Annotated in this window: 57 protein-coding genes and 1 riboswitch (2 of these 58 running past the window's edge); of the genes, 30 read left to right on the forward strand and 27 right to left on the reverse strand. The window is 67.1% G+C overall.

The genetic code is table 11. The annotated features are described in order from the left end of the window. Together AC3RCC_RS09620 and AC3RCC_RS09625 are read left to right on the forward strand one after the other, a co-directional pair. Positions 1 to 344 carry the end of an NAD(P)H-dependent oxidoreductase gene (locus AC3RCC_RS09620; RefSeq protein ID WP_492258281.1) on the forward strand. The gene continues 961 nt to the left of window position 1, outside the view, so only the last 344 of its 1305 coding nucleotides appear in the window; the start codon falls outside the window, past its left edge; its stop codon occupies positions 342 to 344. A gap of 52 nt (positions 345 to 396) precedes the next feature. Next, positions 397 to 1518 (forward strand): PQQ-dependent sugar dehydrogenase, encoded by a 1122-nt coding sequence (locus AC3RCC_RS09625; protein WP_492258282.1) that lies wholly within the window; start codon positions 397 to 399, stop codon positions 1516 to 1518. Between the two features lie 197 nt (positions 1519 to 1715). Here the strand turns inward: AC3RCC_RS09625 and AC3RCC_RS09630 are convergent, their stop codons facing one another. The 4 genes from AC3RCC_RS09630 to AC3RCC_RS09645 all read right to left on the reverse strand — a co-directional run bounded on the left by AC3RCC_RS09630 (position 1716) and on the right by AC3RCC_RS09645 (position 3477). Then, positions 1716 to 2018: a hypothetical protein gene (locus tag AC3RCC_RS09630; protein WP_291647330.1), complete on the reverse strand. Its 303-nt coding sequence runs from the start codon at positions 2016 to 2018 to the stop codon at positions 1716 to 1718. 23 nt (positions 2019 to 2041) lie between these two features. Beyond that, complete coding sequence (locus tag AC3RCC_RS09635) at positions 2042 to 2803, reverse strand: class I SAM-dependent methyltransferase (protein WP_492258283.1); 762 nt, start codon at positions 2801 to 2803, stop codon at positions 2042 to 2044. A gap of 3 nt (positions 2804 to 2806) precedes the next feature. Further along, entirely contained in the window at positions 2807 to 3163 is a 357-nt protein-coding gene (locus tag AC3RCC_RS09640) for a DMT family protein (RefSeq protein ID WP_492258284.1), read from the reverse strand. A gap of 128 nt (positions 3164 to 3291) precedes the next feature. Next, entirely contained in the window at positions 3292 to 3477 is a 186-nt protein-coding gene (locus AC3RCC_RS09645) for a SemiSWEET family sugar transporter (protein WP_492258285.1), read from the reverse strand. 164 nt (positions 3478 to 3641) lie between these two features. On the opposite strand from AC3RCC_RS09645, the gene AC3RCC_RS09650 reads away from it, so the two are divergent. Beyond that, the gene (locus AC3RCC_RS09650; protein WP_492258286.1) at positions 3642 to 4820 is read left to right on the forward strand and encodes a lytic murein transglycosylase; all 1179 of its coding nucleotides are present in this window, start codon (positions 3642 to 3644) and stop codon (positions 4818 to 4820) included. Between the two features lie 6 nt (positions 4821 to 4826). Here the strand turns inward: AC3RCC_RS09650 and AC3RCC_RS09655 are convergent, their stop codons facing one another. Genes AC3RCC_RS09655 through thiB form a run of 3 tightly spaced genes read right to left on the reverse strand, consistent with a single transcriptional unit; the run spans position 4827 to position 8077 of the window. After that, on the reverse strand, positions 4827 to 5525 hold the full coding sequence (locus tag AC3RCC_RS09655; protein WP_492258287.1) for a thiamine ABC transporter ATP-binding protein: 699 nt from the start codon (positions 5523 to 5525) through the stop codon (positions 4827 to 4829). Then, positions 5518 to 7053, reverse strand: coding sequence for an ABC transporter permease family protein (locus AC3RCC_RS09660; RefSeq protein WP_492258288.1), 1536 nt, complete (start codon positions 7051 to 7053; stop codon positions 5518 to 5520). The genes AC3RCC_RS09655 and AC3RCC_RS09660 overlap by 8 nt, the downstream gene beginning before the upstream one ends. 4 nt (positions 7054 to 7057) lie before the next feature. Next, positions 7058 to 8077, reverse strand: coding sequence for a thiamine ABC transporter substrate binding subunit (thiB, locus tag AC3RCC_RS09665; RefSeq protein WP_492258289.1), 1020 nt, complete (start codon positions 8075 to 8077; stop codon positions 7058 to 7060). A gap of 57 nt (positions 8078 to 8134) precedes the next feature. Beyond that, a riboswitch (TPP riboswitch) is annotated at positions 8135 to 8246 on the reverse strand. 121 nt (positions 8247 to 8367) lie between these two features. Between thiB and leuB the strand changes: the two genes are divergently transcribed. After that, positions 8368 to 9477 carry a 3-isopropylmalate dehydrogenase gene (leuB, locus tag AC3RCC_RS09670; protein WP_291641948.1) on the forward strand — a complete coding sequence of 370 codons (1110 nt, stop codon included), beginning with the start codon at positions 8368 to 8370 and terminating at the stop codon, positions 9475 to 9477. 98 nt (positions 9478 to 9575) lie between these two features. Here leuB and AC3RCC_RS09675 read toward each other — a convergent pair whose 3' ends face one another. Next, positions 9576 to 10685: a branched-chain amino acid ABC transporter substrate-binding protein gene (locus AC3RCC_RS09675; RefSeq protein ID WP_492258290.1), complete on the reverse strand. Its 1110-nt coding sequence runs from the start codon at positions 10683 to 10685 to the stop codon at positions 9576 to 9578. 335 nt (positions 10686 to 11020) lie between these two features. Between AC3RCC_RS09675 and msrP the strand changes: the two genes are divergently transcribed. Then, a complete protein-coding gene (msrP, locus tag AC3RCC_RS09680; RefSeq protein ID WP_452118528.1) occupies positions 11021 to 11977 on the forward strand; it encodes a protein-methionine-sulfoxide reductase catalytic subunit MsrP in 957 nt (318 codons plus the stop codon). Positions 11978 to 12104: 127 nt separating this feature from the next. Continuing rightward, positions 12105 to 12668 (forward strand): methylated-DNA--[protein]-cysteine S-methyltransferase, encoded by a 564-nt coding sequence (locus AC3RCC_RS09685; protein ID WP_291641942.1) that lies wholly within the window; start codon positions 12105 to 12107, stop codon positions 12666 to 12668. Between the two features lie 426 nt (positions 12669 to 13094). Here the strand turns inward: AC3RCC_RS09685 and AC3RCC_RS09690 are convergent, their stop codons facing one another. The 3 genes from AC3RCC_RS09690 to AC3RCC_RS09700 form a co-directional block, all read right to left on the reverse strand. Then, a complete protein-coding gene (locus AC3RCC_RS09690; protein ID WP_291641940.1) occupies positions 13095 to 13985 on the reverse strand; it encodes a LysR family transcriptional regulator in 891 nt (296 codons plus the stop codon). 141 nt (positions 13986 to 14126) lie between these two features. After that, complete coding sequence (gene trxB / locus AC3RCC_RS09695; protein WP_492258291.1) at positions 14127 to 15092, reverse strand: thioredoxin-disulfide reductase; 966 nt, start codon at positions 15090 to 15092, stop codon at positions 14127 to 14129. Positions 15093 to 15197: 105 nt separating this feature from the next. Next, entirely contained in the window at positions 15198 to 16193 is a 996-nt protein-coding gene (locus AC3RCC_RS09700) for a mitochondrial fission ELM1 family protein (RefSeq protein ID WP_492258292.1), read from the reverse strand. A gap of 152 nt (positions 16194 to 16345) precedes the next feature. Here AC3RCC_RS09700 and AC3RCC_RS09705 point away from each other — a divergent pair, with 152 nt between their 5' ends. Further along, positions 16346 to 16810 carry an Lrp/AsnC family transcriptional regulator gene (locus AC3RCC_RS09705; RefSeq protein WP_291636234.1) on the forward strand — a complete coding sequence of 155 codons (465 nt, stop codon included), beginning with the start codon at positions 16346 to 16348 and terminating at the stop codon, positions 16808 to 16810. A 4-nt stretch (positions 16811 to 16814) separates the two neighbouring features. Here the strand turns inward: AC3RCC_RS09705 and AC3RCC_RS09710 are convergent, their stop codons facing one another. From AC3RCC_RS09710 to carB, 5 genes are all read right to left on the reverse strand, one after another. Further along, on the reverse strand, positions 16815 to 17312 hold the full coding sequence (locus AC3RCC_RS09710) for a hypothetical protein (RefSeq protein ID WP_492258293.1): 498 nt from the start codon (positions 17310 to 17312) through the stop codon (positions 16815 to 16817). Then, positions 17305 to 17787 carry a hypothetical protein gene (locus tag AC3RCC_RS09715; RefSeq protein ID WP_492258294.1) on the reverse strand — a complete coding sequence of 161 codons (483 nt, stop codon included), beginning with the start codon at positions 17785 to 17787 and terminating at the stop codon, positions 17305 to 17307. The genes AC3RCC_RS09710 and AC3RCC_RS09715 overlap by 8 nt, the downstream gene beginning before the upstream one ends. After that, entirely contained in the window at positions 17780 to 18262 is a 483-nt protein-coding gene (locus AC3RCC_RS09720; protein WP_492258295.1) for a hypothetical protein, read from the reverse strand. Before AC3RCC_RS09720 ends, AC3RCC_RS09715 begins: the two co-directional genes overlap by 8 nt. Before the next feature lie 68 nt (positions 18263 to 18330). Beyond that, positions 18331 to 18804 (reverse strand): transcription elongation factor GreA, encoded by a 474-nt coding sequence (gene greA, locus AC3RCC_RS09725; protein WP_291636242.1) that lies wholly within the window; start codon positions 18802 to 18804, stop codon positions 18331 to 18333. Positions 18805 to 18910: 106 nt separating this feature from the next. Beyond that, positions 18911 to 22243: a carbamoyl-phosphate synthase large subunit gene (gene carB, locus AC3RCC_RS09730; protein ID WP_492258296.1), complete on the reverse strand. Its 3333-nt coding sequence runs from the start codon at positions 22241 to 22243 to the stop codon at positions 18911 to 18913. Positions 22244 to 22663: 420 nt separating this feature from the next. Between carB and nhaA the strand changes: the two genes are divergently transcribed. Further along, entirely contained in the window at positions 22664 to 23872 is a 1209-nt protein-coding gene (gene nhaA, locus AC3RCC_RS09735; protein WP_492258297.1) for a Na+/H+ antiporter NhaA, read from the forward strand. 145 nt (positions 23873 to 24017) lie between these two features. Further along, positions 24018 to 25079 (forward strand): class I SAM-dependent methyltransferase, encoded by a 1062-nt coding sequence (locus AC3RCC_RS09740; RefSeq protein WP_291636248.1) that lies wholly within the window; start codon positions 24018 to 24020, stop codon positions 25077 to 25079. Positions 25080 to 25096: 17 nt separating this feature from the next. Here AC3RCC_RS09740 and AC3RCC_RS09745 read toward each other — a convergent pair whose 3' ends face one another. After that, the gene (locus tag AC3RCC_RS09745; RefSeq protein ID WP_492258298.1) at positions 25097 to 26479 is read right to left on the reverse strand and encodes an amidohydrolase family protein; all 1383 of its coding nucleotides are present in this window, start codon (positions 26477 to 26479) and stop codon (positions 25097 to 25099) included. Positions 26480 to 26743: 264 nt separating this feature from the next. Between AC3RCC_RS09745 and zigA the strand changes: the two genes are divergently transcribed. The 3 genes from zigA to AC3RCC_RS09760 are packed head-to-tail and all read left to right on the forward strand — an operon-like array spanning position 26744 to position 29768. Next, positions 26744 to 27958: a zinc metallochaperone GTPase ZigA gene (gene zigA / locus AC3RCC_RS09750; protein ID WP_492258299.1), complete on the forward strand. Its 1215-nt coding sequence runs from the start codon at positions 26744 to 26746 to the stop codon at positions 27956 to 27958. A 58-nt stretch (positions 27959 to 28016) separates the two neighbouring features. Then, entirely contained in the window at positions 28017 to 29318 is a 1302-nt protein-coding gene (locus AC3RCC_RS09755) for a hypothetical protein (protein ID WP_492258300.1), read from the forward strand. A gap of 45 nt (positions 29319 to 29363) precedes the next feature. Beyond that, positions 29364 to 29768, forward strand: coding sequence for a GtrA family protein (locus AC3RCC_RS09760; protein WP_291636256.1), 405 nt, complete (start codon positions 29364 to 29366; stop codon positions 29766 to 29768). Here the strand turns inward: AC3RCC_RS09760 and AC3RCC_RS09765 are convergent, their stop codons facing one another. Next, the gene (locus AC3RCC_RS09765; RefSeq protein WP_492258301.1) at positions 29769 to 30500 is read right to left on the reverse strand and encodes a class I SAM-dependent methyltransferase; all 732 of its coding nucleotides are present in this window, start codon (positions 30498 to 30500) and stop codon (positions 29769 to 29771) included. Positions 30501 to 30712: 212 nt separating this feature from the next. On the opposite strand from AC3RCC_RS09765, the gene AC3RCC_RS09770 reads away from it, so the two are divergent. Next, positions 30713 to 31969, forward strand: coding sequence for a class I SAM-dependent methyltransferase (locus AC3RCC_RS09770; RefSeq protein ID WP_492258302.1), 1257 nt, complete (start codon positions 30713 to 30715; stop codon positions 31967 to 31969). 274 nt (positions 31970 to 32243) lie between these two features. Next, positions 32244 to 32741, forward strand: coding sequence for a hypothetical protein (locus tag AC3RCC_RS09775; RefSeq protein ID WP_291636262.1), 498 nt, complete (start codon positions 32244 to 32246; stop codon positions 32739 to 32741). A 19-nt stretch (positions 32742 to 32760) separates the two neighbouring features. Here AC3RCC_RS09775 and AC3RCC_RS09780 read toward each other — a convergent pair whose 3' ends face one another. Further along, positions 32761 to 33663, reverse strand: a complete 903-nt coding sequence (locus tag AC3RCC_RS09780; protein WP_492258303.1) for a DMT family transporter — start codon at positions 33661 to 33663, stop codon at positions 32761 to 32763. Positions 33664 to 33788: 125 nt separating this feature from the next. On the opposite strand from AC3RCC_RS09780, the gene AC3RCC_RS09785 reads away from it, so the two are divergent. Both AC3RCC_RS09785 and AC3RCC_RS09790 read left to right on the forward strand, forming a co-directional pair. Further along, entirely contained in the window at positions 33789 to 34724 is a 936-nt protein-coding gene (locus AC3RCC_RS09785; RefSeq protein ID WP_492258304.1) for a LysR family transcriptional regulator, read from the forward strand. Between the two features lie 282 nt (positions 34725 to 35006). Then, entirely contained in the window at positions 35007 to 35480 is a 474-nt protein-coding gene (locus AC3RCC_RS09790; protein WP_492258305.1) for a VOC family protein, read from the forward strand. Between the two features lie 63 nt (positions 35481 to 35543). On the opposite strand, the gene AC3RCC_RS09795 is transcribed toward AC3RCC_RS09790, so the two are convergent. The 3 genes from AC3RCC_RS09795 to carA form a co-directional block, all read right to left on the reverse strand. Beyond that, positions 35544 to 36347 (reverse strand): prephenate dehydrogenase/arogenate dehydrogenase family protein, encoded by an 804-nt coding sequence (locus AC3RCC_RS09795; RefSeq protein ID WP_492258306.1) that lies wholly within the window; start codon positions 36345 to 36347, stop codon positions 35544 to 35546. 175 nt (positions 36348 to 36522) lie between these two features. Beyond that, positions 36523 to 36849: an NIPSNAP family protein gene (locus AC3RCC_RS09800; protein ID WP_291636272.1), complete on the reverse strand. Its 327-nt coding sequence runs from the start codon at positions 36847 to 36849 to the stop codon at positions 36523 to 36525. 14 nt (positions 36850 to 36863) lie between these two features. Next, positions 36864 to 38072, reverse strand: a complete 1209-nt coding sequence (carA, locus tag AC3RCC_RS09805; RefSeq protein WP_492258307.1) for a glutamine-hydrolyzing carbamoyl-phosphate synthase small subunit — start codon at positions 38070 to 38072, stop codon at positions 36864 to 36866. Positions 38073 to 38208: 136 nt separating this feature from the next. Here carA and AC3RCC_RS09810 point away from each other — a divergent pair, with 136 nt between their 5' ends. The 7 genes from AC3RCC_RS09810 (at position 38209) to AC3RCC_RS09840 (ending at position 45326) form a co-directional block, all read left to right on the forward strand. Continuing rightward, on the forward strand, positions 38209 to 38670 hold the full coding sequence (locus tag AC3RCC_RS09810; RefSeq protein ID WP_291650109.1) for a GatB/YqeY domain-containing protein: 462 nt from the start codon (positions 38209 to 38211) through the stop codon (positions 38668 to 38670). A 170-nt stretch (positions 38671 to 38840) separates the two neighbouring features. Continuing rightward, complete coding sequence (gene dnaG, locus AC3RCC_RS09815; protein WP_492258308.1) at positions 38841 to 40730, forward strand: DNA primase; 1890 nt, start codon at positions 38841 to 38843, stop codon at positions 40728 to 40730. Positions 40731 to 40932: 202 nt separating this feature from the next. After that, positions 40933 to 42957, forward strand: a complete 2025-nt coding sequence (gene rpoD, locus AC3RCC_RS09820; RefSeq protein WP_291636280.1) for an RNA polymerase sigma factor RpoD — start codon at positions 40933 to 40935, stop codon at positions 42955 to 42957. Positions 42958 to 43180: 223 nt separating this feature from the next. Continuing rightward, positions 43181 to 43456 (forward strand): hypothetical protein, encoded by a 276-nt coding sequence (locus AC3RCC_RS09825; RefSeq protein WP_492258309.1) that lies wholly within the window; start codon positions 43181 to 43183, stop codon positions 43454 to 43456. 119 nt (positions 43457 to 43575) lie between these two features. Further along, entirely contained in the window at positions 43576 to 44088 is a 513-nt protein-coding gene (locus AC3RCC_RS09830) for a hypothetical protein (RefSeq protein ID WP_492258310.1), read from the forward strand. A 192-nt stretch (positions 44089 to 44280) separates the two neighbouring features. After that, positions 44281 to 44892 (forward strand): LysE family translocator, encoded by a 612-nt coding sequence (locus tag AC3RCC_RS09835; protein WP_291636286.1) that lies wholly within the window; start codon positions 44281 to 44283, stop codon positions 44890 to 44892. Between the two features lie 2 nt (positions 44893 to 44894). After that, a complete protein-coding gene (locus AC3RCC_RS09840; RefSeq protein ID WP_492258311.1) occupies positions 44895 to 45326 on the forward strand; it encodes a secondary thiamine-phosphate synthase enzyme YjbQ in 432 nt (143 codons plus the stop codon). Between the two features lie 4 nt (positions 45327 to 45330). Here the strand turns inward: AC3RCC_RS09840 and AC3RCC_RS09845 are convergent, their stop codons facing one another. The 3 genes from AC3RCC_RS09845 to AC3RCC_RS09855 form a co-directional block, all read right to left on the reverse strand. After that, positions 45331 to 45885: a TetR/AcrR family transcriptional regulator gene (locus AC3RCC_RS09845; protein WP_492258312.1), complete on the reverse strand. Its 555-nt coding sequence runs from the start codon at positions 45883 to 45885 to the stop codon at positions 45331 to 45333. Further along, the gene (locus AC3RCC_RS09850) at positions 45882 to 46253 is read right to left on the reverse strand and encodes a hypothetical protein (RefSeq protein WP_492258313.1); all 372 of its coding nucleotides are present in this window, start codon (positions 46251 to 46253) and stop codon (positions 45882 to 45884) included. The genes AC3RCC_RS09845 and AC3RCC_RS09850 overlap by 4 nt, the downstream gene beginning before the upstream one ends. A gap of 183 nt (positions 46254 to 46436) precedes the next feature. Next, positions 46437 to 46751 carry a hypothetical protein gene (locus AC3RCC_RS09855; protein WP_492258314.1) on the reverse strand — a complete coding sequence of 105 codons (315 nt, stop codon included), beginning with the start codon at positions 46749 to 46751 and terminating at the stop codon, positions 46437 to 46439. A 251-nt stretch (positions 46752 to 47002) separates the two neighbouring features. On the opposite strand from AC3RCC_RS09855, the gene AC3RCC_RS09860 reads away from it, so the two are divergent. Beyond that, a complete protein-coding gene (locus AC3RCC_RS09860) occupies positions 47003 to 47290 on the forward strand; it encodes an HlyU family transcriptional regulator (RefSeq protein ID WP_291636297.1) in 288 nt (95 codons plus the stop codon). Between the two features lie 287 nt (positions 47291 to 47577). Continuing rightward, a complete protein-coding gene (locus AC3RCC_RS09865; protein ID WP_492258315.1) occupies positions 47578 to 48855 on the forward strand; it encodes a putative bifunctional diguanylate cyclase/phosphodiesterase in 1278 nt (425 codons plus the stop codon). A gap of 96 nt (positions 48856 to 48951) precedes the next feature. Here the strand turns inward: AC3RCC_RS09865 and AC3RCC_RS09870 are convergent, their stop codons facing one another. Next, positions 48952 to 50028, reverse strand: a complete 1077-nt coding sequence (locus AC3RCC_RS09870) for a 2-dehydropantoate 2-reductase (protein WP_492258316.1) — start codon at positions 50026 to 50028, stop codon at positions 48952 to 48954. Positions 50029 to 50185: 157 nt separating this feature from the next. Here AC3RCC_RS09870 and AC3RCC_RS09875 point away from each other — a divergent pair, with 157 nt between their 5' ends. Beyond that, complete coding sequence (locus tag AC3RCC_RS09875; protein WP_452118498.1) at positions 50186 to 51409, forward strand: MFS transporter; 1224 nt, start codon at positions 50186 to 50188, stop codon at positions 51407 to 51409. A gap of 103 nt (positions 51410 to 51512) precedes the next feature. Here the strand turns inward: AC3RCC_RS09875 and AC3RCC_RS09880 are convergent, their stop codons facing one another. Then, a complete protein-coding gene (locus AC3RCC_RS09880) occupies positions 51513 to 51935 on the reverse strand; it encodes a VOC family protein (RefSeq protein WP_492258317.1) in 423 nt (140 codons plus the stop codon). Between the two features lie 79 nt (positions 51936 to 52014). Between AC3RCC_RS09880 and AC3RCC_RS09885 the strand changes: the two genes are divergently transcribed. The 4 genes from AC3RCC_RS09885 to AC3RCC_RS09900 form a co-directional block, all read left to right on the forward strand. Continuing rightward, positions 52015 to 52386: a hypothetical protein gene (locus tag AC3RCC_RS09885; RefSeq protein ID WP_291636305.1), complete on the forward strand. Its 372-nt coding sequence runs from the start codon at positions 52015 to 52017 to the stop codon at positions 52384 to 52386. Next, on the forward strand, positions 52379 to 52789 hold the full coding sequence (locus AC3RCC_RS09890) for an acyl-CoA thioesterase (protein WP_291636307.1): 411 nt from the start codon (positions 52379 to 52381) through the stop codon (positions 52787 to 52789). Before AC3RCC_RS09885 ends, AC3RCC_RS09890 begins: the two co-directional genes overlap by 8 nt. A 231-nt stretch (positions 52790 to 53020) precedes the next feature. After that, a complete protein-coding gene (locus AC3RCC_RS09895) occupies positions 53021 to 53155 on the forward strand; it encodes a hypothetical protein (RefSeq protein WP_492258318.1) in 135 nt (44 codons plus the stop codon). Between the two features lie 89 nt (positions 53156 to 53244). Next, positions 53245 to 54253, forward strand: partial view of a methyl-accepting chemotaxis protein gene (locus AC3RCC_RS09900; protein ID WP_291636311.1) — the beginning only. It continues 1394 nt past the right edge of the window; only the first 1009 of its 2403 coding nucleotides appear in the window; its start codon is at positions 53245 to 53247; the stop codon falls past the right edge of the window.

The raw sequence follows: 54253 nt of genomic DNA on the forward strand, positions 1-54253 counted from the left end.
ACCTGATCGGGCTCGAACTCTCGATCTCTGTGCTGAATGCTGCCCTGCGCGGCGAGGCGACGGGCGCGACGCGCGGTTGGCGCGGCGATGCGGTGGCGACCGCCAAGCGCGCGCTGAAGGCCGGCGAGACGCTGGACGGCGAGGGCGGTTACACCGTCTACGGCAAGCTGATGTCGGCTGATGCGAGCCGCGCCAGCGGCGCGCTGCCGATCGGGCTTGCCCACCATGTCAAGCTGAAGCGGGATGTCGCTGCCGGTGCGGTGGTGACGGCGGAGGATGTCGTGCTCGACGAGGCCTCCCAGATCGTCCAACTCCGGCGTGAGCTCGCAGCTCACGCTTGGTGAGCGGCGTGGTTCTCCCTATCTGATCCGGACAGGATCGTTCAGGGAGAACCTCATGCGCCTTTTCCTCGCGCCGCTTTGCCTCGCCGCCATGCTCGCGGCCCTGCCGGCAGGCGCACAGCAGCGCTACCCGTCGAGTGCGGGGGAATTGCTGGTCGAGACGGTGGCAGGCGGGCTGGAAAACCCCTGGGGCCTCGCCTTCCTGCCCGACGGCCGCATGCTGGTGACTGAGCGGCCGGGGCGGCTGCGGCTGGTCGCGGCGGACGGCAAGCTCTCGCCCCCGCTTTCTGGCGTGCCCAACGTCACCGGGCGCGGCCAGGGTGGCCTGCTCGACGTGGTGCTCGATCCCGGCTTTGCGCAGAACCGTCTGGTCTATCTCTCCTTTTCCGAGCCGCGGGCCGGTGGCAACGGCACCAGCGTGGCGCGCGGCAAGCTGAATGCGGCCGGAACTGCGCTGGAAGGGACGAGCGTGATCTTCCGGCAGATGCCGACGGTCAACAGCAACATGCATTTCGGCTCGCGGCTCGTATTCGACCGGACGGGGGCGCTCTTCGTCACCACGGGCGACCGCTACGGCCAGCGCGACCAGGCGCAGAACCCGGAGAACCATATCGGCAAGGTCATCCGCATCCGCCCGGAAGGCGGGGTTCCGGCCGATAATCCGCAAAAGCCGGGCTGGCAGCCGGAGATTTGGTCGATCGGCCACCGGAACGTTCAGGGAGCGGCACTCCACCCGCAGACCGGGCAGCTCTGGACGGCCGAGCATGGCGCGCGCGGTGGCGATGAGATCAACACGCCGAAGGCCGGGCTGAACTATGGCTGGCCGGTGATCACCTATGGCATCGACTATTCCGGCCTCAGGATCGGGGAGGGCACGGCCAAGGCCGGCATGGAGCAGCCGCTGTTCTACTGGGATCCGTCGATCGCGCCGTCGGGTGCCGCCTTCTACACCGGCGAGCGCTGGCCGGCCTGGAAGAATTCGCTCTTCGTCGGCGCGCTCGCCGGCCAGATGCTGGTGCGTCTCTCGACGCAGGGCGAGCGGGTTACCGGCGAGGAGCGGCTGCTGACCGATATCGGCGAGCGCATCCGCGATGTCCGGCAGGGGCCGGACGGCTATCTCTACCTGCTCAGCGACGACGCGAAGGGCAAGATCCTGCGCGTCCGGCCGGCGCGGTAGATTCCGCGGTCATTCCGGGGCGCCGCAAAGCGGCGAGCCCGGAACCCATGAACATGCCGCCGCTCCAGCCCGTCATGCTCGCCCTTGTGGCGAGCATCCACGTCTTGAACACAGCCCTCGAACGGTAAAGACGTGGATGGTCAGGACAAGCCCGACCATGACGGCAAGTGAGAGCAATGCTCAGTGAGCAGTCTGCCTCACGGCCCGCAATCCCATTCGCTTTCGACGACGAAGACATTGCGCGTCGAAAGCTGGCCACGGGTGTCGTAGAGGTCGCCGACATAATAGGTGATCCCGGCATCGTCATGGGCGTTGCGCCGGACCTGCAGGGACCAGCCATAGCCGACGCGCTTGCCGCCGCGCCAGGCGGGGTGGAGATCGTCGATCATCGCCGAGGCGAGGATCTGGGCACGGCTGTCTGACGGCGCGCAGGTCGGTCCCGCGAGCGCCGGGCTCGCGGCAATGGCAAGCGTGCTGGCGAGGAATGCCAGTTTCTTCATGTCGGTGGTCCTTGGTGGGCGAGTCAGGTGATCTCGGCGAGCCGGGTATCGAGCGATAAAACGAGGCACCAATGTGGCTCGAAATCTGCCCCGAGCGGCCAGATCTGATCCTTGAAGATCGCGAGCATCGCCGCCTGATAGCGTTCGAACCAGTCCCTCTGGCAGAGCACGAACTTGGTCGCGCCGACAATGCTCTCGCGATCGATGATGCACAAAGGAACAATGCCGAGATTGGCTTCGAGATAGTCCTGCACCGCGACCATTAGCGTCGGATAGCCGGGGTGCAGCATGTCGTCGAGCACGATCAGCCCGCCCTCGGCGAGGCAGGCGGTGGCGAGCGAAAGGTCCTTCGCCAGCGCAGCGCGCGAATGCTCGCCGTCGACATGGATGAAGCGCAGTCTTTCGCCGCGCGCATGGGCAATCAGCTCGGCCGGTGCCATGGCGCCGGCATCGCCCTTGATGGTGACGCGGCGCTCGGGCGCGATGCCGTGTTTCAGGCAGTTGGCCTCGAAGCGCTCCTGCACCTGCGGATTCGGCCATTCGAAGATGTCGATGCCGAGGGCGAGCTCGCCAGGCTCGAGCGCATGCGCCAGCGCGATGAAGAAGCGGCCCTCGAAGGCGCCGATCTCGGCGATCGGGCCGCCAACCCCCTCTTCGGTCTGGAGCCGCAGCAGCCTGGCGCAGATCGCGGCGGCAAAGCGCGAGGACATGCCGACGACCCGCTCATAGCCATCGGCGAGATAGGCCTCGACCGCTGGGTGGCCGGTAGCGGGGTAGCGCGCCATCGATCAGGCCTTTCCGTGGAAGATGAAGAAGGCACCGGCCGCGATCAGCGCGAAGCCGATGGCGTGGTTCCAGCTGAGCGATTCCTTCAGCCAGAATACCGAGAACAGCGCGAAGACGCAGAGCGTGACGACCTCCTGGATCGTCTTCAGTTCGGCGGCCGAATAGACCCCGTGGCCGATGCGGTTCGCCGGTACGGCAAGCATGTATTCGGGCAGGGCGATCATCCAGCTCGCCAGGATCGCCAGCCAGATCGCCGAACTCTTGTAGGAAAGATGCCCGTACCAGGCGAAGGTCATGAAGACATTGGAGGCGATCAGCATGACGATCGGCAGGAGATGCGCGGTCGTGATAGCGGGCATGTCTCGGTTCCCTGGTGGCTGGCTCTGAAGTCTCGAAGTGGCGTCCGCGCGTCTCAGCCGTGGCGCAGCTTCATGGCGAGAATGACCGAAACCAGACAAAGCGAGATGGCATTCGCGCCGATCAGCGGCTAGGAAGCGATCAACAGGCCATAGAGCAGCCAGAGAACGATGCCGCTGGCGAACATCGCCTGGGTCCAGAGCGAGATGGCGCGGGTGTCGCGGGTCCGGATGGTCTGCACGGCCTGCGGCAGCCAGCACAAGGTCGTCAGCGTCGCGGCGGCGAAACCGAGTGTCTCGATCAGGGCGGTCTGCATGGCTGGTCCGGGGGCGATTCGCGCTTCTGCGCAGGCATAGATCAGGACGTGCCTGCGCGCGACAGACAAGGCACGAAGCTGGCTCAGCCACGAAAAGCCGCATGGTTAACCTCCTTTAACCGCAGCGCCCTAGTTTCGTGCCATTCCTGCGATTCGGTGGACCCATGCGCGCTCTGATCCTGGCCTTGCCTTTCGTCCTCGCCGCCCCGGCGGCCTTCGCCAATTTCGACAGCTGCGTCGCCGGCCTCCGCTCGGCCGCCGCTGCCAAGGGCGTCTCCGGCGCGACCTTCGACCGGGCCATGGCCGGCGTCACGCCCGACATGAAGATCATCGAGGCGATGAACAACCAGCCGGAGTTCAAGACGCCGATCTGGGACTATCTTGGCACGCTGGTCGACGATGAGAAGGTCGCCGAAGGGCGGGCCATGCTGCGCCAGCACGCCTCGACGCTGGCGGCCGCCGAAAGCCGCTTCGGCGTCGACCGGCACACCATCGTCGCGGTCTGGGGCGTCGAGAGCGATTTCGGCAAGGCCAAGGGCCGCTGGCCGCTGGTCCAGGCGTTGGCGACAGGCGCCTGTCTCGCGCCGCGCCGCAACGCCTTCTTCCGCGGCGAGCTGATCTCGACCCTGCAGATCATCCAGCGCGGCGATGTCCGGGCCGACCGGCTGGTGGGCTCCTGGGCCGGCGCCTTCGGCCACACCCAGTTCATTCCCTCGACCTATCTCAGGCTCGGCGTCGACGGGGATGGCGACGGGCGGCGCGACCTCGTCGATTCGATCCCGGATGCGCTGCATTCGACCGCGAACTTCATGGACAAGGCCGGCTGGGTCACCGGGGCGACCTGGGGCTATGAGGTCAAGGTGCCGCGCAGCTATTCCGGCGCGACCGGGCGCAATCCGAAGCGGCCGGTCTCGCATTGGGCGGGCCAGGGCATCGTCAAGTTCGACGGCTCGGCTCTCAACGGCACGGGCAATGCCGGCTTGCTGATGCCGGCGGGGCGCAACGGTCCGGCCTTCCTGGTCTTCAAGAACTACGATGCCGCCTTCAGCTACAACGGCGCGGATTCCTATGCGCTCGCCATCTCGCTGCTTTCCGACCGGCTGCGCGGCCGGCCGGGCGTGCAGGGGCAGTGGCCGACCGACGATTTGCCGCTGTCGCGCGAGCAACGCCGCGAATTGCAGCGCCTGCTGATCGCGCGCGGCTACAATGTCGGCGAGCCGGACGGCGCTGTCGGCTCGCTGACGCGGGCGGCGATCAAGGATATCGAAGGCAAGATCGGCATGGAGCCGACAGGCCGGCCCGGTGAGAAGGTGCTACGGGCGCTGAAGGGCGGGCGGCTCTGACGGGCTTCAAAGGCCGAGGAAGCGCCTGACCGGCGCCGGCCCGTCCTTCGCGGTCAGCCTGCCCCAGGGGCCCGAGGTCTCGACGCGGCCATTGGCGACGAAGGCGAAGAGGTCGGCGGTTTGCGCCGCCTCCTCGGGGGTGTGCAGGGTCATCAGCACGGTCAGGCCATGGCTGCGCCTGAGCGCGTCGACGCGCGCGATCATCTCGCGGCGCAGGCCGGGATCGAGCGCGCCGAAAGGCTCGTCGAGAAGCATGAGCGGCTTGCCGCGCAGCAGGGCGCGGGCGAGCGCGACGCGCTGGCGCTGGCCGCCCGACAGCTCCGCCGGCCGGCGGGCGGCGAACTCCGCGAGGTTGACCTCCGCCAGCGCCGCCGCGACGCGCTCTCTTTCGCCGGCGTCGAGTCTGAGCGAGGGCTTCAGTCCTAGCGCGACATTCTCGGCCGCGGTCAGATGTGGGAAGAGGTTGTGGTCCTGGAACAGGATCGAGACCGGCCGCTGCGCCGGGGCCAGCGGCAGCAGATCCTGACCGGCAAAGCGCAAGGAGCCTGCCTCGGGCTGTTCGAAGCCGGCGATGGCGTGGAGCAGCGTCGTCTTGCCGCCGCCGGATGGGCCGATCACGGCGCAGAGCGCGCCGGTGGGTACCGTCAGCTCATAGCGTGCCGCGAAGCCGGGATAGCGCAAGGCGAGGCCGGCGATCTCAAGCATGGCGCGCGCTCCAGCGCTGGGTCAGGAAGGCAAGGCCGCCGGCGCTGAGGACGAGCACCAGCGCCAGAGCCCCCGCCTCGTCGATGCGATAGGCGCCGAGGCGGTTGGCGAGCAGATAGGGCAGGGTGGTCAGCTCCGGGCCGCCGAACAAAGCGATGACGCCGAAATCGCCGAGCGAGAGCGCCGTGGCGAAGGCGAAGGCGGCGCCGAGTGCACCGCGCAGCGCCGGCCATTCGACGAGGCGCAGCCGGTTCCAGCCGGCGAGTCCCAGGCTCTCGGCCAGCCGACCATGCCGCTCCGCGCTGGTGGCGAGCGCCGGAGCGAGCAGGCGATAGGCGTAAGGAAGGGCCATCAGCGCATTGACCAGCGGCACCAGCACCAGGCCGAGCGAAGCGGGGTCACCGAGGCCGAGCAGCAGGACATAGAGCCCGGCGACGAAGGCGAAGGGCGGCAGGCCGAGCATGGCGAAGGCGGCGAGATCCGGCAGGCGCAAGCGCTGCGGCACGGCGCGGGCGCTGCTGGCGAGCAGCAGAGCGAGCAGGCAGGCGAGCAGCCCGGCGCTGAGGGCGATGACGGCGCTGGTTGCGGCGGCGCGGACGAACTCCGCGGAGGCGAGGCTCGGCAGATGAGCGAGGCCGCTCGCGACGCTGAGGAGCGGTGGCGCGACCAGCACCGTGCCGAGGGCAAGCACGCCTGCATCGATGCCGCGCATGGTGCGAAGATCGGGCCGCGGCGCGCGGTGTCCGGCGCCGGCTTCGGCGCGGGCCCGCGGCGTCAGTGCGCTGAGGCTTGCGGCGAGGCCGAGGCAGATCACGAGCTGCAGGCCAGCTAGAGCGGCAGCGCGGACGAAGTCCGCCTCGAAGCGCACGGCTTCATAGATCGCGACCTCCAGCGTCGCATTGGCCGGTCCACCGCCGAGCGAGAGCACGATGGCGAAGCTGGTGAAGCAGAGCAGGAATACGAGGACGGCAAGCGCCGGCGCCTCGCGTCGGATCACCGGCCAGTCGAGATGCCGGAAGCAATCGGCGGCGGTGAAGCCGAGCGCCGAGGCGAGCCGGCGCCGCTCGCCTGGTTCGCGTTCGAAGGCGTGGAGCAAAGCGCGCGTCACCAGCGGCATGTTCATCAGGACATGGGCGAGGACGATGCCGTGGAGCCCGTAGATCGAGGGCGGCTCGGCGCCGATACCGCGCATGAGCGAGCCCAACAGCCCCGAGCGGCCATAGATCGCGACCACGCCGAAGGCGATGACGATGGTGGGCGCTACCGCGGCGGTGGTGAGCAAAGCGAGCAGCAGCTCGCGGCCGGGAAAGCACCGGCGCAACAGGGCGAGTGCCAGCGCGACGCCAAGCGCGAGCGAGAGCAGTGTCGAGAGCGCCGCCTGCAGCCCGGCCGAGGCGAGCAAGCGCGCGAGATAGGGACCGAGCGTCAGCAGGGACGCGAAGTCGGAGCCGGCCCGCGCCAGGCCGATGAGCGAGCCGCAGGCGAGAGCGAGGATCGCGAGCGCGGTGAGCGTGGCGGGCTTGAGCAAGGTCTCAGCGGCTCGTCGCGGCGAGCCAGGCGTCGATGAAGGCCCGGCGCTGGCTGCGAACCGTTTCGGGCGCGACCAGCAGCGTCTTCTCCGGCCTGATCACCTCGGCGAAGGAGGTCGGCAGGCCGGTTGCCGGCTGCTTCGCCGGCATCATCCAGTTGCCCTCGGGGATCAGCGACTGGAAGGCGTCGGAGAGCATGAAGGCGAGGAAGCGCTTCGCCAGCTCGGGCTGTTTCGTCGCCCGCGTCATGCCCGCGAGCTCGACATGGAGGTAGTGCCCCTCCGTGAAGGGCGCGGCCTTGTACTGCGTCTTCTTCTCGGCGCCGAGATGATAGGCGGGCGAGGTCGCATAGGAGAGCACCATGTCGGCCTCGCCCTTGAGGAACAGGCCATAGGCCTCCGACCAGCCCTTGGTGAAGGTGACGATGCGCGGCTTCAGCTTGCCCCAGGCCGCGTCGGCCTCGTCGCCATAGACCGCCCGCATCCAGAGCAGGAAGCCGAGGCCGGGCGCGGAGGTGCGCGGGTCCTGCAGCACGAGCTTCGGTCCCTTGGGATCGTCGACGAGCTGCTTCAGGCTCTGCGGCGGCGTCGCCAGCCTGGTTGAGTCATAGACGAAGGCGAGGTGGCCCCAGTCGAAGGGCAGGAGGGTGTCGTCGGTCCAGGGCGTCGGCAGAGTGAGCGTCGTGCTGTCCTGGCCATGCGGCTGGAACAGGCCGGTCGCCTTCGCTTCGGCGGCGAGGTTCATGTCGAGGCCGAGTACGAGATCGGCTCTGGTCGTTTCGCCTTCCAGCTTCAGCCGGGCGAGCAGCGAGCCGGCATCGTCGGCGGCGACCCAGTTCAGCGTGCACTGGCACTGCGCCTCGAAGGCGGCCTTCACTTTGGCGCCGGGGCCGTATTTTCCGGTGAAGGAGGAATAGGTGTAGACGTTCAGCGCCGGCTTGTCCTGCGCCAGCGCCGGCGCTGCGAAGAGCAGTGCCGCCAGCATTCCGGCGATCAGGCCCGTTCTGCCGCTCAGACCAGTCATGACGTCCCCGCATGCATCGTTGGGGTTCTGACGGGGAGGGCTGTGCGTCGCCCGCAGCGGGCGACGATGCTCAATCCCTCCGCCGGCACGACCCGGATCAGGTTCTACGGGTCGTGGCGCCCTTACGCGCCCCTCTCAGCCCGGCTGCCGGGCACCCCGTTGAGGCCCGTCAGGGATAGGCTTCCGCGGCGCCCAAGTCCAGCCTGCGGCTTGCTTCGCCGGGCTTCCGCCCGTAACCAGCGCGCAGGGGCGCGAAGGCCCTGAAGAGAACAGCATTCCGAGAGGCGACCATGGCGAACCACAAGCTCCTGCTGCTCCCCGGCGACGGCATCGGCCCCGAGGTGATGGGCCAGGTCGAGAAGATCGTCTCCTGGTTCGAGAAACAGGGCGTCGCGTCCTTCTCGATGGAGCGCGGCCTCGTCGGCGGCTCGGCCTATGACGTCCACAAGGCGGCGATTTCGGAAGGCGACATGAAGCTCGCCCAGGAAGCCGACGCCGTGCTCTTCGGCGCGGTCGGCGGGCCGAAATGGGCCGATGTCCCCTATCAGCACCGCCCCGAGGCCGGCCTGCTCCGTCTGCGCAAGGATCTCGGCCTGTTCGCCAATCTGCGTCCGGCGATCTGCTACCCGGCGCTGGCCTCGGCCTCGTCGCTGAAGCCGGAAGTGGTCGAGGGCCTCGACATCCTGATCGTGCGCGAGCTCACCGGCGGCGTCTATTTCGGCGAGCCGAAGGAGATCGTGACGCTCGAAGACGGCCAGAAGCGCGGCGTCGACACCCAGCTCTACACCACCGGCGAGATCGAGCGCATCGCGCGCGTCGCCTTCGAGCTGGCGCGCACCCGCCGCAACAAGGTCTCCTCGGCCGAGAAGCACAACGTCATGAAGACCGGCGTGCTCTGGAAGCAGACGGTCGCCGCGCTGCACGCTGCGGAGTACAAGGATGTCGAGCTCGAGCATGTGCTCGCCGACAATTGCGCGATGCAGCTGGTGCGCTGGCCGAAGCAGTACGACGTCGTGGTCTGCGACAACCTGTTCGGCGACATCCTCTCCGACGTCGCGGCGATGCTGACCGGCTCGCTCGGCATGCTGCCCTCCGCCTCGCTCGGTGCCGAGGATCCGGCGACCGGCAAGCGCAAGGCGCTCTACGAGCCCGTGCACGGCTCGGCCCCCGACATCGCCGGCAAGGGGCTCGCCAACCCGATCGCGATGATCGGCTCCTTCGCCATGGCGCTGCGTTATTCCTTCGGTGCCGGCGAAGCGGCCGACCGGCTCGAGGGCGCGATCGCCGATGTGCTGGGTGCCGGCACCCGCACCAAGGACATCGCGGCGCCCGGCGCCAATGCCGTCTCGACCACCGAGATGGGCGAAGCCATCATCAAGGCGCTCGAAGCGCGCGGCTGAGCGATCTCTCGCTGCATGCGCGGTCCCGGCCGGGGCGGCGCATGCCTGCTAAAAATGAGGGCCGGTGCAGGGAGTGTCCCCGCACCAGCCCTTTTTCGTCAGTCGACGGAGACGATCTTGCCGTCTTCCCATTTGAACATCGAGAAGGCCGGCGAGCTGAGATCACCGTTCTTGCCATAGGACAGCTTGCCGATCGCGGTCGGCACGGTCATGCCGGATTTCAGCGCGGTCGCGACGGCTGCGGCGCTGTCGGCCTTGCCCACCTTTTCGATGCCGGCCTTGAGCACTTCCACGGCGGCATAGGCATTGAGCGTGAAGGCCTCGGCCGGGATGCCCTTCGCCTTCAGCGCCGCCACGGCCTCGGCCGAATCGGGGCTCTTCTGGGCGTCGGTCGCGTTGGTGAACAGCGAGCCGGCGGCCGATTTGTCGGCGATCGCCCAGAATTCGGTGTTGGAGAGGCCTTCGCCGCCGATGATGGCGGCCTTGATGCCGGCATCGCTGAGCTGGCGGGCGAGCAGGCCGCCTTCGGGGTGGTAGCCGCCGAAATAGATCAGGTCGATATTGGCGGCCTTCAGACGGGTGATGACGGCCGACAGGTCCTTCTCGCCGGGCGTCAGCGTCAGATAGAGCGCTTCCTTGACGCCGCCGTCATTGATGCCCTTCTTGAAGGAATCGGCGAGACCCTTGCCATAGGTGCCCTTGTCGTGGAGCACCGCGATCCGCTTGTCCTTCAGGTTCTTCAGCACGTATTTGGCCGCCACTTCGGCCTGCTGATCGTCGCGGCCGCAGGTGCGCAGGACATTGCTCAGGCCGCGGCTGGTGAGGGCCGGGGCGGTCGCGGTCGGCGTCACCATCAGCGCCCCGTGCTCGGCGAGGACGTCGGAAACCGCCATCGCGACGCCGGAGGTCACCGGGCCGACGACGAACTTGATCTTCTCGCCGACCAGGAGGTTGGCGGCGGAGACGCCCTGCTTGGGATCTCCGGCATCGTCGGCGAGCTTCAGCACCACCTTCTCGCCGAGGATGCCGCCCTTCTTGTTGATTGCCTCGACGGCGGCTTCGGCGCCGTTGCGGACCTGGTCGCCATAGGCGGCGACGGCGCCGGTCAGCGGCGCGATCAGCCCGATAACGATCTCGGCGCGGGCCGGTAGAGCGGCCAGAAGGGTGGCGGCGAAGGCCGTTCCGACCAGGAATTTCAACTTGCCCATCGCAATCGTCTCCTCAAGGTTGGTGCAGCTTCCGCCCGTGGTTTGGCCGCGCTGGTCGGGGACGCGCGACAGGCCCTTCCTCCGAAAGGCCCGAACTCTCTACCGAGCGGAGCTGACTGTCCGACCATTGCCGAAATTTCTAGCATGCGCCTGCGATCCGGGCACGCCCTGCCGGCGAGCATGGCGAGCATGACCGCGATGCAAGAGGGATGGCGCCGCCCGGTGGCCCTGCCGCGAGGCGCGACAGAGCGCCGCTGATCCTCTCCCCCTCGTGAATTGCGCATCGGATCGCGCTGTGGACTAGCTGCCCCCGGATAACCGGAGTTCGTCGTCCGATGCTGATCAAGAGCCGCCCCGGCTGGGAAATCCCCGAGAGCGAGGCCACGCCGGAGACGGTCTTCCTCGATCGCCGCCGCTTCATCGCCGCGGGCGCCGGGTTGATCGCCGGCTCCGCCTTGCCAGAGCTGGCCTTCGCCCAGGGTCCTGAGCCGACACTCGATCTCTATCCCGCCAAGCGCAACGCGGCCTACACGCTCGACCGGCCGGTGACGGAGGAGGAGCTGGCCGCGAACTACAATAATTTCTACGAGTTCGGGACCTCGAAGGACGTGGTCGCCTCGGCGAAGCGCCTCAGCACCCGGCCCTGGACGGTGACGATCGACGGGTTGGTCGAGAAGCCCATCGAGATCGGCATCGACGAGCTGATCCGGAAGATGCCGCTGGAGGAGCGGCTCTACCGTTTCCGCTGCGTCGAGGCCTGGTCGATGGCGGTGCCCTGGACCGGCTTTCCGCTGAAGAAGCTGGTCGAGCTCGCCAAGCCGCTGTCCGGCGCGAAATATGTGCAGATGCAGACCTTCATGAACCCGCGCGTCGCGCCCGGTCAGTCGCAGCGCTGGTATCCTTGGCCCTATACGGAGGGGCTGACCATCGCCGAGGCGACCAATGAGCTCACGCTGATGGTGACGGGCATCTATGGCAAGCCGGTGCCAAACCAGCACGGCGCGCCGATGCGGCTGATCGTTCCGTGGAAATACGGTTTCAAATCGGTCAAATCGATCAACAAGATCAGCTTCGTCGCCGAGCGGCCGAAGACCTTCTGGGAGGGCTTGCAGGCCTCCGAATACGGCTTCTGGGCGAATGTGAATCCGGAGGTCTCGCATCCGCGCTGGAGTCAGGCGAGCGAACAGGTGCTGGGTTCGCGCGAACGGCGGCCGACCCTGCTGTTCAACGGCTATGGCGAGCAGGTCGCCGAGCTCTACAAGGGGCTGGAGAAGGAACGGCTCTGGGCCTGAGTTCGCGCTTGGCTCCTCGTCTCGTTTGTCATCCCGGAGCGGCGCGGCCTCGCTGCTCGTCCGGGTTGACCAGGGAGGGGGCAGAAACCGGGTGCCGTACCGTCTTCGCCTGCGTTAGCTTCGGGCCATGCAAAGCTTCTGTCTCTTCGAAACCGCGATCGGCAGCTGCGCCCTGGTCTGGCAGGGCGAGACGATCATCGCCGCGCAATTGCCGGAGCATGACGAGGCCACGGCGCGCAGCCGGCTCGCCCGGCGCTTTCCCGAGGCTGGCGAGGCTGAACCCGTCGCCTTCGTGCGAGAGGCGATCGCCGATATCGTCGCCCTGCTCGCGGGAGAGCAGCGCGACCTTTCCCATCTGCCGATCGATCTCAGCGCCACGCCTGAGTTCAATCAGCGCGTCTATCGCGTCACGCTGGCGATTCGGCCCGGCGAGACGCTGACCTATGGCGAGGTCGCGGCGCGGATCGGCGAGCCCGGTGCCGCGCGTGCCGTCGGCGTGGCGCTCGGCCAGAACCCGATCCCGATCATCGTGCCCTGCCATCGCGTGCTGGCGGCCGGCGGCAAGACCGGCGGCTTCTCGGCCGATGGCGGCGTCGAGACCAAGCTTCGAATCCTGACGATCGAGAAGGCGCGGACCAGCGCCGAGCCGTCGCTGTTCGATTCGCTGCCGCTGGAAGCCCGGCGGCGATAGGGCAACAGGCCAATCCAACGAAGAGCGCGGTGTCATTCCGGACAAGCCGCGAAGCGGCGCAGCTCCGGAATGACGGTAGTCGTCGGGCTGTGGCCAAGAAAAAAGGCCGGCGTCCCGAAGGAGCCGGCCTAGAAGTTTGAAATATTCGGCGCAAGCGCCAAACATCTCAGAGGGGAACGGCTGGAACGAACTCAACGCCGGGAGGAGAATGCGGAGCCCGTTCCGAACAACCGTGAGCACAATATCGAGCAGGGCCTGCTTTTTTGCAATGCAGCATTGGGCGGGGCGGCCATGCGTCCATGGCATGATGAAATGCTAGAATTTGACATAATTGCCATAATTGACGTTTGGCAATGCATCAGAGGCGGGACGGGCGAGCCCGTCGCCGGGTTTTCGGGCAGGCTCTGCCCGTCAGATAGTCAGGGCTCAGAACGTCCAGCGCTGGGCCTTCTGGATAAGAAAATCCCGGAAAACCTGTACTCGGGCGACCGATTTCATCTCTTCCGGATAGACTAGATAGCTTTCCAGCTGCGGCATCTCCGTCTCGCGCATCAGCTGCACGAGCGGCGAGCCCGATTCGATCAGATAATCCGGCAGGATGGCGATGCCGGCCCCCGAGTCGACCGCCCGCTTCATCGCCGTGATGTTGTTGACGGTGAGATGGATCGGGCGCGGATTGCGCTGGTCGCGGCCAAGCGTGCCGAGCCAGTGCACGGCGGTCAGATAGGATGGCGAGGTGTTGCCGAATGAGAGCAGCCGGTGATTGTCGAGATCCTCATAGCTCTTCGGTTCGCCGAAGCGCTTGATGTAGGCCGGCGAGCCGTAGACGTGGAAGTGCACGGTGAAGAGCCGGCGCTGGATCAGGTCCGGCTGCTGCGGCTGGCGCAGGCGCAAGGCGATGTCGGCCTCGCGCATCGAAAGGTCGAGCTCCTCGTCGGTGAGGATCAGGTCGACCTTGATGTCGGGATAGAGATCGAGGAACTCGGCCAGGCGCGGCGTCAGCCAATGGCCGCCGAGCCCGCGGGTCGCGGTGACCTTGAGCTCGCCGGACGGGTGCTCGCGCGTTTCCGAGAGTTGGGCCCGCGTCCGCTCGAGCCGCTGCGTCATCTCGCGGGCGGCGCGCCAGAGCAGCTCGCCCTGCTCGGTCAGGATCAGGCCACGGGTATGCCGATGGAAGAGCGGGGCGCGCAGCTCGCGTTCGAGCGCGCCGATCTGACGGCTGACGGCGGACTGGCTCAGCCCAAGCCCGTCACCGGCCTTGGTGAAGCTGCCCGATTCTGCGACCGTGTAGAAAATACGGATGCGGTCCCAATCCACCGCTTTCCTCCCCCGTTATGCATTCAGCGCATGATGGGAGGGTGGGTGCGAGAGGTCAATGTTTCCTTTGCCGGATGCCTGATTTTTAGCCCTTAAACTAGTGGCGTGATCCATCAGCAACACTGATGGATCACGGGAACCTCACTCGGCGGCCTCGCTGAGCTCGCTTTCATTGGCGGCGAGCCAGCGCTCGGCATCGAGAGCGGCCATGCAGCCCAATCCGGCGGCGGTCACGGCCTGACGGTAGTGCTCGTCGGTGACGTCGCCGGCGGCGAAAACGCCGGGGACATTGGTCTGGGTCGTGCCCGGCGTGACTTCGAGATATCCCGATTCGCGCATGGCGAGCTGGCCGGTGAAGAGCTCGGTGGCCGGCTTGTGGCCGATCGCAACGAAGACGCCGTCGGTCGGCAGGTCCTGCTGCGCGCCGCTCTTCAGATTGCGCAGGCGGACATGGGTCACCGAAGGCGGCTGCGTGCCGCCGAGGATCTCGGCGACTTCCGAATCCCAGACCACCTCGACCTTGGGATGCTTGAACAGGCGGTCCTGCATCACCTTCTCGGCGCGCAGCGTGTCGCGGCGATGGACAAGGGTCACCTTGGCGGCGAGGTTGGCGAGATACAGCGCCTCCTCGACGGCGGTGTTGCCGCCGCCGACCACCACGACCTGCTTGTTGCGGAAGAAGAAGCCGTCGCAGGTGGCGCAGGCCGAGACGCCGAAGCCCTGGAAGCTCTGCTCCGAGGGGAGGCCGAGCCACTTGGCCTGGGCGCCGGTGGCGATGACCAGCGCATCGCAGGAATAGGTCTCGCCGCCATCGCCCCAGAGCCGGAAGGGCCGCTGCGAGAGATCGACGCGGGCGATATGGTCGGAGACCATCTTCGTGCCCATGTGCTCGGCCTGGGCACGCATCTGCTCCATCAGCCAGGGGCCTTGGATGACGTCGGCGAAGCCGGGATAGTTCTCGACATCGGTGGTGATCATCAGCTGACCGCCGGCCTGCATGCCGGAGATCAATACCGGCTCGAGCAAGGCGCGGGCGGCATAGATCGCGGCGGTGTAGCCCGCGGGGCCGGAGCCGATGATCATCACCTTGGCGTGGGTATGGGCCATTCTCGTCTTCCTCTACCGGCCGTGCCGGTGAATTCCGGTCTCTTCCGGCCTCGCCGGCGATATCGCCTGGCCGGCCGCAACCGGACATATCGGCATCGGGGCGCGTCAGTCCAAGCCTGTCACCGCCCTGTGGCGGCGCCAGGCCTCGTCGACGGCCCGCGCGATCGCTTCCGTCGAGTCTAGCGGCTGGTAGCGCCCGCCTTCAAGCCGGCCCTCGAAGTGATGCACAGCGCCATAGGCCTTCAGCGCCTCGAGGAACTTCGCCAGCCGGGCATGGCCGCCATGCGGCTCGAAGACCAGAATGGGGACACCGGTGGCGGCGGCCTCGCCGATCATGTTGGTCGAGTCGGCGGTGACGACGATCGCATCCGCCAGCGCCAGCAGCGGGACATAGGGGTTGGCGCCCGTGCCGTCCCACCACCAGCCGCCATGGCGTTTGAACACGGCAGCGACCGCCGCCTCGAGCGCCGGCGGCGTGCGGCGAGAGCGCGAACCCATCAGGGCAACGCCGGAAGCGGCGAGGGCCTCGAGCCGGGCGGCGAAGGCCTGGACATCCTGTGGCCGGAAGCGGTGATGGCGGCTGTCGCCGCCGACCAGGACGGCGGCGCGCGGTGAGGGCAGGGCGGCGAGCGCCGGCGGCGGCGCTGCGCGCGCGGCGGCGAGTGCAGCCGGGGCGAGGCGGTGCGGCGAGGTGATCGTCACCAGGACATTGTCCCCGCGCAAACGGTCGTGCTGCGGCACCCAGATCAGGTCGGCGGCGCTGGCGCCGGTACGGGGGTCCTTGAGGAAGACGGTGAAGCTGCGCCCGTTCGAGGCCTTCTTCAGCGCGCGCAGATAGGCGACGGCGCGCCGGCCCGAGGCGATGGCGATATCGGGAAAGGGTGGGCGCAGCGGGCTGTCCGGGCGGTCGGGCGCCTCCCGCGGATCGATCGGCCCGCGCGGCATCAGCCAGGCCCAGGGCCGGCCCGGGCGGACGCGGCGGATTTCGGGGACGAGGCCGAGGCGCTCGGCGACGCCGAGGCACTGGACCTCGTCGCCGGCCTTGCCGTCGGTGAGCACCCAGAGAGTGGGATTTGGTTCGGAAGGCCGATGCTCGCCCAAGAATGATGTCCCCGACGCCCGCCGCTGTCCCGGGCAGCTTCTGGCCGCTCCCTGGGACGAGGCTCGAATGTGGCCATCCCGATGATGGCCATCGCCTTGTATCGCGTGGACACTGCGTCTACACCAGCGCGACCTTTTTCCCCGGAGGATCTGTGCGTTCCAAGCTCGACGAGATCGATCTTCGCATCCTGGCCGAATTGCAGCGTGATGGGCGGATGACGAATGTCGAACTCGCCAGCCGCGTCGGCATTTCGCCGCCGCCCTGCCTCAGGCGGGTCAGGGCGCTGGAGGAGGCCGGGGTGATCACCGGCTATCGGGCGCAGCTCGACGAGCGAAAGCTCGGCATCGAGGTCGTCTGCTTCGCCTTCGTCCACCTCGCCAGCCAGGCCGAGGCCGATCTCGCCGCCTTCCAGAGCCGGATCCGCGACTGGCCGGCGGTGCGCGAATGCTGGACGCTCTCGGGTGACATCGATTTCGTGCTGAAATGCGTCGCGACGGACCTGAAAGCCTTTCAGGACTTCGTCAGCGACCTGACGGCGCTGCCCAATGTCCGCAATGTCCGCACCGCGCTGGCGCTCGACCGGGTCAAGGACGAGCCGATCGCGCCTCTGGACTGAGGTCTCAGCCGAGCGTCAACTTCCTGATCCAGGCGGCGTGGTTGACGATCAGGCGCTCGACGCGGCGCTGGTCGATGCCGGGTGAGAACCAGAAACCGGAATCGCCGGCCCCGTTCATCGACAGGACCGGATAGGTCGCCAGCACCTCGCCTTTGCGACCGGTGACCGTGACCAGACTTTCCAGATAGTCCGAGGTCGCGCCGTCATCGATGTCGCCGCCGACATAGGTCGGCATGGTCAATCCGCGCACGGCGACCGTGAGCGTCGCGCCGCCAGGCTGACGCATCCCGGCGAAAGCGCGTGCCAGCTCTTGCTCTAGCCGGGTCCTGACGACCTCGGCGCGCGGGCCGACGCCGAACTCGACCAGGCGCGAGACGTCGACGCGAATGGTGCCGATCGCGGTGCCGGGGTCGAGCAGCGGCGTGGTCTGGCAGCCGGTCAGCAAGGCCGCGGCTGCGCCCAGGACGAGCAGGCGGCGGGTCGGCAGCATCGTCTCACTCACCGAGATAGCGCCTGATCCATTCTGCGTTGCTGGAGACCAGGGCCGCGATCCGGCGCTGGTCGATGTCCGGCCGGTACCAGGCGCCCCCGGAGCTCGGGGCCATGATGGCGAGGACCGGGTAGCGGGCGAGCTCGCGCCCGTCGGCCCCGATCAGCCGGGCTTCGCTTTCGAGGCTGTCATTGCCGAGGGTGACGGCCTGTCCGCCGGCATAGCTCGTCATGTAGAGCCCGGTGACGGTGACCAGCAGGGTCGCGCCATGGGCGCTTCGCAGGCCGGCGAGCTCGCGCTCCAGCATCGGCTTGATCATTGCGGCGGTGGCGCTCTGGCCCTTGGCTGCGAGCGGGCCGGTGTCGACGCGAATCGCGCCGATCGCGATGCCCGAACCGGGCGGCGACGCGGTCTGGCAGCCGGCCAGCAAGGCGGCGGCTGCGCCCAGGGCGAGCAGGCGGCGGGTCGGTATCGCGGCTTCAGCCACCGAGATAGCGCCTGATCCAGAGGGCGTTGTTCTCGAGCAGGGCCGCGACGCGCCGCTGGTCGATATCGGGCCGGTACCAGGCACCGCCGGAGCTGGAGAGCAGGGTCGAGCGGATCGGATAGCTGGCGAGCACGCGGCCGCGATCGATCAGCTCGATGTAGCTGTCCATATTGTCGTTGCTGTCGGAATCGCCGGGGCTGCCGCCACCGGCGAAGCTGGCAAGCCAGATTCCGTGCACGGTGACGTAAAGTGTCGGGCCGCCGCGCTGGCGCTGGCCGCTGAGCTGGCCGGCCAGTTCCCGCTCCAGGGCCCGCGCGATCCGGCCGGCATTCTCGCCCCAGCCCTGCGGGCCGAGGCGGCTTGCATCGACGCGGATGGCACCGACCGGGAGGCCCTGAGCCAGGGCCTGAAACGAAGCGAGCCCGCCTGCGGCAAGCGCGGCGGACCCGGTGAGAAAAGCGCGGCGGCTGGTCATGGCGACTTCTCCGGCAGCAGGCATCCTCCTCAATCTAGGAGCTGCCGCCGGGCGGGCCAAGGAGCCTTTCAGCGGAAGGCGACGTCGACGACCTCATAGGACTTGCCGCCGCCGGGCGTGTTGACCTGGACGGAGTCGCCGACCTTCTTGCCGATGAGCGCGCGCGCGATCGGCGAGCCGATCGAGACCTTGCCCGACTTCACGTCGGATTCCGGTTCGCCGACGATCTGGTAGAGCTTCTCCTCCTCGGTATCGTCGTCGATCAGCTTGACGGTCGCGCCGAACTTGATCGTGTCGCCGCCGAGCTTCGAGATATCGATGATGTCGGCGCGGCCGATCAGCGATTCCAGCTCCATGATCCGGCCTTCGTTGAGCGACTGGGCCTCCTTGGCGGCATGATACTCGGCGTTCTCCGAGAGATCGCCGAGGGCCCGTGCCTCGGAGATCGCCTGGATGATCCGTTGGCGCTCGACCTGCTGCCTGTGCTTCAGCTCGACCTCGAGAGCGGCGAAGCCGCCCGCCGTCATAGGAACCTTGTCCATCGTCCCGTCCCAGTTCCGAAACGCGATGCGGCGCCGGCCGGACAAGTCCGCGCCAGCGCCGTCGCTTTCGATCGTCAGAAAAACTATTTCGGTGCGCCGTCCCGAATCAGGCGGCGCCGTCGAAATAGGATTGTAGCGACCTCACCTCGAGATCGCCGCTGCAATAGGCCTTGATGCCCTCCGCCGCAGCGATCGCTCCGGCCAAGGTGGTATAATAGGGCACCTTGTGCAAGAGGGCGGCGCGGCGCAGCGGGCGCGAATCTGCGAGGGCCTGCGGACCCTCGGTCGTGTTGAAGACGAGCTGGACACCGCCGTTCTTGATCGCGTCGACGATGTGCGGGCGGCCTTCCAGCACTTTGTTGATCTTGCTGGCGCGGATGCCGTTGTCCTGGAGCAGGCGCTGGGTGCCGCCGGTCGCGACGATCTGGAAGCCGAGATCGGCGAGCATCCGGATCGAAGGCAGGATCCGCAGCTTGTCCTGGTCGCGGAGCGAGACGAAGACGGTGCCCTTGACCGGGACCTTCGAGCCGGCACCGAGCTGGCTCTTGGCAAAGGCGACGTCGAAGGAGCGGTCGAGGCCGATGACCTCGCCGGTCGAACGCATCTCCGGCCCGAGCAAGACGTCGACGCCGGGGAAGCGGGCGAAGGGGAAGACCGCTTCCTTCACGCCGACATGGCCGAGCTTCTCCTGCTTCAGGCCGAAGCTGGCGAGGCTCTCGCCGGCCATCAGCCGCGCCGCGATCTTGGCGATCGGCTTGCCGATGACCTTGGCGACGAAGGGCACGGTGCGCGAGGCCCGCGGATTGACCTCGAGCACGTAGATGACGTCGTTCTGGATGGCGTACTGGACGTTCATCAGGCCGCCGACATCGAGCGCCAGGGCCATGGCGCGGGTCTGGCGCTCCAGCTCGGCGATCATCTCAGGGCTAAGCGAGCGCGGCGGCAGCGAGCAGGCGGAGTCGCCGGAATGGATGCCGGCCTCCTCGATATGCTCCATGATTCCGGCGATGAAGGCGTCCTTGCCGTCCGAGAGGCAGTCGACGTCGACCTCGATGGCGTCGGAGAGATAACGGTCGAAGAGCAGGGGGTTCTTGCCGAGAACGGTGTTGATCTGCCCGGTCTTGTCGTTCGGGTACTTGGCCTTGACCTCGGAGGGGATCAGCGAGGGCAGGGTGCCGAGCAGGTAGTTCTCGAACTGGGTCTCGTCGCGGATGATCTCCATGGCGCGTCCGCCGAGCACATAGGACGGCCGGACCACGAAGGGCAGGCCGAGTTCGGCGGCGATCAGGCGGGCCTGCTCGACCGAATAGGCGATGCCGTTCTTCGGCTGCTTGAGCTGGAGCTTGTCGAGCAGGCGCTTGAAGCGGTCGCGGTCCTCGGCGAGGTCGATCGCGTCCGGCGTGGTGCCGAGGATCGGGATGCCGGCCTGCTCGAGCGCATGGGCGAGCTTCAGCGGGGTCTGGCCGCCGAACTGGACGATGACGCCGTGCAGCGTGCCCTTCTGCTTCTCGGTCTCGAGGATCTCGAGCACGTCCTCGGCGGTCAGCGGCTCGAAATAGAGCCGGTCCGAGGTGTCGTAATCGGTCGAGACCGTCTCGGGATTGCAGTTGACCATGATGGTCTCGTAGCCGGCGTCGCGCAGCGCATAGCAGGCATGGCAGCAGCAATAGTCGAACTCGATGCCCTGGCCGATGCGGTTGGGGCCGCCGCCGAGGATGACGACCTTCTTGGCGTCGGAGGGCTGTGCCTCGTCGGCCGGGGCGCCGGCGAAGGGCATGGCATAGGTCGAGTACATATAGGCGGTCGGCGAGGCGAATTCGGCGGCGCAGGTGTCGATGCGCTTGAACACCGGGCGCACGTCGAGCAAGCGGCGCAGCGCCTTGACCTCGGCCTCGGTCTTGCCGGAGACGGCCGCGAGGCGCTTGTCGGAGAAGCCCATCGCCTTGACCTGGCGCAGCGCGATCGGCGTCTGCGGCAGGCCGTGGGCGCGGATCTTCTCCTCGGTGTCGACGATGCCGCGCATCTGCTCGAGGAACCAGGGATCGATCTTGCAGCTCTCGTGGATTTGCTCGTCGGTGAAGCCGAGGCGCATGGCCTGGGCGACATGCAGGATGCGGTCGGGCGTCGGCGTCGAGAGCGCCGCCTTGACGGCGTTGCGGTCGTCGCCCTGGCCGAGGCCCTCGACCTCGATCTCGTCGAGTCCGTCGAGGCCGGTCTCGAGCGAGCGCAGCGCCTTCTGCAGCGATTCCTGGAAGGTGCGGCCGATCGCCATGGCTTCGCCGACCGACTTCATCGCGGTGGTCAGGGTCGGCTCGGAGCCCGGGAACTTCTCGAAGGCGAAGCGGGGGATCTTGGTGACGACATAGTCGATCGTCGGCTCGAAGGAGGCGGGCGTCGCGCCGCCGGTGATGTCGTTCTCGATCTCGTCGAGCGTGTAGCCGACGGCGAGGCGCGCCGCGACCTTGGCGATCGGGAAGCCGGTCGCCTTGGACGCCAGGGCGGAAGAGCGCGAGACGCGCGGATTCATCTCGATGACGATCATCCGGCCGGTCTCCGGATCGACCGCGAATTGCACGTTCGAGCCGCCGGTCTCGACGCCGATCTCGCGCAGCACCGCCAGCGAGGCGTCGCGCATGATCTGGTATTCCTTGTCGGTCAGCGTCAGCGCCGGGGCGACCGTGATCGAATCGCCGGTGTGGACGCCCATCGGGTCGAAGTTCTCGATCGAGCAGACGATGATGCAGTTGTCCGCCTTATCGCGGACGACCTCCATCTCGTATTCCTTCCAGCCGAGGACGCTTTCCTCGATCAGCACTTCGCTGGTCGGCGAGGCGTCCATGCCGCGCTCGACGATGTCGATGAACTCGCTCTTGTTGTAGGCGATGCCGCCGCCGGTGCCGCCCATGGTGAAGGAGGGGCGGATGATGGTGGGAAGGCCGATATCCTCCAGTGCCTCCAGGGCGGCGCCGAGCGATTTGACGTGGTGCGAACGCGGCGTCGAGAGGCCGATCTTGGTCATCGCCTCGCGGAAGCGCTCGCGATCCTCGGCCTTGTCGATGGCATCGGCGGTGGCGCCGATCATCTCGACGTCGAATTTCTCGAGCACGCCCATCTTCTCGAGCGAGAGCGCGCAGTTCAGCGCGGTCTGGCCGCCCATGGTCGGCAGCAGGGCGAAGCCGCCCGGCAGGACGTTGCGTTCCTTTTCGATGATCTTGGCGACGATCTCGGGCGTGATCGGCTCGACATAGGTCGAATCGGCCAGCTCCGGATCGGTCATGATCGTCGCCGGGTTCGAGTTGACCAGCACGATGCGGTAGCCCTCGGCCTTCAGCGTCTTGCAGGCCTGGGTGCCGGAATAGTCGAATTCGCAGGCCTGGCCGATGATGATGGGGCCGGCGCCGATGATCAGGATCGTCTTGATGTCTGTGCGCTTCGGCATGGGTCTCGACCGTACTTGCGGGCGTGCGCGACCCTCGTCCGATCGTGCGAACGGGGGGCAGCAGGCGCCTGAATGAATGCTAGGCGCTCGCTATAGACGGGAGCGGCGGCTGGGGGAAGCAGAAAGCGCGGGCAGGTGGCATGCGCGCGCGGCGATCTTTCCTCCGCCGGCCGGTGGAATGCGCCTGGCCGGGGCGAGGCGTGCCGGGGTGGTGTCCAGGTTGCGGCCCTCCGCCATCGATGCGATAGAGGGCCCGGGTGCTCCGCCGCGCTGGTGCGGCGGGCAGGTTTTTTGCGCTGGTCGGGCCGCCAGTGCGAGGAGACCTGCATCGATGATCCCGGCCACCCGGGCGCGCCTCCTGCGTGCGCGCCGCGCTTTTGTCTGCTGTTCCGCAATCGCCTCGCAGAAGGGGCTGCGCCGATGAGCGGTTCGCTTCACGCCCCCAACGCGCGCAAGCCCGTCACGACGCTGCGCAAATTCGTCGAGAGCGAGTCGGCCGGCGGTCTCGTCCTGATGGCGGCCGCGCTGCTGGCCATCCTCATCGCCAATTCGCCGCTGGCTCCGAGCTATTTCGCGGCGCTGAATGTCTATGTCGGACCGCTCAGCCTGCTGCACTGGATCAACGACGCGCTGATGGCGCTGTTCTTCCTGTTCGTCGGGCTCGAGATCAAGCGCGAGATGCTCGACGGGCAGCTTTCGAGCTGGAGCCGCAGGATCCTGCCCGGAGCGGCGGCGCTCGGCGGCATGATCGTGCCCGGCCTGATCTTCATCGCCTTCAACCGGGCTGACCCGTCCGCGCTACGCGGCTGGGCGATCCCGGCGGCGACCGATATCGCCTTCGCGCTCGGGGTGCTGTCCCTGCTGGGCTCCCGGGTGCCGGGCTCGCTCAAGGTCTTCCTCGCTGCGCTCGCGATCATCGACGATCTCGGGGCGGTCGTGATCATTGCGCTGTTCTATACGGCCGAGCTCAATATCTACGCGCTGCTCGGAGGCGTCGTCGTGTTCGGCGCGCTCTGCGGGCTGAACCGCCTCGGCCACCGGAAGCTGCCGGCCTATCTCGCCCTCGGGCTGGTGCTATGGGTGTTCACCCTGATCTCGGGCGTTCATGCAACCGTCGCCGGCGTGCTCCTGGCCCTGACCATCCCGATCCGGGTGACGCCCGCCAAGCCCGAATCCGATCCGGCGCATTCGCCGCTGCACCGCCTGGAGCACCATCTCCACCTGCCGGTCGCCTTCCTGATCGTGCCGATCTTCGGTTTCGCCAATGCCGGCGTCTCGTTCGCCGGGCTTTCGCCCGCCGTGCTCGGCGACATGCTGGCCGTCGGCGTCGCGGCCGGCCTGTTCTTCGGCAAGCTGATCGGGGTGATGGGCGCCGTCTTGCTGATGGAGCGCAAGGGCTGGGCCGATCTGCCGGCCAATGCGAGCTGGGGCCAGATGTTCGGCGTCGCGCTGCTCTGCGGTATCGGCTTCACCATGAGCCTGTTCATCGGCCTACTCGCCTTCGAGGACCCCGCCATGCAGGCACGGGTGAAGTACGGCATCCTCGCTGGCTCGCTGCTGTCGGGCCTGGCGGGCTATCTCGTGTTGCGGGTGGTCCGGCGGGACGATCCGCCGTCGCGCCGTGCCTGATGATGCGGCGTCGGCCGGCGGCGCGACCATCACCCGTCTTGGCGCTTTCCGGGTGGGTGGCGCGGGTATAGCATCGCCGCTTCCGCGATGGCGTCGAGCCGGTTCGCGAGAGTTCCGGCCACGCCCCAACCAGAGGAGCATGGTCATGCGTCAACCAGATCCGCAAAAGCTCGATGCCCTGGTCGGGCGCCTCGTCGGCGACGTCGGCGCCTGCGTCACCGGCTCCCTGATCGTGCTGGGAGACCAGCTCGGCCTCTACAAGGCGATGGGCGACGGCAAGCCGGTCACCGCTGCCGACCTTGCCAGCCGTACCGGCGTCAAGGAACGCTATGTCCGCGAATGGCTCTCGGCGCAGGCGGCGGCGGAATACGTGCAGTATGACGAGAAGACGGATCGCTTCAGCCTGTCGCCCGAGCAGGCGATGGCCTTCGCCGAGGAGAGCAGCCCGGCCTTCTTCGCCGGGGCCTTCGAGGTCGTTCAATCCATGTGGGTCGACGAGCCCAAGGTCGAGCAGGCCTTCCGGACCGGTCAGGGCCTGGGCTGGCACGAGCACAGCAAATGCCTGTTCCGCGGCACCGAGCGCTTCTTCCGGCCGGGCTACAACGCCAATCTGAAGACGAGCTGGATCCCGGCGCTCGACGGTGTCGAGGCGAAGCTGGAGAAGGGCGCGGTCGTCGCCGATGTCGGCTGCGGCCACGGCGCCTCGACCATACTGATGGCGCAGGCCTATCCGAAATCCCGCTTTTTCGCCTTCGACTATCACGGGCCTTCGATCGAGAAGGCGCGCGAGGCGGCCGACAAGGCCGGCGTCGGTGACCGGATCGTCTTCGAACAGGCCTCGGCCAAGGATTTCCCGGCGAAGAAATACGATCTCGTCGCGATGTTCGACTGCCTGCACGACATGGGCGACCCGGTCGGTGCCGGCCGCCATGTCATGGAGACGCTCGCCGATGACGGGACCTGGATGATCGTCGAGCCTTTCGCCCATGATCAGCTCAAGGACAATCTCAACCCGGTCGGCCGGATCTTCTACGGGGCGTCGACGATGATCTGCACCCCGGCTTCGCTGTCGCAGGAGGTCGGGCTCGGGCTCGGCGCCCAGGCCGGCGAGATGCGCTTGCGCAAGGTCGCGCTCGATGCCGGTTTCTCGCGTTTCCGCCGTGCCACCGAGACGCCGTTCAACATGGTGTTCGAGGTCAGGGCATAGGGCGCAGGACAGCTCGCCTAAGCGCAACAGGGGCAGCCCGGACCGAACACCGCCCGGCTGCCCAGCGCCGCGAGCCTGCCGCGCCAGCCCGGGACCTTCTCCTTGATGCGCGCCATCGTCCGTTCGCGGTCGAGGCGGGTCGGACGGCCTTCCTCCACGACGATCGCCCCGTCGACGATGCTGGTCACCACGTCGTTCGCCCTCGCGTAATAGACCAGCGCGGCGTAGTCGCCGTAATAGGGCTGGAGATGCGGGCGGTCGATGTCGACCATGATCAGATCGGCCTTCTTGCCGGCTTCCAGCGAGCCGATCTCGCCCGCCAGCCCCATGACGCGGGCGGCGCCGATCGTGTGCAGCTCCAGTGCCTGCGCGCAGGTGAGGGCGGTCGGGCTGCCGAGGCGCAGGCGCATGGCGTTGAGGGCGTTGCGCATGCCCTCGAACGGGTCGTTCAGCATCCAGTCCGTGGCGAAGCCGGTGGGGATGCCGCGCGCCATGATGTCTTCCAGCGGCGGATAGCGGCCGCGGCGCGGATAGATCGTCGGGCAATGCGCATAGGCTGCGCCGCTCTCCTGGACGGCGTCGAGATCGCCCGTCCCGGCGAAGACGAGATGGGCGAGCACGACATCAGGGCCGAGCATGCCGACATCCCTGAGGAATTCGACGGGGCCGCAGCCATAGCTCGCCTTGATCTGCTCGGCCTCGCCGGCGCTCTGGGCGGCATGGATATGCATGCCGATGCCGAGCCGGTTCGCCTCGGCGCGGGCCGTCTTGAGCAGTTCGGGCGAGCAGGTGTCGGTGGCGTGCGTCCCGATGCGCGCGGTGATGCGGCCATTGGCGGCGCCGTGCCAGCGTTCGGCGAAGGCGACGCCGTCGCGCAGGCGCTCCTCGCCGATATCGGGATGATGCGTGTAGTCGCCGCGCCAGAGCTCGTGCAGGCGGACATCGAAGACCTTGTGGGCGATCTGGGCACGCAGGCCGCAGGCTTCTACCGTCCCGGCGAGCCGGTGCGGCGCGTACCAGATGTCGTTGATGGTGGTGATGCCGGACTGGAGCATGTCGGCGCAGCCGGCCTCCGCCAACAACGCCCACTCGTCATCCGTGATGTCCTTCTCCATCCGGAACGCGACTTCGAGCAGCGCCGCCTTGGCGGCGTGGTCGTCGGTCTGGCTGCGGAAGACCAGCGAAGCGGCATGCGAATGGCAGTTGACGAAGCCGGGCAGCACGGCGCGCCCGGCGCCGTCCAGCGTGCGGGCGGGTGACCAATGTCCCTCCGGCTGGCGCGGGCCGGCATGGAGGATGCGCCCGCCTGAGATCGCGACCTCGCCATCCGGGATCACCGGCATTCCGGGGCTGACCGGGTACAGGAATTCGGCGCGCACCAGGAGGTCGATCTCGATCATGGTGCTGGCTCCTTCATCGGCAAGGGAAGGGCGAGCTTAGCGAGGCTCGACAAATTCCCAAGCCCTCATCCTGAGGAGCGCCCCGCAGGAGCGCGTCTCGAAGGATGCTTCAGGAGGCTCCGGCGATAGCAGGAGCATCCTTCGAGACGCCGCTGCGCGGCTCCTCGGGGTGAGGCCTGAGTTTGGAGATCGTCGCAGACCGCCTTGCGTCTCCCGATCACTCTCGATATGAAATGTTACAACGTAACAAACATGAGATCCGAGATGGATACCCGCCTTCCGGTCACCGTGCTCTCCGGCTTTCTCGGCGCCGGCAAGACGACGCTGCTCAACCACGTCCTCAACAACCGCGAGGGCCGCCGGGTCGCGGTCATCGTCAACGACATGAGCGAGGTGAACATCGACGCCGACCTCGTCCGCTCCGGCGGCGGCGATCTCTCCCGCACCGACGAAAAACTGGTCGAGATGAGCAATGGCTGCATCTGCTGCACCTTGCGCGACGATCTCCTCGCCGAAGTCGGCCGGCTCGCCCGCGACGGGCGCTTCGACTACCTCCTGATCGAGGGCACCGGCATCGCCGAGCCGCTGCCGATCGCCGCGACCTTCGAATTCCGCGACGAGGAGGGCTTCTCGCTCTCCGACCTCGCCCGGCTCGACACGATGGTGACCGTGGTCGACGCGGTGAACCTGCTGAAAGACTACGGCTCGCGCGATTTCCTGCGCGAGCGCGGCGAGACGGCGGGGGAAGGCGACGAGTGGACTCTGGTCGATCTCCTGGTCGAGCAGATCGAGTTCGCCGATGTGGTCGTGCTCAACAAGGCGGCCGATGCCGGACCGGAGCTGCTCGCGCAGGCGAGGCTGGTGGTGCGGGCTCTCAATCCCGATGCAAGGCTGGTCGAGGCCGATTTCGGCCGGGTGCCGCTCGATGCTGTCCTCGACACCGGGCTGTTCGATCACGACAAGGCGCAGGAGCACCCGCTCTGGCACAAGGAGCTCTACGGCTTCAAGGAGCATGTGCCGGAGACCGAGGAATACGGCATTTCCTCCTTCGTCTATCGGGCGCGCCGGCCCTTCCACCCCGAAAAATTCAATGCCTTCCTCGCCCGGACCTGGCCGGGTCTGGTCCGGGCCAAGGGCCATTTCTGGCTGGCGACACGGCCGGAATGGGTCGGCGAGATGTCGCTCGCAGGCAGCATCTGCCGGACCGAGGCGATGGGGTTCTGGTGGGCTGCTGTTCCGCGCTCGCGTTGGCCTGACCACCCCGAATGGAAGGCGATCCTCAACCGGCACTGGCATTCGGTCTGGGGCGACCGGCGGCAGGAACTGGTCTTCATCGGCACGGGGCTGGACGAGCAGGCGATCCGCGCTGCCCTGGATGCCTGCCTCGTCGGTGCGACGCCGACCATCGCCTTCAGGCCCGAGCGCTATCGCGACCTGCCCGACCCGTTCCCGCCCTGGCGCCGGGCCGAGGCCGCCTGAGATCCGATTTTCCCTTCTCCGCCGCGATCGGCGGTCCTTTCCCAATGGAGTATCTGCGATGCGCTTACCCGCCCTGAGAGCGGCCCTGCTTCTGTCGGCCGCCTGCGCGAGCCAGTCCGCCCTCGCGCACGACCATGCGGTGCTGCGCGGCCGCCTGCTCTTCGCCGACCATGAGAAGCCGGTCGTCCGCGTGCTCGATCTCGACAGCGGCGAGGTCACCCATAGTTTCGCGGTGCCGAAGGCCAATCCGGGCTTTGCCGGCATCGAAGGTGGGCGCTTCGTCGCGATCAAGACCGGCGACGAGGCCGGCACGGTCCGCATCCTCGACAGCGGGCTGAGCTATGAGGCTCATGGCGACCATGTCGATGTCGAGAAGGGGCCGGTGCGGCTGACCGATCTCGTGCTCACAGGCGAGCGGCCTGCCCATGTGATTTCCGGTCATGGCCAGCTCGCGGTCTTCTTCGACGGCATCCGCCCCTGGGAAGGCAAGAGCAGCGCCAAGGCCCTGCTGGTCGCGATCGACGATCTCGGCAAGGCCAGGCCCGCCATCACGGAATGGCCGAGTCCCGGGCCGCAGCACGGCATCGTCGTGCCGCTCGGCGCGCGGCGCTGGCTGACCTCGGTGCCCAACCCTGCCTATGTCAGTGGCGACGACCGCAAGGCCTCCTCGCGGCCGGACGGTTTCGAGATCCAGCAGCAGGATAAGGGCGCCTGGCACCGGCTCGCCTCCTTCAATGATCCCGCCAAGCCCGACGCCTCCTGCAAGCTCTATCACGGCCATGCCGCAGCCGGCGGGCGCCATGTCTTCGGCTGCGCCGAGGGCGAGGGCGGCGGTATGTTGGTGCTGTCGCAGGACAAGGGCCGCTTCAGCGCGCGCAAGCTCGCCTATCCCGACGAGCGCCGGATCAGTGCGATCAAGGCCCGGGCTGGCGCAAAGTTCATGGTCGCCAATTACGGCAAGGCTGCGCCCTATGATGCGCTGCTGCGGGTCGATCCTGCCGCGCAGTCGCTGTCGGCGAGCGATGTCCTGCCTGTGCCGGGCGGTCAGCCGGCCTGCCAGTTCGAGTTGTCCGGCAATGGCAAGCGCCTCGCCAATCTGACGCCGGACGGCAAGCTGCGCATCTACGAGATCGCGCCCGCCTGGAAGGAACTCGCCAGCTTCGAGGCAGTGCCGGCCTTCGACTGCCAATATGGCGCGCGGACGCCGACACCGTCGCTGGCGGTGATCGGCGGCAATGCCTTCGTCAGCGATCCCCTGAACGGCCGGATCCGCGAGTACAGCCTGGATTCGCTGAAGCAGGGGCTCGACCTGCCGGTCGAGGGCAAGCCGGCCAATCTCGCCGGCAGCGATGCGGGGTGATTGGCCGTAGGCTTCCGTTCAGCATCCGGGGTATAGGCATCCCGGATGCTGAACCGTCTTCCTCGCCATACGCGCCAGGTCATCGCCTATGCCTTTTCGGGCGTGATGGCGGCGGTTGCGCATTACGGCTCGCTGATCGGTCTGGTCGAGCTCGGCGGAGCCGATCCCGTATTGGCGTCGCTTGCCGGTTTCGTACTCGGTGGCTTCGTCTCTTACGCGCTGAACCGCTGGCTGACCTTCGAGGCGACGCGGACCCATGGCGAGGCGAGCTGGCGCTTCGGCCTGATCGCCTTTGGCGGCTTCCTGCTAACCGGCGTGCTGATGCACCTCTTCGTCAAGGTCGCCGGTCTGCCCTATCTGCCGATGCAGGTGGTGACGACGCTGATCGTGATGATCTTCACCTTCGCAGGGCACAAATTCTTCTCCTTCGCCGATCGCGAAGGGGCGTGATCAGCTATTGGCGCCTTCATCCAGGACAAGGTCCGGGATCGAGAGCGGCCGGCGCGCGGAAAAGGCCATGCGGTGCGGGTTGTGGCCGAAATTGCTGCGGCGTGTGACGCCTTCGAAGCCGGCCGCTTTGACCAAGGCGGTGATGCCGATGGCGCTGTAGGTCGAGAGGCCATACTGGGCGCGCAGCTTGCGATAGTCCGAGAAGAGCGTGCGGACGAGGCCGCCGAGGGCTGCGATGAAGAAGCCGCCGCGCCAGGCGAAGCCGAGCAGCTCGGTCGCGTCGGTCAAAGGCGAAAGATCGGGTGGGATGACGTCGGCGAGGATGAGCTCGCCGCCGGGCTTCAGCTTTGCGAGCCAGGTGGCCAGCGCCCGCTTCAGCTCGATATCGCTCAGATACTGGATCAGCGAATTGGCGACGACGAGGTCGAGCGACCCGTCCGGCAGCGCTTCGACCTCTTCCGGCGACACGACGGAGAGGTTGGTGAGGGTGCCGAAACGGGCTTTCAGCTTATCGCGTACGGTCGGGGCCGCCTCGCACAGGATCAGCTTGCCTGAGGCGGCGGCGACGAGATCGGCCGAGAGCGCTTCGCCGCAGCCGACATCGAGCACGGCAGCGTCTTTCCCCGGCACGGCGGCGGCGATGTCCTGAGCGATGCGCCGGTAATGCAGGGCCTTGTGGCGCTCCGAGACGTAGATCGCGTGCTCGCCATTCCAGAAGTCGCGCCAGGACATCGGGCCTTTTCCGTTTCGCACCGGCGCGGAAAGGCGCCTTTCCGGTTAGCCCTAACCTGTTTCGCAAGCGCGCGGAACCGGGGCAATTTGGGTTTCGCCGGCGTGGAAAAGTAATGCGCCCGACCGAAACGGCCGCAGGCGCGGCCAAACGGTTTGCGCTCCGGCCGGCGAGACCCTAGCCTTTCCGGAGCCGTTCATGCGCCGGGGGGACCATGCTGCTGCTGCCTAAGCTTCTGAAGCGCTTCGTCCGCCAGGGCCGCCTCACTGTCATCACACCCGACAATAAGCGCCATGTCTTCGGTCCCGGTCCGGGGCCGATCAGCTTCGCCGGCCAGAACAAGATCGCCCCCGACGTCACCGTGCGTTTCTCGGACGACAAGATCGAGCGCGAGATCTTCCTCAATCCCGAGCTCGCATTGGCCGAGGGCTATATGGACGGGCGCGTCAATTTCGAGGACGGCTCCTCGATCCACGACCTGCTTTCGCTGTTCTGGCTGCAGCGCAAGGAACTGCGCAAGCACCCGCTGCAGCAGGTGATCCGCAAGGTCCGCTTCAAGATCCGGCGCTTCCGGATGCACAATCCGCTCGGCATCGCCGGCAAGAAGGTCAAGCACCACTACGATATCCCGACCGATTTCTATCGGCTCTGGCTCGACGAGACGATGACCTATTCCTGTGCCTACTGGCACAGCCCCGAGGTCGGGCTCGAGGCGGCGCAGAAGGCGAAGCTGCGCCATCTCGCGGCCAAGCTCCGGATCGAGCCGGGCATGCGGGTGCTCGATATCGGCTCGGGCTGGGGCGAGCTGGCGATCTATCTCGCCAAGGCCTGTGGGGCGCAGGTCACCGGCCTCAACGTCTCGCCGGACCAGATGGCGGCGGCGCAGAAGCGGGCGGAAGCGGCCGGCGTCGGCGATGCCGTCAGCTTCATCAACAAGGATTATCGCGAGCTCACCGGCAGTTTCGACCGGATCGTCTCGGTCGGCATGATGGAGCATGTCGGCGTCGCGCATTATCTCGAATATTTCGAGAAGATCCGTGATCTGCTGGCGCCGGACGGGATCGCGCTCGTGCACTGCATCGGCCGGGTCGGGCCGCCCGGCTTCACCGGCCCGTTCTTCGACAAGTACATCTTCCCCGGCGGCTATGCTCCGGCGCTGTCCGAGGTCTTCGCCGCGGTCGAGCAGACGGGCTTGTGGCATTCCGACTGCGAGTTCTGGCGCCGGCATTACCACTGGACGCTGGAGGCCTGGCGCGGGCGCTTCATGGCGCGGCGCGACGAGGTCGTCGTGATGCTGGGCGAGCGTTTCGCGCGGATGTGGGAATTCTACCTGTCCGCCTGCTCGATCTCCTTCGATATCGGCGGCGACATGGTCTTCCAGCTCCTGCTCGGCCAGCACAAGAGCGCCGTCCCGGTGATCCGCGACTACGTCACCGAGGCGGAGCAGGAACTGGAGCGGCGCGGCTTCTGAGGCCGTGCCCGGTGCAGGGTGCGTTGCCGACGCAAGTTGCCGCGCAGATGAACCTGCGTCACATGAGTATCGTGATCGCCGCCGGCCCGAATTCGGCCTGCCCCCGGCCCTGCGGCAGGCAGCTGCCGAACTTTCCTCCAGCATCTTTCGCCGCAGGTGGGAGGCGAGCGCGGAGGTACGCCAGAATATCAGCCTCTGTCCCTGATCAATGCCGTGAAAACCGGCTATTCTGGCCACGCCTGCCGCTCTTTCAGCTTACAGATCCTGTGCGGTGATGAAGATGAGACTGGTCGCCGGAAGCCTGCTCGGTGCCGCGAGTATCCTGCTCCTTTCGGATACCGGCTTCGCGCAGCAAAGACCGGCCGAATGGGTTCTCGGCGTCGACAAGGACACCCAGGAGGAGCTCGGCCTGAAGAAGCCTCCCAGGGTTGCGCATGTGCGCGCCAAGGCGGGTCGGAACAGCAGTTTCGTGCTGACAAAATGCAACAAGAACGCGATCGAGGGACGTTTCGACGACGATCCGACGCTCAATGTCGAGAAGCTGTCAGGCGGTTCGGACACCAAGAAGATATTCGTGTCCTATGACGGCCTCTCGGCCGTCTCGACCTTCGCGGACAATGGCTATGCGCCCTGGTATGTCGCGCTGCCGATGCCGCCTCGCAATGCCACGACGATCAATCTCTGTCCGACGGCAGAAGCGGCAGGCTCGCGCTGCCTGCGCTTTCCGATCGAGGGGTTCGCCAAGGCCCGGCAATTCGTCTGCGGCAAGTGACCGGGGGCTCTGCCTCGCCTCAGCGCCTGAGGTTGACGATCACGACGCCGGCCAGCGCCATCGCCCCGCCGAGGATGCCAAGCGCGGTCGGCACCTCGCCGAGCCAGAGGAAGCTGATCAGCATCGCGGTCGGCGGCACGCCATACTGGAAGTTAGAGGCGCGGGCGGCGGGCAGGCGCGAGAGCGTGATCGCCCAGGTGCCGTAGGCGATCAGGCTCGGCACGACCGCGAGATAGACCACGGACCAGAGCGCCTGGGCAGGCGCAGCCGGGATCTGCTCCAGCGCGCCGGGCAGGAAGGGCGAGAGCGCCAGCCCGCCGATCGCCATGTTCCAGGCGGCGACCGAGAGTGGCTTGTGGCGGGCGAAGAGCGGCTTCTGCACCACGGTCGAGATCGCATTGCAGAAGGCGGCGCCGAGGATCAGCAGGACGCTGACGCCGATGTTCAGGTCGAGCCCGTTGCTGAGCGCGATCACGCCGATGCCGGCGAAGGAGAGGGCGGTGCCGAGCCAGGCGACGAGGCTGAAGCGCTCGTTCAGGATCAACATGGCGAGTGCGGCTGTCATGATCGGGTTGGTGTTGATGATGAAGCTCGCGGCGCCCGCCGGCACGACGCGCTGGCCGAGATTGAGCAGGATCGCATAGAGCGCGATGAAGACGATACCGCCGGTGAGAAGGCGCCAGATGTCCGTGCCGGCGGGCAGGGTGGCGCGGGTCAGGACCAGGAAGAGCGCGGCCGGCACGCCGGCGAGGGCAAAGCGCAGCGCCGCCATTTCGAGCGGGCCGAAGCCGGAAAGCCCCGCCCGGATCGCCGGGAAGGAGGAAGCCCAGGCGACCACGGTGAAGGGGATGGTGAAGAGCAGCAGGGGATCGATCGCCGTGCCGTGCCGGGCCGGGGTCGTGGAGCAACTGACGTCTGCCATGAGAGGTCTCCAAGCGATCTGGTTCCGCCCTCATCGACCGCCTTCGAGACCGCCGATGCTTAGGCCTCGATAGACGCCTCCTCGAGCTGATTGACAAACGAGTAATTCGATGACGAGCTGTGAACATGGATCACAGCTTGAACCTGCCGCCGCTGGATACGCTGCGCGCCTTCGAGGCGGCGGCGCGCTCCGGCAGCTTTTCCGGCGCGGCGGAGGCGCTGAACCTGACTCATGGCGCGGTTAGCCGGCAGGTGGCGAAGCTCGAGCACTGGCTCGGCCTGCGCGTCTTCCTGCGCCAGGCACGCGGCGTCGTACTGACGCCTGAAGGGCAGAGGTTGTTGCAGCGGACGCAGGAGGCGTTTTCGCTGTTCGCCGACACGTCGGACCGCTGGACCGAGCAGCGCGGCGCGGCGGTGGTCAGGTTGAGTGCGCCGCCCTCGGTCTGCGCGCTCTGGCTGATGCCGCGGCTGAGCGGGCTGGAGGCCGGCGATCCCGCCCTTCGGATCGTGCTGCAGGCCGAGCACCGCAAGGTCGATTTCGAGGAGGAGGGGATCGATCTCGGCGTGCGCTGCGGGCGCGGCGGGGCGCCGGGCCGCGTCTCGGTTCAGCTTTTCGAGGAATGGTGCTTTCCGGTAGCCTCGCCGGCATTGGCCGCCGCGTTCGGCGAGGGCCCAGCGGAGCGCCTGCTGGCGCAGCCCCTGATCCATGATTCGGACGCAGCCGGCTGGAAGGCCTGGTTCGCCGCGCAGGGCCTCGATTATCGCCCGCGGCCGCAGGATCGCCGCTTCGAGGACTACAACTTGGTGCTCGATGCCGCCGCCCATGGCCTCGGCATCGCGCTGGCCCGCCCGCCGCTCGCCCAGGCGCAGCTCGATGTCCGCCGGATCGTCGCCGTCGACCGGCGTACCGCGTTGAATCCGGTTGCCTATTGGCTCGACCGCCCGCTCGGCCAGCCGCGGCCGGCGACTATGGCGCTGGCTACGCGCATCGCAGAGCAGGCGGGATTGCCGGCTGCGCGTCTCGCGACCTTCCTGAGGCCGGAGGCGAGGACTGTCGCGTAACGCTCCTCGCGTGACGTTGCCGTCGCAACCCGGGCCTTTGGAGGTTGGTTGCTCGTTCTCCGCGACCGCGAACACGTCGCCGGCTGACGAGGGAGGCCGTGCCGGAGCCGATAGCGTCGGACCGAAAAGTGGAATGCGCTTTTTCGGAAATTTAGGCGTTATAACAATGAGATAGGTCTCCGCGACCGTGTCCGGGCGGATGTGTGGCGATCCAGCTGACACCGGCCGACAATGGGCGCGGCTAAAAGCGCGGAGCTTGGCACCAAAGCGAAAGGACTAACCATGGCGAAGAATACGATCTGCGTCTGGTACGACAAGGACGCCGAGGCCGCTGCCCGCTTCTATGCCGAGACCTTTCCGGGCAGCGCTGTCTCTGCCGTCCACCGCGCGCCGAGCGACTATCCCTCGGGCAAGAAGGGGGACGTTCTCACCGTCGCGTTCACCGTCGCCGGCATCCCCTGTCTCGGCCTCAATGGCGGCCCGGCCTTCAAGCACAGCGAAGCCTTTTCGTTCCAGATCGCCACCGATGATCAGGCCGAAACCGACCGCTACTGGAACGCCATCGTCGGCAATGGCGGCCAGGAGAGCGCCTGCGGCTGGTGCAAGGACAAATGGGGCGTGTCCTGGCAGATCACGCCGCGCGTGCTGACCGAAGCCCTGGCGGTCGGCGGCGAGGAGGCGAGGCGCGCCTTCGAGGCGATGATGGGCATGCGCAAGATCGACGTCGCGGCGATCGAGGCGGCCCGGCGCGGCTGATCCTCCAGCCGCTCCGGCGATGGGCGGCGGCCCGTCCCTGTCGGTCCCGGCGGTGCAGCGATGCTAGGCTGGCTGCAGCGCTTCGTCTTTCGCGACCTCGAGCGCCTGCCGGGGGGCGTCGTCGAGATGCAGCCGCATCTCCTCGGCGAGCGCGAAAAAGCGGTCGCGGACGGCGCGCGCATGCGGGTTGCCGCGTTCGATCGCGAGGAAGACGTTCGGCGCATCGTAGCGGACCATCTCGGTCGCCTGCATCAGCAGGTCGAAGCTCGCCGTCGTCATCCGGCGCGGCAAGGGTTCCATCTGCACCAGGATCTTGGCGATCAGATGCGTCAGCCCCTGGGCGAGCGCGACCTCGCGATCATGGGCGTTGGGCGTGGTCATGATCACGTCGAGGCCGAGCACCCGGCGCAGGAATGCGGCGATCCGGCCGGCGCTGCGGCCGCGGATCGGGCAGATCGCGATCTTCAGGCCGCGGATGCCCTTGCGCGCGCTCTGCGGCCCGAACAGGGGATGGGTTCCGACGATCTCGACATGATCGGGCAGGCCGGCCTGCATTGCGAGGGCGGGAGCGATCTTGACCGAGCCGACATCGAGCACGATCGCGCCGGCCCGCAGATGCGGCGCGAGCCCGGTCAGCGCCGAGGGAACCGCGCCGACCGGGACGGCGAGGATGACGAGGTCGCAGGCGCCGATCTCGGCGATGTCGCCCGGAACCAGGCCCTTGCCCGTGTCGTCGAATTGGGCGGGCTGATCGGGATCGAGGACGCGCAGCCGGAAATGCGGCTGGAGATGGTGCGCCATCAGCCGGCCGAAGGCGCCGAAGCCGATGATGCCGATCGAGGTGACGGTCTTGCGGGGGGTATGCATCGCGTTTTCCTGAGGGAGGCCGCGATGCCGGGTGACTGCCTGAATTCAACCGCCAGCGCGGCGGTTGAGACATGGGAATGCCACCGCCTTATGAGGACGGGGCGTAATAGTTCCGGGCGAGGAGGCAGGAGATGGCCATGGCGGGCTTAGAGCGCGCCGGCGCAGGCCTGTCAACTCAGAGCTGCGGCGAATAGTCGGTCGGCGTCAGCATGCGGTCCTCGATCGCACCGACGAGGTCGCCATGCTCGATCGCGCTGACGCGCTTGATCTCGAGCCATTCCGGATCGGCCTTGAAGCTCGCCCAGCGCTCCGCCTTGGTCTGCGCATCGGGCCAGGCGAGGATATAGGCGAACTCGGTGCGGGTCGCGCTCCTGGTTTCCCAGAGCGAGAGGATGCGGAAGCCGTGGCGGGCCATGATGCGCATCGCGTGATCTCGAAAGCGGGCGTGGAAAGCGGCCTTGTTGCTCTCGAAGATCTCGTAGATGCGCAGCTGGTGGATCATGGCTGCCGCTCTCCTCAGATCGCCTTCTTCGCCTTCTCGGTTGCCATCATGTCGACGAAACGCGCGAAGAGGTAGTGACTGTCCTGGGGACCGGACGAAGCCTCCGGGTGGTACTGGACGCTGAAGGCCGGACGGTCGGTCAGCGCGATGCCGCAATTGGAGCCGTCGAAGAGCGAGACATGGGTTTCGGTCGCGTTCTTCGGGAGGGAGGCCGGATCGACTGCGAAGCCATGGTTCATCGAGACGATCTCGACCTTGCCGGTGGTCTTGTCCTGCACCGGATGGTTGGCGCCGTGATGGCCCTGCTTCATCTTCAGGGTCTGGCCGCCGATGGCGAGCGCCAGCATCTGATGGCCGAGGCAGATGCCGAAGGTCGGGATCTTCTGCTCCAGCAGGTCGCGGATCACCGGAGCAGCATATGCGCCGGTCGCGGCCGGGTCGCCCGGGCCGTTCGAGAGGAAGACGCCGTCGGGGGCGAGATCGAGGATCTGCTGGGCTGTCGCCGTCGAGGGCACGACCTCGACCTCGCAGCCGGCCTTGGCGAGCAGGCGCAGGATGTTGCGCTTGATGCCGTAGTCGATGGCGACGACGCGATGGGCCGCGCTTTCGCGCTTGCCATAGCCGCGCGGCCACTGCCAGGGCGTCTCGTCCCAGTCATAGCGCTGGGTCGCGGCGACGAGCGGGACGAGGTCGAGACCGGCCATGTCGGGCAAGGCGGCGGCTTCGCGCTTCAGGGCGTCGATATCGAACGCGCCGTTGGGATCATGAGCGATGATCGCATTGGGCATGCCCTTGTCGCGGATCAGCGCGGTCAGGGCGCGGGTGTCGACGCCGCAGATGCCGACGATGTTGCGGGCCTTGAGCCAGGCGTCGAGATGCTTGCCGGCGCGCCAGTTCGAGGGCTCGGTGATCGCGGCATGGAGGACGACGCCGCGCACGCCCGAGGAGGAGGCGGCGTTCACCGTCTCGGTGTCGTCGTCGTTGACGCCGACATTGCCGATATGGGGGAAGGTGAAGGTGATGATCTGCCCGGCATAGGACGGGTCGGTCAGGATTTCCTGATAGCCCGTCATCGCGGTGTTGAAGCAGACCTCGCCCGGCGCCCGGCCGATGGCGCCGAGGCCGAAGCCTTCGAGCACGGTCCCGTCCGCCAGTACCAGAACCGCAGTCGCGCGCGGCTCGCTCCAGCCCGCCGCGGCGGGGTTCCCTTCGTCAACGGTCATGTCTATGTCTCGTCCAGGCCGCTCGGAAGCGCGGCATCGTGAAGGCAGGGCGCCGTTTGGTGCCGCCGGTCTGGAGCGTGAGCCTTAAAGAGCCGCTCGCGCCCCGTCAATGAACGAAGACGAGGATAGCTGAGTCATGTCCACCCTGCGCGAGCAATTCTCCGCCGACCTGAAGACCGCGATGAAGGCTGGCGAGAAGGGCAAGGTCGCCGCGATCCGCCTGATCCAGTCGGCGCTGAAGGACAAGGACATCGAGGCGCGCGGCGCCGGCAAGGGCGAGATCTCGCCGGACGAGATCCTGGCCATGCTGCAGAAGATGATCAAGCAGCGCCAGGAATCGATCGCGATCTACGACGCCAATAGCCGTCCCGAGCTGGCCGATGGCGAGCGCGCCGAGGTCGCGGTGATCAGCGCCTATCTGCCGCAGCAGATGGGCGAGGCCGAGGTCAAGGCTGCCATCGAGAAGGCGATCGCCGAGACCGGCGCCGCCGGCGTCAAGGACATGGGCAAGGTGATCGGCGCGCTGCGTGCCGCCTATGCCGGCCAGATGGATTTCGGCAAGGTCTCGCCGCTGGTGAAGGGCATGCTCGGCGGCTGAGCGGTACCCGCAGGCTCTGTGCCTGCCGGGGGGCAGCGCCGGCCATCGTGCAGCTCCCTATCCGGGGAGCTGCTGTCTTCTTCGGGCAGTGGCTGTGGATATAGGCGATAAGCCCCTCGCGTTTCGCTCCGGGGCTGGCTTTCATCGTCCGTATCGCCACATAGGAAGCCATGAAGTTCCCGCCCTCCGTCCTTGAGGAGATCAAGGCGCGGCTGCCGGTCTCGGCGGTCGTGGGCAAGCGCGTGCGCCTTGCCAAGGCGGGGCGGGAATGGAAGGGGCTTTCGCCCTTCAATGCCGAGAAGACGCCGTCCTTCTTCGTCAACGACCAGAAGGGCTCGTTCTTCGATTTCTCCTCCGGCAAGAACGGCGACATCTTCAAATTCGTGATGGAGACGGAAGGCCTGACCTTCCCCGAGGCCGTCGAGAAGCTCGCCTCCGAGGCCGGGGTGGCGCTGCCGAAGGCCTCGTTCGAATCGCAGGCGCAGGAGGAGCGCCGCAAGGGCCTGCACGAGGTGGTGGAGATCGCGGCCCGGTTCTTCGAGGCCGAATTGCAGACCGAGCGTGGCGGTCTGGCGCGGCGCTATCTCGCCGGCCGTGGGCTGGAGGGCAAGGCCCGCGAGCATTTCCGTATCGGCTATGCCCCGCATGACCGCTTCGCGCTGCGCGATCATCTCGCGGGCAAGGGCGTCGGCGCGGAGCTGATGATCGAGGCGGGACTGCTCGTCCATGGCGAGGAGATCGCCGTGCCCTATGACCGGTTCCGCGACCGGATCATGTTCCCGATCCATGATGCACGCGGGCGGGTCATCGCCTTCGGCGGCCGGGCGATGAGCGCCGAGGTCTCGGCCAAGTATCTGAATTCGCCGGAAACGCCGCTCTTCCATAAGGGCGCGCTGCTGTTCAACCACCACAATGCCCGGAAAGCCGCGCACGACACCGGCCAGGTCATCGTCGTCGAAGGCTATGTCGACGTCATCGCCATGACGCTTTCGGGCTTCCCGCAGGTCGTGGCGCCGCTCGGAACGGCCCTGACCGAGGACCAGCTCGGACTGCTCTGGCGCATGGCCGACGAGCCGGTGATCTGCCTCGACGGTGACAAGGCCGGGCGCAAGGCGGCGAGCCGGGCGATCGACCTCGCGCTGCCGATGCTGGAGCCGGGCAAGTCGCTGGCCTTCGCCCTCCTGCCGGAAGGGCAGGACCCCGACGATCTCGCCCGCTCCGGCGGCAAGCAGGCGATCGCGGAGGTGCTGGGCGCTGCCAAGCCCTTCGTCGATATGCTGTGGGCCCGCGAGTTCGAGGCGAGCCAGCTCGACACGCCTGAGCGCCGCGCCGCTTTCGAGCGCCGGCTGAAGGAGCCGCTCGGCCAGATCCGCGACGAGGCGACGCGGCGCCATTACCGGCTCGAAATCGACGAGCGGCTCGGCCAGCTCTTCGCGGCCGCGGCTCCTGCGCCGCGCAATGAGCGACGCCCGGGATTTTCAGGCGGCGGAAGAGGCGCGGGCCGCAGTGGCTTCGGGGCTGCCGCCGCACGGTTGAACCTGCCGCTGCGTGCCAGCCCGCAGCTCGCCCGTTCGGCCCTGCTGCAGCGGGCGCATCGCGAGAATCCGCGCGAGGCTTTCGTCCTGCTCGCTTTGGCGAGCCATCCCGACCTCGTCCTGCGCTGTGTCGACGACATTGCCGAGCTCGCCCTGGAAGGGCCGGCGGCGGAGCGCTTCCGTCAGGCCCTGCTCGATGCGACGGGCGAGGGGGACTTCGATCGCGAGGCCTTCCAGCGCCGTCTCCAGCAGACCCGTGTGGCCGAGGCGCAAGCCGCGCTCCTGGCCGTCACTGGCCCGGCCGAGCGGTTGAAGCTTCTCCAAACCGCTGATCCTGAATCGGTTTTTGATTCGATTCATCAAGCTCTCGTCTTGCATCGCCGGGCGCGCACGCTACATAGCGAGCTTAAGGCAGCCGAACGCGCATTGGCTGACGAAGCGACAGAAGCCAATTTCGCCTGGATGAAGGACGTTAAGGCCCGGCTCGACGATGTCGAGGGCACGCAGGCCAACGCCGATGATTGACCGGGCGCGGCGCGTTGCATTTCGTCGGTAAATCCGGTGATGGCGGCAGATGGTGCACGATTCATCAACGATGAGTGGCGCTATCTGTGTGAGGGATGATTTGGGTGGGTGCGCGGCCGTTCCTTCGGCCGCGGCGCCCTTTCACGCGTCGAGGCATCGCTCAGGCGATGTCGCGGCGTTTCAGAAGGCGGAGCGCTGATTTATGGCCACCAAAGCGAGCGAGCGGGAAAAGTCCGAGCCGGTGTCGCCGGAAGCGCCTCCGAGCGCGGACGGACCCCTTCTCGACCTTACGGATCAGGCCGTAAGGCGGATGATCAAGCTCGCCAAGAAGCGTGGTTACGTGACTTATGACGAGCTGAACGAGGTCCTGCCTTCGGAGGAGTTCACCTCCGAGCAGATCGAGGACGTGCTCGGCCAGCTCAGCGAGCAGGGCATCAACGTCGTCGACAACGAGGACCCGGAAGCTTCCGGCGAGGAGCGCGCCGCGGCGCGCGCCGGCAAGGAAGGCGACGACGAGGAAAGCGAAGGCGGCGATCTCGTCGACGCGTCGCGCTCGGCGTTGCCTGTCGAGGTCAAACGCAATCTCGAGCCGACCGAGCGCACTGACGATCCCGTCCGCATGTATCTGCGCGAGATGGGCTCGGTCGAGCTGCTCTCGCGCGAGGGCGAAATCGCGATCGCCAAGCGCATTGAGGCCGGCCGCGAGGCGATGATCGCGGGGCTCTGCGAGAGCCCGCTCACCTTCCAGGCGATCATCATCTGGCGCGACGAGCTGATGGAGGGCAAGGTCCTCCTGCGCGACATCATCGATCTCGAAGCGACCTATGCCGGCCCCGACGGCAAGAATCCGTCCCAGATTCCGGGCGAAGGCGAAGAGGGCGAGGGCGGCGAAGAGGCGCCTGCCTTCGGCGCCGAGGGCGAGCAGCCGCCGGAAAGCGACGACGACGACATCGAGAACAATGTCTCGCTCTCGGCCATGGAGGCCGAGCTGAAGCCGCGCGTGCTCGAGACCTTCGACTCGATCGCCTCGAACTACACCAAGCTGCGCCGCCTGCAGGACCAGGACATCGCCAACCGGCTGGAGAACGCCAAGCTCACGCCGTCGCAGGACCGCAAGTACAAGAAGCTCAAGGACGACATCATCACCGCGGTGAAGTCGCTCTCGCTCAACAACAACCGCATCGAGGCGCTGGTCGAGCAGCTCTACGACATCAACAAGCGCCTGATCTCGCATGAGACCCGCTTGCTGCGCCTGGCCGAGAGCTATGGCGTCGCGCGCGAGGACTTCCTGCGCCAGCACATCGGCGGCGAGCTCGACCCGAAATGGGTGCTGCGCGTCTCCAAGCTCGGCTCGCGCGGCTGGAAGGAGTTCGTCGGGGTCGAGAAGGACCGGATCAAGGATCTGCGCGAGGACATCCACACGCTGGCCTCCGAGACCGGCCTGGAGATCCAGGAATTCCGCAAGATCGTGCTGATGGTCCAGAAGGGCGAGCGCGAGGCCAGGCAGGCGAAGAAGGAGATGATCGAGGCCAATCTTCGCCTCGTGATCTCGATCGCCAAGAAGTACACCAACCGCGGCCTGCAGTTCCTCGACCTGATCCAGGAGGGCAATATCGGCCTGATGAAGGCGGTCGACAAGTTCGAGTACCGCCGCGGCTACAAGTTCTCGACCTACGCCACCTGGTGGATCCGGCAGGCGATCACCCGCTCGATCGCCGACCAGGCCCGCACGATCCGCATCCCGGTGCACATGATCGAGACGATCAACAAGATCGTCCGGACCTCGCGCCAGATGCTGCATGAGATCGGCCGCGAGCCGACCCCGGAGGAGCTGGCCGAGAAGCTGGCCATGCCGCTGGAGAAGGTGCGCAAGGTCCTGAAGATCGCCAAGGAGCCGATCTCGCTGGAGACGCCGATCGGCGACGAGGAGGATTCGCATCTCGGCGACTTCATCGAGGACAAGAACGCGATCCTGCCGATCGACGCGGCGATCCAGAGCAATCTGCGCGAGACGACGACGCGCGTGCTCGCCTCGCTCACCCCGCGCGAGGAGCGCGTGCTGCGCATGCGCTTCGGCATCGGCATGAACACCGACCACACCCTCGAAGAGGTCGGACAGCAGTTCAGCGTGACCCGCGAGCGCATCCGCCAGATCGAGGCGAAGGCGCTGCGCAAGCTCAAGCATCCGAGCCGCAGCCGGAAGCTCCGGAGCTTCCTGGACAACTGAAACGGTCTTGGACGGGGCGCTTCGGCGCCCCGTTTCATTTTTGCGAGGGAGCGATGCCGGCGCGCCGCTTGTCTCGGTTTCGTTGCCCGAATATGCGGCGGCATCATTCGCAGCCCTGTATAGGCACCCTCCCTCTGCAGGGCCTTCCAAGCGAATTCGGCTGCATCCGCCATTCTTTCGCTAAGATCGCCCAGAGGAATGCTGCATCGACAGGGGAGCGCGCATGACCGGCATTCCAGATTCTGCCCAGATCGAAGTCGCCAGGGCTGCGGCGCAGGCTGAGCTGGAGAGCGAGGCGAAGAAGCAATCGGCCGCTTCGGCGGGCGATGCGGCTGGCAGCGCCGCCGATATCGGCGGCAATGTCATGATGGAAGGGGTCGGCGAGGTGGCGTTTGCCACGGTTGGTGCCGTCGTCGAAGGGATCGGCAGCGTCGTCGGGGCCGCGGCCGAAGGCGCGGCCGCGGTGGTTGGCGGCCTTTTCGAGGGATTGGCCAGTTAGGAGGCCAGCTACGCGGCTTCGCTCGTGCGGACCGAATGATCCGGCCCTATTGCATTGAAAAGGAGGCGCATCTGTCCGCCCTGCTTCGTCTTGCAGTCGCCGCCGTCCTGGCGGTGCCGATGGCCCTCCAGTGTTTCCAGGCGTTGGCAACGCCGATCGCTCCCGAAACCTTCATCGCAGCCGCGACGCAGATCGATGCCGCGAAGCTCTCGGCCCTCGCCCTTGCGATGGAGGCCGATCCCCGGGGCGTGGTGAACCGACTGCAGGGTGATGTCGGAGGCCGTGGAGCGCTACAGCGCTATGCTGCGGCGATGCTGCAGCAGGGGCAGGCCCAGCGCCTCGGCCGGCAATGGGCGGTGCTGGTCGCCGACAAGGCCGTGCTGGCAGCGCCGGAAACCAAGGATGGAAGCGTCTGGTTTCCTCGGGCGAAGGATGCCGGTTTCTTCACCGGTGGCATCGCTGCTGCCTTGTCACGAGATTCGGGCGCCGTTTCGGCCTTCGCGCGCGGCGCCGGCCTGCCGGAGCCTGCGAAAGTCCAGAGCATCCCCGAATGGCTGTCGCAGCCGGCAGCGCTTCTGCCCCGGCCGGCTCGCTCCGCCTTCGACCGGGCGCAGCGCGCCGGAGCCGTCTAGAACCTTGTCTTGTCGCATTTTTTCACGCGACCGGCGGCCGGAACGCTCGAAAATGCTCTGATCGCGAGCGCCGCAAGCGGCGCAATGTCGCCGATCCCGGGGTCGGCAGCGCATTGTTGACGAAGCGGCATGGGGCGCTCGACAGTGACCAACCGGGCATGTTTGATGCGGGCCTCTCGGTTGGAGCCTCCCATGTCACCCGAATTCCTGCTGACCTCGCTGATCATCGTGGCCTCGCCGGGTACGGGGGCGATCTATTCGATCGCGGCCGGGCTGGCGCGCGGCGGCAAGGCGAGCGTCGTGGCCGCTTTCGCCTGCACGCTCGGTATCGTGCCGCATCTGATCGCCGCGATGATGGGGCTCGCGGCACTGCTGCACGCCAGTGCGGTGGCCTATGAAATCGTCAAATATGCCGGCGTCGCCTATCTGCTCTGGATGGCTTGGCAGACCCTGAAGGAGCAGGGCGCGCTCAAGGTGGAGACCAAGGCCGATCCGCGCTCCTTCTGGCGCGTCATGGTCGACGGCATCGCGATCAATGTGCTGAACCCGAAGCTCTCGATCTTCTTCGTCGCCTTCCTGCCGCAGTTCATCGCAGCCGACGAGGCGAGTCCGCTGGCGCGCATGCTTGAGCTCTCCGGTGTGTTCATGGCGATGACCTTCGTCGTCTTCGCGCTCTACGGCCTGTTCGCGGCGGCGATGCGCGACCATGTGGTGACGCGCCCTGCGGTGATGGCTTGGCTCAGGCGCAGCTTCGCGGCGGCCTTCGTCGCGCTCGGCGCCAAGCTCGCACTGACCGAGCGCTGAGCGTGGCAACACTGCAGCGGCAGTCGCGATTGACGATCGAGACGCGCGGCGCCGGGCTCTACGAGTTCACGCAGGCGGCCGCGCGCTTCGTGCGCGAGGCTGCGCTCGATGCCGGGCTGCTGACCCTGTTCGTCCGGCACAGCTCCTGCTCGCTGCTGATCCAGGAGAATGCCGATCCCGATGTAAGGCGCGATCTTCTCGCTTTCTTCGCCAGGCTGGTGCCGCCCGCCGACGACCCGGCCATGGCCTATCTCACCCATCGCGCCGAGGGGCCGGACGACATGCCGGCCCATATCAAGGCGGCGGTCCTGCCGGTTTCGCTCGCCATCCCGGTTAGCGACGGGCGCCTGGCGCTCGGCACCTGGCAGGGCATCTATCTGTTCGAGCATCGCAGCAGTCCGCACCGGCGCGAGGTCGTGCTGCATCTGGCGTGAGCGGTCACGGCGCGGCCAGGCGCGGCAAGAGTCGCATGAAGCTACGATAGCAATCGTGCAGGTCCTGCGGCGACAGGCCGAGATCGAGTTGCTGGAAGCCGACGAAAGCGGCGTATTCGATCCGGGCCAATGCCAGGGCCTCTTCGGGCCGGCGCCCTACCTCGCCATGGAGCCCGGCGAGATAGGCGATGCGCTCGCGATCGACAGCGGTGCAGATCGTGGCGACGCCGGCATCGAGCTGCGCGAGGCGGCGCATGCCTTGCTCGATGCGAAAATCGAGGCTGAGCGCCATCTTGTCGAGCGCGATCAGCCTTGCGCCCGCGGCCTCGCTTTCATCGGCCTCCTGCATCAGCCGCAGCGTAAAGCTCTCGCGCCAATGTTCGGCAAGGGCGGCAAGGAACGCCCCGAGTGCCGGGAAATGCGCGTAGAACGAGCCCTTGGTCTTGCCGGCGCGCCGGCACAGGGCCTCGATGGTCACGCCGGGCGGCCCGCCCTCGGCGAGGGCGGCAAGGCCGAGCGCGAGCCAGTCGGTCCGGCTAAAGCGGGAAGGGGGCTTCACCACCACAGCCCGAGCGCGCCGCAGGCGGTCATCGGGGTAAACAGCGCCCATTGCGGGAAATGGGTGGGGCGAAGCCGGAGGCTGCCGATCATGCCGAGGCTCCAGGCCGCGAAGAGCCCGGCTCCGGCCGTGGCGAAGATGGCGAGGTCGCGGCTGGCATGGCCGGATGCGGCGAGCGCGAAGGCGAGAGCCTGTCCGGTGAGGATGATCGTCACCAGATGCCAGCAGTAATACATCGTGTATTTCGGAACATTGCGCAGCCGTTCGGCGGCGAGCAGCGGGGCGGCGATCTCGCGACCGCCGAGCCAGGCGTGGATCAGGGTCGTCAGCGCGGCGATGACGGCGGCGGCGGCCAGCCAGAGATTCATGGCGGTCCCTCAAATTTTAGTACCATACGGTATGGTATTATAGTTTGATCCCGGCGCAAGCGCCTCTGCCGGCAAGGGCGGTGAAAGCAGCGGAACGGACCAGGAAGGGGAGTGCCGCGCTACTGCACGTCGGCGTGGCAAGGGTAGGAGACTGGGGAAAGGCCGGTGCGCGCCGGCGGTCTTTCAACAGGCCGCGAAGCTTTCCTCCTGCGGCGAAGGCTCCCAGGCCTCGCCCGAGGCGATCAGACAGCTTTGGCCGTGCGGCGTCGTCGCAAAGACGGTGAAGGAACCTTGCGGACTGACGAAAATCTCGATCAGGACGCCGCTATCGGCCAGTCCCTGCCCGAGCCGGCGCTCCTCGAAGAGCTCGCCGAGCTGCGCGACCACTTCGTCATGCCTGCCGCAGGCCAGCCCCGCCGGAGCCTGGGCGGCGGCGGAAGCGAACATGACGACCCCGGATGCCAGGGCCGCCAGGAGCATTTTCAGGACGCGTGCCATGGCAGTACCGGTGGCAGAGCGGCCGTCGAGAGGGGCAAGCTGGTCTGTGGGCCTCTGTTCCCGCCCTGACTGAGCAAGAGATGGGGATGACGCGCGCAAAACAACAGAGGTCGCTGGCGGTCGCAGCTCGACTGTCCCGGTGGGCCGCTTCGTCTGCGCCCGGGCCGGCACGGCTAGCCTGCCCCTGCACGAGATGCTTGGCCTCGCGGCGCGCATCTGCGCTATAGAGAGCCAAACAGATGGAGCCAGCCATGTCCTTTCTCAAATCCCTGTTCGGCCGCAAGGAGGCGACGCCGGCAGAGCCGGTCGCGCTTAAGACGGCGGAGCACAAGGGGTTCACCATCCATGCCATGCCGTTCCAGGAAGGCGGGCAGCATCAGCTCTGCGGGGTGATCGAGAAGGAGATCGACGGCGAATTGAAGAGCTATCGCTTCATCCGCGCCGACCGGTTTCCCGGTGCGCAGGAGGCGGCGGATTTCGCGCTGGTCAAGGGGAGGCAGTTGATCGACGAGCAGGGAGAGAAGATATTCAGATCATAGAGGAGCAGTCTTCACGCCACAACGCGCCTTACGTTTCGTCATCTCTTCGGGGTCGCGATAGAATTCGCCGCCGCGCGATGCGGGATGCAGCGCCAAGTGCAGGGATATCGACGAAAATTGTCGGTTCATTGCATGTTTCTGATTAACTGAATGCCGGGAATCGCGCGCCGAACGCCCGGCGCAATCAGCGAAATCGCCGCACCACCATCGCGATTTAAAGATTTGTTGGCATTTTTAGTTTCTTGATGGACCGGTATCGCTCGGGGCGCAATCACGACAGGTTTCGCATGTTTCGTAGTGCCGTGGCCGCGGAGACGCCGGCCGAGGGCCAGACCAGCAAGTCCGGGTCTGACACCGGCGAGGTCGACTTGGCCCTTGCCTTGCTTTCCCAGCAGGGCGTTGAGTCCAGCCTTCTCGAAGACCGTTGGTTCAAGGCCATCGTCGCCAACCTGCCTGCTGCCGTCTATACGACCAATGCCGACGGGCACCTGACCTATTTCAACCAGGCGGCGGCGCGCCTTGCGGGGCGCGTTCCGCAGATCGGCGAAGATCGGTGGTGCGTCGCCGAGCGCCTGTTCATGCCGGATGGCGCCCCATTGCCGCATCAGGACTGCTCGATGGCGATCGCCTTGCGCGAGAAGCGTCCCGTTCGCGGCGGCGCGGCCCTGGCGGAGCGCCCGGATGGCAGTCGTGTCGCCTTCATGGCGTTCCCGACACCGCTCTATGGTGACGAAGGCGAGATGGTCGGCGCCGTCAATCTGCTGCTCGAGCTGCGTGAAGGCGAGGAAATCGACGGTGAGGCCTGCGATTCCGCTCAGGGGATCGAGGCCGATCTGCGTCTCGCCATCGCCGGCGACCAACTGCGATTGCACTACCAGCCGCTGTTCGATGCGGCGGGAGTACTGGTCGGATTCGAGGCTTTGGCGCGCTGGACCCACCCGGAGCGTGGCGAGATCTCGCCTTCCGAATTCATCCCTGCGGCCGAGGAATGCGGGCTGATTCTGCCGCTTTCCGAGCAGTTGCTGCGGCGGGCCTGCGCCGAGGCGGCCGGATGGACCAATCCGCTGCGGGTCGCCGTGAACATCTCGCCGCTGCAGTTCCGCCATGGCGATCTGCCGGGGCTGATCGAGACCGTGCTGGCCGAGACCGGGCTGGAGCCGGAGCGGCTCGAGCTCGAGGTCACCGAAGGCGTGATGATCACCGATTTCGACCGGACCATGCTGGTCCTGCATCGGATCAAGGCGCTCGGCGTCAGGATTGCGCTCGATGATTTCGGTACCGGCTATTCGTCGCTCTCCTACCTCCATGTCTTCCCGCTGACGACGCTGAAGATCGACCGCAGCTTCGTCGCCAATCTCGGCGTGGCCTCCGAGGCGGCGGCGATCGCGCGGGCGGTGATCTCGCTCGGTCACGCGCTCGGTATCGAGGTGGTGGCCGAAGGGGTCGAGACGCGCGAGCAGTTCGATTTCCTGGTCGACGAGGGCTGCAACTATCTGCAGGGCTTCCTGCTCGGCCGGCCGATGGCGGCAGAGGACTACGCCGTCGAGATGGGGCGCAAAGCCTAGAGCGCCGAGGGCCCCTGCCGGGCGCCGGTTGGTGGCCGATCTGCTTATGAAAGCATTGGCTTCGTCCGCAGCGCGGCTTCCGTTTCCCGGTCCCGCCTAAGCCGTGGTATCGGCGGGATTGCCTGCGGCGCCCTGCAATTCGGCCAGCAGCGCTTCGCCCGGCCAATATTGTCGGTTCGCATCCCGTTCCGCCGCGCGCACGAGCGCTGTCAGCCGGGTATTCACCGGCGCTCGCCGCCCGAGCCGCTCGGCCAGGCGCACGACCTCGCCGTTCAGCCAGTCGATTTCGGTGGGGCGGCCGGCGACGAGATCATCCGCCATCGAGGAGCGTGCCAGCGGGTCGATCGCCAGCATGCGGCGGCCCAGCCGCTGGAAAACTCCGTCGGGAAGCCGGAGCACGGCAGGCAGAAGCTGTGCCGGGAGCGGTGTCAGCCGCGCCGGCCGGATGCCGGCGCGCGCCAGCAGCCCGAGCGCTTCCTCCTGTGCGATGGCGAGGCAACGCCGATAGGCGCGCTGGCCGAGCTCCTCGCGCAGGGGCAGGCCGGAGAGCGCGTTGATGGCATTGTTGAGGTTGAGCAGCAGCTTGGCCCAGAGCACCGGCTCCATGTCGTCATGGCGGACCAGCGGCAGGCGCGCTGCGGTGAAGCTGGCGAGGAAGGGCGTGAGTGCCGGGGCGGCCTGTGCGTGCAAATGCCCTTGCGAGCCCTGATGGAAGGCGCCTTGGCCGCGGTGGACGACGTTGAACGCCACCATGCCGGCGAGCACTTTCTGCTGCGGCAGGGCCGTCCGCAGCACTCCGGCATTGCCGATCCCGTTCTGCAGGCTGAGCACGACCGTGCCCGGCTGCAGAACGGAAGCGAGCTCGGCGCCGGCGGTCGCGGTACCGGCGGATTTCACGGTGACGAGCACGAGCTCGGCGGTGGCTGCGGCCGCCGGCCCGGTCGCGAAGGCGATGACCGCGGGCCCCTGCCGCCAATGACCGCCGCGATAATCCGTGAGGGTGAGGCCATGGCGGTGCAGTTCCGCGCCGACTGGCTTGCGGCCGATGAAGGCGACGTCGGCGCCAGCCGCCAGCAGGCGCCCGCCGACATAGCAGCCGATCGCGCCGGCGCCGTAGATGCAGATCCTGGCCATGATGTCGTTGCCCGCTTCCGCCGATAGAAGGTGCAGCAAGACCGGCCGCCGATAAAGCTGCGATAAAGGAGGACCTCGGTGGCCCTGCGTCTGCGCCGCATCGCCCCGCGGCCGGTGCGCTTGCTGGCCCTCTGGCGCCCGCCTATTGCTCGATCAAAGAGAAACTCGTTCTCCGGCTGCGGCCAGGGGAGGGAACATGCCGATCGAAGATCCGCGCTACGCGCCCGATTCCTCCTATGCCTGGTTCAGGCTGGCGCTCGCCTTGCTGGTCGGCATGATCGCCTGCGTCGGTTCCTGGTCCGCGGTCGTGGTGGTGACGGCGGTGCAGCAGGAATTCGGCGTCCTGCGTGCCGATGCCTCGCTGCCCTATACCTTCGCGATGATCGGCTTCGGCGTCGGCAACATCGTCATGGGCCGCCTGGTCGACCGTTTCGGCATCGCCCTGCCGATCGTGCTCGGTGCGCTGCTGCTCGGCGCCGGCTATGCGCTCGCCTCGGTCTCGGCCACGCTCTGGCAGTTCGCGCTGGCGCATGGTTTCCTGATCGGGCTCGGCGCGGCGACCGGCTTCTCGCCGCTGATCGCCGATCTCTCGCACTGGTTCCGGCGCTATCGCGGCCTCGCCGTCGTCTTCGGCGCGTCGGGCAGCTACCTCGCCGGCGTGTTCTGGCCGCAGCTGATCAACTGGGGCGTCGAGACGCATGGGCTGCGCACGACGCATCTGTGGCTCGGCATCGCCTCGCTGGTCGTGATGCTGCCGCTGGCACCGCTGTTCCGGCGCCGGCCGAACGCCGCGACCTTCGCGGCGGCCGAGCTGAGCAGCGCCGGCGCGCGCGGTAGTCTCGGGCTGACGCCGAACCAGCTGCAGTTGCTGCTGGTCGTGGCGGGCTTCTGCTGCTGCGTCGCGATGTCGATGCCGCAGGTTCATATCGTCGCCTATTGCAGCGACCTCGGCTATGGCGTGGCGCGTGGCGCCGAGATGCTGACGGTGATGATGGCGCTCGGCATCGTCAGCCGGATCAGCTCGGGCTTCATCGCCGACAAAATCGGGGGCACGGCGACGCTGGCCCTGTCCTCGCTGATGCAGGGCATGGCGCTCTTTCTCTATCTCTGGTTCGACGGGCTGAGCTCGCTCTTCATCGTCACCGGCATTTTCGGGCTGTTCCAGGGTGGAATCGTGCCGATGTATGCGGTGGTGATCCGCGATTACATGCCGCCGCGCGAAGCGGGCGTTCGCATCGGCGTCGTGATGTCGGCGACGGTGTTCGGCATGGCCTTCGGCGGCTGGGTCTCGGGGCTGATTTTCGACGCGACGGCCTCCTACCGCCTCGCCTTCCTCAACGGCCTCGCCTGGAACCTGATCAACCTCTCGATCGTCTGCTGGCTGATGTTCAAGGCTCGGCCGAAGCTGGCGGCGGCGTGATGCGTTCCGTCATTGCGGGCGCAGCAAGGCGATCCAGGGCGACATGGAACCCCGTCGCCCCTGGATGGCGTCGTCGCTACGCGCCTCGCAATGACGGGAGAGCTCATGCGGGCTCGGCACCTGGCCGATAGGTTCCGAAGCACCAGACATGGCCTTCGGGATCCCGGCAGATGAAATCGCGGCTGCCATAGGGCTGGTCGGTCGGCTCCATGATGATCTCGGCGCCCGCCCGGCGCGCGCGCTCGCAGCGGGCGTCGATGTCGTCGGCGGCGATATAGGGCGAGGCCGTGGTGCCGCCGAGTTCGGCCGGGCGCGAGACGAGCTTGCCGAAGGCGTTGTCCTCGGCCGAGCCGAGCATGACATAGCTGTCGCCCAGGCGCAGTTCGCCATGCAGCAGCGTCCTGCCGTCCTGCGAGTAATGCGCAGCGACCCTTTCGAAGCCGAAGGCGTCGATCAGCCAATCATAGATTTTCGGGGCATCGGCATAGCGCAGCGAGATTGAGATCGTGGCAGGTGGCCGCGGCATGACAGTCTCCTTGTGCAGGCATCGCTTGACGCAGCTTGCCCGCCCGGCAATCTCGGCTCAACCTCAACGGGACCTCGCAATGGTGCGCCTGACACGCTTCGAGCATCGGCGACAGAAACTGATCCCGATGCGGCGTTTTGCGCTGCGCATGGGGCGGGCGATGCTGCTCTGGCTGGCGCTGACCCTGGTCGGCCTCGGCATCGGCATGGCGGGCTATGCCGCGAGCGAAGGCATGAGCGCGCTCGACGCCTTCGTCAACGCGGCGATGATCCTCTCCGGCATGGGGCCGGTCAGCGAACTCAAGACGAGTTCGGGCAAGCTCTTCGCCGGGTTCTACGCGATCTTCTCAGGCCTGTTTGTGGTGATCGCCACCGGCTTCGTGCTGGCGCCCGTGCTGCATCGTGTGCTCCATTCCTTCCATGTCGAGGAAGGAAAGGAAGCCGATGACTGAGCCTGGCCTGCAGCCCGAGGAGAAGCCGCGCGGGGCATTGACGGTGCGTACCATCGCCATGCCGGCCGATACCAACGCCAATGGCGATATTTTCGGCGGCTGGGTGATGTCGCGCATGGACTCGGCCGGTGGCATCGCCGGGGTCGACCGCGCGCAGGGGCGCGTGGTGACGATCGCGGTCGAGGCGATGACCTTCTTCCGACCGGTCAAGGTCGGCGATGTGCTCAGCGTCTACACCACGGTCGAGTCGGTCGGCCGGACCTCGATGAAGATCTATGTCGAGGCCTGGGCCAAGCGCTTCCGGACGACGATCCACGAGAAGGTCACCGATGCGACCTTCACCTTCGTCGCGATCGATGAGGAGGGCCGGCCCCGGCCGGTGCCGCCGCTCGGCGAGGACTGAAGGCAGACGCTCGCGGTCCTCGTGTCGCGGGAGGCCTACTTTCGGGAAGCTTGCCACCCCGCCGCAGTGCTCGCCGGCTGATCCGGGAGGCCGGCAAGTCCTAAGCGAAAGTAAACCGGTATCGGTGGCCGTTGATTCAGAAGACTCCAGCCGCTTAAACGTTCTTTAAGTGAAGCGCCCCGATCTTGTCGGACAACAGGCGTCAGCCTGACCTGCATGCTGGGGAGCCAGATGGTCGATCGCCGCGACATCCTGATAGGATTTGCCGCCAGCGTCGGGGAGCTGCCCGCTCCTCCCGACCGTTTCCTGGGCGCTCCGACCAAGGCCGAGATGGCCGCCGGCGCTGTCGGCCCAGTTTCCATTTGATCGTTCTGTAAAGGCCAGCCGCTCGAGGGGAGCGGCGGGCATCTTCTTGCTGCCGCGACCGCGCGGCCATGCCTTCGGGAGTATCGGGTATGTCGAAGACAAAGAAGCCGGTGCGCCAGCCGAAGCCGGCATCGCGCGTCGGCATTGCCGCGCGAATCTATGCCGCGCTCGGCGTGCTGACCGTATTGACCATGGTGGCCTCGGGGGTTGCCTGGCTGTCCTATGAGCGCGTCTCGACGACGGTCGACGACATGGTCGAGCGCAAGATCCCGGTGGTCGAGCTGTCGCTCGAGCTCTGGCAGGCTGCGACGACCTCGACTGCACTGGCGTCGCGCTTCATGGAGGTGCAGGCCGTGCGCGAGCGCGCCGCGCTGACCGGCGAGTTCGACAAGGTCGAGGCGCGGCAGTTCGACCTGGTGCGCCGGATCGGTCAGCTCGGCAATGTCGACAACAAGAAGGCCCAGGCGGCGCTCGACAATCTCTCGCGCCACATCAACGACATCAACGACCTGACCGGCGAGCGCCTTCGCAATGTCGCGGAAGCGGAGACCGCTCTCGCCAACCTGTCCAAGGCGCAGGAGAACTTCATCAAGGCGGCGAGCGGCGAGGCCGAGCAGGCCAAGTTCGCCGTGACCTTCGGCTTCGACGATCTCGGCTCGCTGACCGGCGAGGCGCTGACCGGCGCCGTCCGGACCCTGGTCGACCGCGACTTCGTGATCTTCGAGCTGGCGCGGACCCTGCAGGCCGACGTCAACGAGCTCGTCGGCCTGTTGCGCGAGATCGCGCAGATCAACGACAAGGCCCGGCTCGGCACGGCGCGCGAGCGCTTCAACGGCATCGCCTACAAGCTCAGGACGATCCTGCAGGATGCCGACAAGGTCAGCACCAACCAGACGCGCACGCGCACGGTCCAGGATCTGATCGCGATCGGCGAAGGGACCGAAGGGCTGATCGACATCCGCAACCGTGATCTCACCACGCGCGAGGCGATCGCCCGCGGCCTGAAGGAGGTCGACGAGGCCGCCGAAGTGCTGCGGCGCGAGGTCGATGTGCTGGTCCAGGGTGCGCGCGGCGAAGCCAAGGCAGCCAGTGCATCGA

It is taken from the genome of Allobosea sp. GW823-FHT01F03 (genome assembly GCF_058798075.1).

Coding starts and splice junctions, on each gene's coding strand:
- AC3RCC_RS09675 (WP_492258290.1), bottom strand. CDS start 10,685: ATGGGCAAGTTGAAATTCCTGGTCGGAACGGCCTTCGCCGCCACCCTT.
- msrP (WP_452118528.1), top strand. CDS start 11,021: ATGCTGATCAAGAGCCGCCCCGGCTGGGAAATCCCCGAGAGCGAGGCC.
- AC3RCC_RS09655 (WP_492258287.1), bottom strand. CDS start 5,525: ATGCTTGAGATCGCCGGCCTCGCCTTGCGCTATCCCGGCTTCGCGGCA.
- AC3RCC_RS09875 (WP_452118498.1), top strand. CDS start 50,186: ATGCCGATCGAAGATCCGCGCTACGCGCCCGATTCCTCCTATGCCTGG.
- AC3RCC_RS09765 (WP_492258301.1), bottom strand. CDS start 30,500: ATGTCCTGGCGCGACTTCTGGAATGGCGAGCACGCGATCTACGTCTCG.
- AC3RCC_RS09795 (WP_492258306.1), bottom strand. CDS start 36,347: ATGCATACCCCCCGCAAGACCGTCACCTCGATCGGCATCATCGGCTTC.
- thiB (WP_492258289.1), bottom strand. CDS start 8,077: ATGACTGGTCTGAGCGGCAGAACGGGCCTGATCGCCGGAATGCTGGCG.
- AC3RCC_RS09880 (WP_492258317.1), bottom strand. CDS start 51,935: ATGCCGCGGCCACCTGCCACGATCTCAATCTCGCTGCGCTATGCCGAT.
- AC3RCC_RS09640 (WP_492258284.1), bottom strand. CDS start 3,163: ATGCCCGCTATCACGACCGCGCATCTCCTGCCGATCGTCATGCTGATC.
- AC3RCC_RS09635 (WP_492258283.1), bottom strand. CDS start 2,803: ATGGCGCGCTACCCCGCTACCGGCCACCCAGCGGTCGAGGCCTATCTC.
- AC3RCC_RS09890 (WP_291636307.1), top strand. CDS start 52,379: ATGACTGAGCCTGGCCTGCAGCCCGAGGAGAAGCCGCGCGGGGCATTG.
- rpoD (WP_291636280.1), top strand. CDS start 40,933: ATGGCCACCAAAGCGAGCGAGCGGGAAAAGTCCGAGCCGGTGTCGCCG.
- AC3RCC_RS09760 (WP_291636256.1), top strand. CDS start 29,364: ATGCTGAACCGTCTTCCTCGCCATACGCGCCAGGTCATCGCCTATGCC.
- zigA (WP_492258299.1), top strand. CDS start 26,744: ATGGATACCCGCCTTCCGGTCACCGTGCTCTCCGGCTTTCTCGGCGCC.
- AC3RCC_RS09625 (WP_492258282.1), top strand. CDS start 397: ATGCGCCTTTTCCTCGCGCCGCTTTGCCTCGCCGCCATGCTCGCGGCC.
- AC3RCC_RS09780 (WP_492258303.1), bottom strand. CDS start 33,663: ATGGCAGACGTCAGTTGCTCCACGACCCCGGCCCGGCACGGCACGGCG.
- leuB (WP_291641948.1), top strand. CDS start 8,368: ATGGCGAACCACAAGCTCCTGCTGCTCCCCGGCGACGGCATCGGCCCC.
- AC3RCC_RS09755 (WP_492258300.1), top strand. CDS start 28,017: ATGCGCTTACCCGCCCTGAGAGCGGCCCTGCTTCTGTCGGCCGCCTGC.
- AC3RCC_RS09630 (WP_291647330.1), bottom strand. CDS start 2,018: ATGAAGAAACTGGCATTCCTCGCCAGCACGCTTGCCATTGCCGCGAGC.
- AC3RCC_RS09785 (WP_492258304.1), top strand. CDS start 33,789: ATGGATCACAGCTTGAACCTGCCGCCGCTGGATACGCTGCGCGCCTTC.
- AC3RCC_RS09685 (WP_291641942.1), top strand. CDS start 12,105: ATGCAAAGCTTCTGTCTCTTCGAAACCGCGATCGGCAGCTGCGCCCTG.
- greA (WP_291636242.1), bottom strand. CDS start 18,804: ATGGACAAGGTTCCTATGACGGCGGGCGGCTTCGCCGCTCTCGAGGTC.
- trxB (WP_492258291.1), bottom strand. CDS start 15,092: ATGGCCCATACCCACGCCAAGGTGATGATCATCGGCTCCGGCCCCGCG.
- carA (WP_492258307.1), bottom strand. CDS start 38,072: ATGACCGTTGACGAAGGGAACCCCGCCGCGGCGGGCTGGAGCGAGCCG.
- AC3RCC_RS09860 (WP_291636297.1), top strand. CDS start 47,003: ATGTCCTTTCTCAAATCCCTGTTCGGCCGCAAGGAGGCGACGCCGGCA.
- AC3RCC_RS09835 (WP_291636286.1), top strand. CDS start 44,281: ATGTCACCCGAATTCCTGCTGACCTCGCTGATCATCGTGGCCTCGCCG.
- AC3RCC_RS09830 (WP_492258310.1), top strand. CDS start 43,576: ATGGCCCTCCAGTGTTTCCAGGCGTTGGCAACGCCGATCGCTCCCGAA.
- AC3RCC_RS09850 (WP_492258313.1), bottom strand. CDS start 46,253: ATGAATCTCTGGCTGGCCGCCGCCGCCGTCATCGCCGCGCTGACGACC.
- AC3RCC_RS09740 (WP_291636248.1), top strand. CDS start 24,018: ATGCGTCAACCAGATCCGCAAAAGCTCGATGCCCTGGTCGGGCGCCTC.
- AC3RCC_RS09810 (WP_291650109.1), top strand. CDS start 38,209: ATGTCCACCCTGCGCGAGCAATTCTCCGCCGACCTGAAGACCGCGATG.
- AC3RCC_RS09855 (WP_492258314.1), bottom strand. CDS start 46,751: ATGGCACGCGTCCTGAAAATGCTCCTGGCGGCCCTGGCATCCGGGGTC.
- AC3RCC_RS09885 (WP_291636305.1), top strand. CDS start 52,015: ATGGTGCGCCTGACACGCTTCGAGCATCGGCGACAGAAACTGATCCCG.
- AC3RCC_RS09775 (WP_291636262.1), top strand. CDS start 32,244: ATGAAGATGAGACTGGTCGCCGGAAGCCTGCTCGGTGCCGCGAGTATC.
- AC3RCC_RS09865 (WP_492258315.1), top strand. CDS start 47,578: ATGTTTCGTAGTGCCGTGGCCGCGGAGACGCCGGCCGAGGGCCAGACC.
- AC3RCC_RS09650 (WP_492258286.1), top strand. CDS start 3,642: ATGCGCGCTCTGATCCTGGCCTTGCCTTTCGTCCTCGCCGCCCCGGCG.
- nhaA (WP_492258297.1), top strand. CDS start 22,664: ATGAGCGGTTCGCTTCACGCCCCCAACGCGCGCAAGCCCGTCACGACG.
- AC3RCC_RS09645 (WP_492258285.1), bottom strand. CDS start 3,477: ATGCAGACCGCCCTGATCGAGACACTCGGTTTCGCCGCCGCGACGCTG.
- dnaG (WP_492258308.1), top strand. CDS start 38,841: ATGAAGTTCCCGCCCTCCGTCCTTGAGGAGATCAAGGCGCGGCTGCCG.
- AC3RCC_RS09895 (WP_492258318.1), top strand. CDS start 53,021: ATGGTCGATCGCCGCGACATCCTGATAGGATTTGCCGCCAGCGTCGGG.
- AC3RCC_RS09790 (WP_492258305.1), top strand. CDS start 35,007: ATGGCGAAGAATACGATCTGCGTCTGGTACGACAAGGACGCCGAGGCC.
- AC3RCC_RS09825 (WP_492258309.1), top strand. CDS start 43,181: ATGACCGGCATTCCAGATTCTGCCCAGATCGAAGTCGCCAGGGCTGCG.
- AC3RCC_RS09720 (WP_492258295.1), bottom strand. CDS start 18,262: ATGACCAGCCGCCGCGCTTTTCTCACCGGGTCCGCCGCGCTTGCCGCA.
- carB (WP_492258296.1), bottom strand. CDS start 22,243: ATGCCGAAGCGCACAGACATCAAGACGATCCTGATCATCGGCGCCGGC.
- AC3RCC_RS09770 (WP_492258302.1), top strand. CDS start 30,713: ATGCTGCTGCTGCCTAAGCTTCTGAAGCGCTTCGTCCGCCAGGGCCGC.
- AC3RCC_RS09800 (WP_291636272.1), bottom strand. CDS start 36,849: ATGATCCACCAGCTGCGCATCTACGAGATCTTCGAGAGCAACAAGGCC.
- AC3RCC_RS09745 (WP_492258298.1), bottom strand. CDS start 26,479: ATGATCGAGATCGACCTCCTGGTGCGCGCCGAATTCCTGTACCCGGTC.